The organism is Variovorax sp. NFACC27, assembly GCF_048301545.1.
Lineage (GTDB): Bacteria > Pseudomonadota > Gammaproteobacteria > Burkholderiales > Burkholderiaceae_C > Variovorax > Variovorax gossypii.
This window is the reverse complement of sequence record NZ_CP157613.1, coordinates 4,776,209-4,831,792: the sequence shown is the minus strand read 5'-3', so window position 1 is coordinate 4,831,792 and position 55,584 is coordinate 4,776,209. Positions and strand designations below refer to the sequence as shown.

Here is a 55,584-nt window from a genome sequence, read left to right as displayed (position 1 = left end):
TGCTGCGTGGCATCAGCGGGCTCGAATCGCCGGCCCCGATGGGCTTCGTGCTCGACGCACCGGTCCGGCCTGAGCTATTGCCCGACGCTCCCACCGTGGTGCTCGACCGCCTTCAGGACGCAGGCAACGCCGGCTCCATCCTGCGCAGCGCCGCCGCCTTCGGCTTCACCCAGGTGGTCGCGCTCAAGGGAACGGCGGCGCTGTGGGCTCCGAAGGTGCTGCGCGCCGGCATGGGTGCCCATTTCGGCCTGCGGCTGATCGAAGGCGTGGACCTCGACGTGCTCGACGGCCTGAAGGTGCCGCTGGTGGCGACCAGTTCCCATCGCGGCGAATGGCTCCACAAGGCCGATCTGCCGCATCCCTGCGCCTGGCTCATGGGGCACGAGGGGCAGGGCGTTTCGCCGGCGCTGGAGGCCCGGGCCACGCGCCATATCCGCATCGCGCAGCCGGGTGGGGAGGAGTCGCTCAACGTGGCCGCCGCCGCCGCAATCTGCCTGCATGCGAGCGGAGCAGCCCTGCAGGCCGAATAACACATCCAGTCCGGGCTACAATCGGGGGCTTACTCGCAAATCAGCGTCGCCCGGCCGCCTACAACGCCATCCTCCCCTTAAGCAGCAGTCCCCAGGCATCGCGCCTGAGGCTCCGGGCGACCGTAACCATCCGGAGAACCCAGTGCTTTTGTCTCTCAAGGGAAGTTTCCCGCCCGCCATCCTGGCGCTCGCAGACGGCACGGTCTTTCTCGGCAATTCGATCGGAGCCGCCGGCTCCACGACCGGTGAAGTGGTGTTCAACACCGCCATGACCGGTTACCAGGAAATCCTCACCGACCCGAGCTACTGCCAGCAGATCGTGACGCTCACGTATCCGCACATCGGCAACTACGGCGTCAACGGCGAGGACATCGAAGCCGACAAGATCCATGCCGCGGGCCTGATCATCAAGGACCTGCCCCTCGTCGCCTCCAACTTCCGCAAGACCGCCACGCTGACCGAATACCTCGTGTCCGGCAACACCGTGGCCATCGCGAACATCGACACCCGCAAGCTCACTCGCCACCTGCGCACCAACGGCGCGCAGAACGGCTGCATCCTGGGCTTGGCCGCAGGCGAGACCGTGACGCAGGCGCTGATCGACAAGGCCATCGCCTCCGCCAAGGCCGCGCCGAGCATGGCCGGCCTCGACCTGGCCAAGGTGGTGTCGGTCAAGCAGACCTACGAATGGACCGAGACCGAGTGGAAGCTGGGTTCGGGCTACGGCGTGCAGATCACGCCGCGCTTCCACGTCGTCGCCTTCGACTACGGCGTCAAGAAGAACATCCTGCGCATGATCGCCCAGCGCGGCGCGCGCATCACCGTTGTGCCGGCGCAGACGCCCGCTGCCGACGTGCTCAAGCTGAAACCCGACGGCATTTTCCTGGCCAACGGCCCTGGCGACCCGGAGCCCTGCGACTACGCCATCAGCGCCGTCAAGGAGCTGATCGAGACCGGCATTCCCACCTTCGGCATCTGCCTGGGCCACCAGATCATGGCGCTGGCCTCGGGCGCCAAGACCTTCAAGATGAAGTTCGGCCACCACGGCGCGAACCATCCGGTGAAGGACCTCGACAACGGCCGCGTGAGCATCACCAGCCAGAACCACGGCTTCGCGGTCGACGAGAAGTCGCTGCCGGCCAACCTGCGTCCCACCCACATCAGCCTGTTCGACAACACGCTGCAGGGCCTGGCGCGCACCGACAAGCCCGCGTTCTGCTTCCAGGGCCACCCCGAAGCCTCGCCGGGCCCGCACGACATCGGCTACCTGTTCGATCGCTTCACGGCACTCATGGAAAAGAACAAGACGGAAAAGACGGAGAAAGAGAATGCCTAAGCGCACAGACCTCAAATCGATCCTCATCATCGGCGCCGGCCCGATCATCATCGGCCAGGCCTGCGAGTTCGACTACTCCGGCGTGCAGGCCTGCAAGGCCCTGCGCGAAGAGGGCTACAAGGTCATCCTGATCAACAGCAACCCCGCGACGATCATGACCGACCCGGCCACGGCCGACGTCACCTACATCGAGCCCATCACCTGGCAGACGGTCGAGAAGATCATCGCCAAGGAACGCCCCGACGCGATCCTGCCGACCATGGGCGGCCAGACCGCGCTGAACTGCGCGCTCGACCTCTGGCGCAACGGCGTGCTCGACAAGTACACGGGCGCGGCCACCAACAAGCCCGTCGAGCTGATCGGCGCCACGCCCGAGGCCATCGACAAGGCCGAAGACCGCCTGAAGTTCAAGGACGCGATGACCAAGATCGGACTGGGCTCGGCCCGCTCCGGCATCGCGCACACGATGGACGAGGCCTGGGCGGTGCAGAAGCACGTGGGCTTCCCGACCGTGATCCGCCCCAGCTTCACGCTCGGCGGCACCGGCGGCGGCATCGCCTACAACCCGGAAGAGTTCGAGACCATCTGCAAGCGCGGCATCGAAGCCTCGCCGACCAACGAGCTGCTGATCGAAGAATCGCTGCTCGGCTGGAAGGAATACGAGATGGAAGTCGTGCGCGACAAGGCCGACAACTGCATCATCGTCTGCTCGATCGAGAACCTCGACCCGATGGGCGTGCACACCGGCGACTCGATCACGGTGGCACCCGCGCAGACGCTGTCCGACAAGGAATACCAGATCCTGCGCAACGCCTCGCTGGCCGTGCTGCGCGAGATCGGCGTCGACACCGGCGGCTCGAACGTGCAGTTCTCGATCAACCCGAAGGACGGCCGCATGGTCGTCATCGAGATGAACCCGCGCGTGTCGCGTTCGTCGGCGCTGGCCTCCAAGGCCACGGGCTTCCCGATCGCCAAGGTCGCGGCCAAGCTGGCCGTGGGCTACACGCTCGACGAGCTGCGCAACGAGATCACCGGCGGCGCCACGCCGGCGTCGTTCGAGCCCTCGATCGACTACGTCGTTACCAAGATCCCGCGCTTCGCCTTCGAGAAGTTCCCGCAGGCCGATTCGCGCCTCACCACGCAGATGAAGTCGGTGGGCGAGGTGATGGCCATGGGCCGCACCTTCCAGGAGTCGTTCCAGAAGGCGCTGCGCGGCCTCGAAGTCGGTGTCGACGGCATGAACGAGAAGACGCAGGACCGCGAAGTGCTCGAGAAGGAGCTGGGCGAGCCCGGCCCCGAGCGCATCTGGTACGTGGGCGATGCCTTCGCCCAGGGCATGAGCGTCGAGGAAGTGTTCTCGCTCACGAAGATCGACCCGTGGTTCCTGGTGCAGATCGAGGAGATCGTGAAGATCGAGCTCGAACTCGAAACCAAGTCGCTCGACGACATCGACGCCGCCACGCTGCGCCTGCTGAAGCAGAAGGGCTTCTCCGACCGCCGCCTGGCCAAGCAGCTGCGCACCACCGACACGGCCATCCGCGAGAAGCGCCGCGCCCTGGGCGTGCGCCCGGTCTACAAGCGCGTGGACACCTGCGCGGCCGAGTTCGCCACCAACACGGCCTACATGTACTCGACCTACGAGGACGAGTGCGAGGCCGACCCGAGCGACAAGAAGAAGATCATGGTGCTCGGCGGCGGTCCCAACCGCATCGGCCAGGGCATCGAGTTCGACTACTGCTGCGTGCATGCCGCGCTCGCCATGCGCGAGGACGGCTACGAGACCATCATGGTCAACTGCAACCCCGAGACCGTGTCGACCGACTACGACACGTCCGACCGCCTGTACTTCGAGCCGCTGACGCTCGAGGACGTGCTCGAGATCGTCGACCGCGAAAAGCCGCTCGGCGTGATCGTGCAGTACGGCGGCCAGACGCCGCTGAAGCTCGCGCTCGACCTGGAAGCCAACGGCGTGCCGATCATCGGCACCTCGCCCGACATGATCGACGCGGCCGAAGACCGCGAGCGCTTCCAGAAGCTGCTGCACGAGCTCAAGCTGCTGCAGCCGCCGAACGCCACCGCGCGCACCGAAGCCGAAGCCCTCGAGAAGGCCACCGAGCTGGGTTACCCGCTGGTGGTGCGGCCGAGCTACGTGCTGGGCGGCCGCGCGATGGAAATCGTGCACGAGCAGCGCGACCTCGAGCGCTACATGCGCGAAGCCGTCAAGGTCAGCAACGATTCACCTGTGCTGCTCGACCGCTTCCTGAACGACGCCGTCGAATGCGACGTCGACTGCCTGCGCGACGCCGAGGGCCAGACCCTCATCGGCGGCGTGATGGAACACATCGAGCAGGCCGGCGTGCACTCGGGCGACTCCGCCTGCTCGCTGCCGCCCTACAGCCTGAGCGCCGAGACGGTGACCGAGCTGAAGCGCCAGAGCGCCGCGATGGCGGCCGCGCTGAACGTGGTCGGCCTGATGAACGTGCAGTTCGCCATCCAGCAGAAGGACGGCAAGGACGTCATCTACGTGCTCGAAGTGAACCCGCGTGCCTCGCGCACCGTGCCCTACGTGAGCAAGGCCACCGGCATCCAGCTCGCCAAGGTGGCGGCACGCTGCATGGCGGGCCAGTCGCTGAAGTCGCAGGGCATCACGAAGGAAGTGACGCCGCCGTACTTCAGCGTGAAGGAAGCCGTGTTCCCGTTCGTCAAGTTCCCGGGCGTGGACACCATCCTCGGCCCCGAGATGAAGTCGACCGGCGAGGTGATGGGCGTGGGCAAGACCTTCGGCGAAGCCTTCGTGAAGTCGCAGCTGGGCGCGGGCACGCACCTGCCGAAGTCGGGCAAGGTCTTCATCTCGGTGAAGAACAACGACAAGGCGCGCGCCGTCGAGGTGGCACGCGGCCTGGCCAAGCTGGGCTTCGAGCTGATCGCGACCAAGGGCACGGCTGCCGCCATCAACGCCGCGGGCATCGAATGCGCGACGGTGAACAAGGTGACCGAAGGCCGCCCGCACATCGTGGACATGATCAAGAACAACGAGATTGCACTGGTCATCAACACGGTGGAAGAGCGCCGCAACGCCATCACCGACTCGCGCCAGATCCGTACCTCGGCCCTGCAGGCCCGCGTGACCACCTTCACCACGATCTTCGGCGCCGAAGCCGCGGTCGAAGGCATGGGCTTCATGGACGAGCTCGGCGTGATCTCGGTGCAGGAAATGCACGCGCAACTGGCCACGGCCTGAGCGTCACAGCCATGGAAACGCAGCTCGTCGAACTCGGCCTGGCCGACTGGAACGCGGCCACGCCCAACGAGGCGTGGATCGCGGAGCTGGAGGCGGGCAAGGTGCTGTACTTCCCGCGCCTGGGTTTCGAGCTGCTGCGCGAAGAACGCAGCCTGCTCACGCCCAGCCTGCTGTCGCCGGACGTGCGCAACATCAGCCTCGATGCCAACGGCAAGCTCAAGGGCGCCGTGGGCGATGAGACGGTGCAGCGCACGGCGGCTGCGATGGTGGGGCGCTTCAGGGCGCAGGCCACGCAGCTCATCCACGGGCTGCTGCCGCACTACGCGCCGGCCCTGCGGCTGGCGCCTACCAGCTACCGACCAGCGCAGGTCGAGACGCGCGTGCAGTCGTGGCGCGCCGACGACCGGCGCTTGCACGTGGATGCATTCCCGTCGCGGCCGAACTACGGCGAGCGCATCCTGCGCGTCTTCACCAACGTGAACCCCGACGGCGCGCCGCGCGTGTGGCGCGTGGGCGAGCCTTTCGAGGACATCGCCAAGCGCTTCCTGCCGCGTGCCAAGCCGTACTCGCGCTGGCAGGCCAAGCTGCTGCAGGCGCTGCACGTGACCAAGTCGTTCCGCAGCGAATACGACCATCTCATGCTGCAGCTGCACGACGGCATGAAGTCGGACATGGCTTACCAGGAGAGTTCGCCGCAGGAAACCGCGAAGTTTCCGCCGGGTTCTGTCTGGGTGTGCTTCTCCGACCAGACTTCGCACGCCGTGATGGCGGGTCAGTACATGCTCGAACAGACCCTCCACCTGGACGCTTCCAAGCAATACAATCCCGCTTCGAGCCCGCTCGCCATCCTGAGCCGGCTGACTGGACGGACGCTCGTCTGAGCGCCGTCCCCCATCGACCGCCGAACGGCAGCGTTCGGCGGTTTCGCTTTATGGAGAACTAGATATGGCGACCATCCCCATCACCAAGCGCGGCGCGGAGAAGCTGCGCGAAGAACTGCGCCGGCTCAAGTCGGTCGAGCGGCCCGCGATCATCAATGCGATCGCCGAGGCGCGCGCCCAGGGTGACATCAGCGAAAACGCCGAGTACGAGGCCGCCAAGGATCGCCAGGGCTTCATCGAGGGCCGCATCCTCGAGGTCGAGGGCAAGCTGTCTGCCGCGCAGGTGATCGATCCGACCGAGCTCGATGCCGGCGGCAAGGTGGTGTTCGGCTCGACCGTCGAGCTCGAGGAAGAAGACAGCGGCGATGCCGTCAAGTACCAGATCGTGGGCGAGGACGAAGCCGACCTGAAGCAGGGCCTCATCAACGTGTCCAGCCCGATCGCACGCGCGCTCATCGGCAAGGAAGAGGGCGACACCGCCGAGGTGCAGACGCCTGGCGGCCTCAAGCGCTACGAGATCGTGGCGGTCAGCTACCTCTGATCGCCGCAGGCATGAAAGACCTGAAGGACCGTATTGCGCTGATGCTGGCTGCCTTCTGGTGGGGCAGCCTGACGACGATCGGCTTTCTCGTCGTGCCCATGCTCTTCGCGAAGCTGGGCAACCCGTCGGTGGCGGGCAATTTCGCGGCGCAGCTGTTCGAGGCGCAGAGCTGGATCGCCATTGGCTGCGGGGTGATCCTGCTGATCCATTTCAGGTCGAAGGCCGACGAGCGCATGAGCGGGCCGGCGATGACGACCATCTTCTTCATCCTCGGCGCGCTGCTGCTGGCGCTGCTGCAGCAATACGCGGTGGCGCCGCGCATCGTGGCTCGCGAGAACCTCAAGCTGTGGCATGCCATGGGCACCGGGATGTACTTCGTGCAGTGGCTGTGCGCCGGCGTGGTGTTGTGGCGCATCGGGGCCCGTACGGCAGGCTGAAGCGATGGCAGGGCAAGAAAAAAGGCGGCCCGGGCCGCCTTTTGCTTTTCCGCCTGTCGCTTCCTACTCTTTCCAGTATTCCGCGACCCAGCGAGCCGGCTTGATGAACCGGAAGGCTCGGTTGCGGCGGCCCGCAAGGGCGTCCGGCGGGTTGCACTCGCCATGGAACACCATGATTCGCGCGCCTTCGGGCACGAAGGGCTCTTCCCAGTAGTTGGTCGGCCAGGTCGGGATGCCGTGGTACTTGAAGCTCGGGCACCAGCCGTCGGGCCAGTAGGCCAGCTTTCCCTGCTTGTGGAGCACGTCCGACAGGTAGGTCTGCTCGTTTCGGTATTCGGCCTGGACCTTGTCCATGTTGGCCCGGAAATACGCCAGCACGTCGGCATGGGCGCCGAGCTCGAAGCGGTAGACCGAGGAGTTGCCCGTGATCCGGCCGCGTCGCCAGGGGCGGTCGTAGTCGTGGATGATCAGGAACTGACCCGGCTGCTCGAAGAAGGCGTCCAGGCTGCCCACGACGACCACGTCTAGGTCGAGGAAGAGGGCGGGGCCGCGCAGGCCGTGCAGGTCCTGCTCGAAGGTGGTGAGCTTCTTCCAGGCGCCGTCGCGCTGGCCGGGGGCCAGGTGCAGGTTGAGCGGCGGAATCGGCAGGCAGGTCACCTCGGGGCGCACGCCGTTGCCGTCGTCGGTCAGGCAGACGAACTTGAAGTCGCCGCTCAGGTGGCGGCGGACCATCGCGTAGAGGCGGTTGACGTATTCGGGGCCGTATTTCGTGCCCCACTTCATGCAGAGAATGTGGCGCTGGGCGCCTTCGGCGGCTGCCACCAGGCTCAATCCGCCTGGTTGCGCTTCTTGACCGACAGCGGCCGCTTCGCCTTGGCGCGCTTGATGGTGCCGCCGGGCGTCAGGCGCTGGTTGCCGAGCACGCGCAGCGTCTTGATTTCGGGGCGCTGGCCGCCGCGCTTGCTGTACTTGACGATCTTCACGTCGCGCGGGCCGGGCATGCGGTCTTCGTCGACCACGCGTTCCTTCTCGGCCTTCGGGCGCCACAGCACCAGCAGCTTGCCGATGTGCTGGATCGGGGCGGCGTCGAGTTCCTCGGCCAGTTCGCGCAGCATGGCGTCGCGGGCCAGGCGGTCATCGGAGAAGACGCGGATCTTGATCAGGCCGTGGGCCTTGAGCGCCGCGTCGGCTTCCTTCTTCACGGCAGGGGTGAGCCCGTCTCCACCGACCATGACGATCGGATCCAGGTGGTGAGCTTCGGCGCGATGCACCTTGCGCTCGGCAGGGGTAAGTTGAATGGCGGGCATCCCCGTATTATCGGCCCGTACACGAAGACCCCCATGAGCACCAAAGCCAAAAGCAAGAAAGTCAACAAGGCGTGGTTGCACGACCATATCAACGACCCCTACGTGAAGCTCGCCACGAAGGAAGGCTACAGGGCGCGCGCCGCGTACAAGCTCAAGGAAATCGACGAGGCGCTCGGCCTCGTCAAGCCGGGCCAGCTGGTGGTGGACCTCGGTTCCACCCCGGGCGCCTGGAGCCAGTATTTGCGCCGGCGCATGTCGCCCGGCGGCGCCGCGGCCGGCGAACTGAACGGAACCATCATCTCGCTCGACATCCTGCCCATGGAGCCCATCGAGGGCGTGACCTTCCTGCAGGGGGATTTCCGCGAAGACGCGCTGCTCCAGCAGCTGCTGGGCGTCCTGGCGGGCCGCAAGGCCGACCTGGTGGTGTCGGACATGGCTCCGAACCTCTCTGGCATCCATTCGGCCGATGCCGCCCGGGTGTCGCACCTGATCGAGCTTGCAATCGATTTCTCCCAGCACCATCTGAAGCCCGAGGGCGCACTGGTGGCCAAGGTTTTCCACGGTAGCGGCTACGACGAGCTGGTGAAGCTCTTCAAGGCCAATTTCCGCGTCGCGAAGCCCTTCAAGCCCAAGGCGTCGCGGGACAAGTCGGCCGAGACTTTCCTGGTCGGTGTAGGACTGAAGGCCGTGGATACGCCTTGAAACCGTGCCAAGCAACACGGCCGGCGGCACAAAGCCATGCCAGGCTATGGCCGCATTAGGGAAATGCCCGCTTTTCGTAGCTTGAAAAGCCTAAAATGGGGCGCAATTGCGTACCCACAGCGCGTTTTTTCATCCATCTGTCACGCGCCTTAGCCTGGAGTTTCGTTTGAACAATCAGTGGTTTTCCAAAGTTGCCGTATGGCTCGTCATTGCCATGGTGTTGTTCACTGTGTTCAAGCAGTTCGACACCCGCGGTGGCGTCGGCTCGGGGACAGTCAGCTACTCCGAGTTTCTGGACCAGGTCCGGAACAACCAGATCAAGAGCGCCGTCATTCCTGAAGGCGCCGCCGGCGGCGAGATCGTCGCCGTCACCAACGACGATCGCAAGATCCGCACGACCGCCACGGTCCTCGACCGCGGCCTCGTGGGCGACCTGATCGACCACAACGTCAAGTTCGACGTCAAGCCGCGCGAAGAAAGCTCCCTGCTCATGACCCTGCTGGTCAGCTGGGGCCCGATGCTGCTGCTGATCGGCGTCTGGATCTACTTCATGCGACAGATGCAGGGCGGCGGCAAGGGCGGGGCGTTCAGCTTCGGCAAGAGCAAGGCCCGCATGATGGACGAGAACAACAACACGGTCACCTTCGCCGACGTCGCGGGCTGCGACGAGGCCAAGGAAGAAGTCCGCGAAGTCGTCGACTTCCTGAAGGACCCGCAGCGCTTCCAGAAGCTCGGCGGCCGCATTCCGCGCGGCCTGCTGCTGGTCGGCCCTCCCGGCACCGGCAAGACGCTGCTGGCCAAGTCGATCGCCGGCGAGGCCAAGGTGCCTTTCTTCTCGATTTCTGGCTCCGACTTCGTCGAAATGTTCGTCGGCGTGGGCGCTGCCCGTGTCCGCGACATGTTCGAGAACGCCAAGAAGAACGCTCCCTGCATCATCTTCATCGACGAAATCGACGCGGTGGGCCGCCAGCGCGGCGCCGGCCTCGGCGGCGGCAACGACGAACGCGAGCAGACGCTCAACCAGATGCTGGTCGAGATGGACGGCTTCGAAACCAACCTCGGCGTGATCGTGGTGGCTGCCACCAACCGCCCCGACATCTTGGACGCGGCCCTGCTGCGCCCCGGCCGCTTCGACCGCCAGGTCTACGTGACGCTGCCCGACATCCGCGGCCGCGAGCAGATCCTCGGCGTGCACATGCGCAAGGTCCCGCTGGGCCAGGACGTGAACCCGAGCGTGATCGCCCGCGGCACGCCCGGCATGTCCGGCGCCGACCTGGCCAACCTCTGCAACGAAGCCGCCCTGATGGCTGCCCGCCGCAATGCGCGCGTGGTCGAGATGCAGGACTTCGAGAAGGCCAAGGACAAGATCTTCATGGGCCCCGAGCGCAAGAGCATGGTCATGCCCGAGGAGGAGCGTCGCAACACGGCCTACCACGAGTCCGGCCACGCCCTCATCGGCAAGCTGCTGCCCAAGTGCGACCCGGTCCACAAGGTCACGATCATTCCTCGCGGCCGCGCCCTCGGCGTGACCATGAGCCTGCCCGCGCAGGACCGCTACAGCTACGACCGCGAGTACATGCTGAACCAGATCAGCATGCTGTTCGGCGGCCGCATCGCCGAGGAAGTGTTCATGCACCAGATGACCACCGGCGCCAGCAACGACTTCGAGCGTGCCACCAATTTGGCGCGAGACATGGTCATGAAGTACGGCATGAGCGATGCGCTCGGCCCGATGGTCTACGCCGAGAACGAAGGCGAAGTGTTCCTGGGCCGCTCGGTCACCAAGACCACGAACATGAGCGAGCAGACCATGGAGAAGGTCGACTCCGAAGTCCGCCGCATCATCGACGAGCAGTACGCCCTGGCGCGCCGCCTGATCGAGGAGAACAGCGACAAGATGCACGCCATGGCCAAGGCACTGCTCGAATGGGAAACCATCGACACCGAGCAGCTCGACGACATCATGGCCGGCCGCGCGCCCCGTCCGCCCAAGGACTGGACGCCGCGCGTTCCGCCTTCGGGCAGTGGTGGCAGCGGCGGCACGCCCGCCGTGTCGACCGACCCGGCGCCCAACGCAGCGTGAGCGCGAGCCAGGCGTCAAACCACAACGGGGCCTCTGGCCCCGTTTTCGATGGCGGGCATGCGGCTGCCGGTGCCGCCTTCTGGCAGACCTCCCGCTTCCGCATCGACCTCGCGCAGCCGCGCGTGATGGGCATCGTCAACGTCACGCCCGATTCCTTCTCGGACGGCGGCGCCCACGCCTCCACCGAAACCGCGCTGCGCCACTGCGAGCAACTGCTGAAGGAGGGCGCCGACATCCTCGACATCGGCGGCGAATCGACCCGCCCCGGCAGCCCCGCTGTGCCGCTCGAAGCCGAGCTGGCGCGGGTGGTGCCGGTGGTGCGCGAGGCGGTGAAGCTGAACGTGCCGATCTCCATCGACACCTACAAGCCCGAAGTCATGCGCGCCGTGCTCGACCTGGGCGCGGACATCGTCAACGACATCTGGGCGCTGCGCCAGCCAGGCGCGCGCGAGGCCGTCGCGGTGCACCCTTCGTGCGGCATCTGCCTGATGCACATGCATCGCGATCCGCAGACCATGCAGGCCGTGCCCATGGCCGGCGACGTGATTCCCGAAGTGCTGTCGTTCCTCTCGGCCCAGGTGCAACTCCTGCGCGAGATGGGAGTCGATCCCTCGCGCATCACGCTCGACCCCGGCGTGGGCTTCGGCAAGACGGTGGCGCAGAATTTCGCCTTGCTCGCGCGGCAGCGCGAACTGCTTGCCGGCGGCTATCCGCTGCTGCTGGGCTGGTCGCGCAAGTCGTCGATCGGCGCGGTCACCGGCATCGAGGTGGCGGGTGAACGCATCGTGCCCAGCGTCGCCGCGGCGGTGCTGGCGGTGGACAGGGGAGCAGCCGTGGTGCGCGTGCACGACGTGCGCGACACCGTCGCGGCACTCGCGGTATGGCGCGCCATGAAGGCGCAAGAGTCACAACAACAAACACAAGAGCAGACAGGATCAACATGACCCGCAAATATTTCGGTACCGACGGCATCCGCGGCACGGTGGGCCAGGCGCCCATCACGCCCGACTTCGTCCTGCGCCTCGCGCATGCCGTGGGCCGCGTGCTCAAGAAGACACAGTCGCGTCCGACGGTGCTCATCGGCAAGGACACGCGCATCTCGGGCTACATGCTCGAATCCGCGCTCGAATCGGGCTTCAACTCGGCTGGCGTCGATGTCGTGCTGCTGGGCCCGCTGCCGACGCCTGGCGTGGCCTACCTCACGCGCGCCCAGCGTGCGAGCCTCGGCGTGGTGATCAGCGCGAGCCACAATGCCTACCCCGACAACGGCATCAAGTTCTTCAGCGCGCAGGGCACCAAGCTCGACGACGCCTGGGAGCTGGCCGTAGAAGCCGCGTTGGAAGAAGACCCTGTGTGGGTCGATTCCGCCAACCTGGGCAAGGCCCGCCGCCTCAACGACGCGCCCGGCCGTTACATCGAGTTCTGCAAGAGCACCTTCGCCAACGACCTGACGCTGCGCGACATGAAGCTGGTGGTCGACGCCGCGCACGGCGCGGCCTACCAGGTGGCGCCCAACGTGTTCCACGAGCTGGGCGCGGAAGTGACGAGCATCGGCGTTTCGCCCGACGGACTGAACATCAACAAGGGGTTCGGCGCCACGCATCCCGAGGCGCTGATCGCCGCGGTCACGGCGCAGAAGGCCGACTACGGGATCGCCCTCGACGGCGACGCCGACCGCCTGCAATTGGTCGACGCCAGCGGGCGCCTCTTCAACGGCGACGAACTGCTCTACCTCATGGTGTCCGAACGCATCGCGCGCGGCGACAAGCCGGTGGGCGTGGTCGGCACGCTCATGACCAACAAGGCCGTCGAGATGGCCTTGCGCAAGCAGGGCATCGAGTTCGTGCGCGCCAAGGTCGGCGACCGCTACGTGCTCGAAGAACTCGACAAGCGCGGCTGGCTGCTCGGCGGCGAGGGCTCCGGCCACCTGCTGGCGCTCGACCGCCATACCACCGGCGACGGCATCGTGAGCGCGCTGCAGGTGCTGCAGGCCTGCGTGCGCAGCGGCAAGACGGTGGCGCAGCTGCTCGAAGGCGTCACGCTGTTCCCGCAGACCCTGATCAACGTGCGCCTCGCGCCCGATCAGGACTGGAAGGCCAACAAGGCGCTGGCCAGCGAAACCACTCGCATCGAAGCCGAGCTCGGCGATGCAGGCCGTGTGCTGATCCGTGCGAGCGGTACCGAGCCGCTGGTGCGCGTGATGGTCGAGGCGCGCGATGCGAAGCAGGCCGAATCCTGCGCAAAGCGCCTCGCGGCTACGTTGGAGCCCGCGCGATGACGGCCGCCTCGGCGCAGATCGAGGTCTTCATCGCCGACTACCGCAACGCCGCACATGCGGCCGCGCTGGTCGGCCTGCTCGATGCCTATGCCAGCGACCCGGCCGGCGGCGGCAAGCCGCTCGATGCCGCCGTGCGCGAGAGCCTGCCGGCGGCACTGGCCGCGCGTCCCCAGGCCTTCAGTGTGCTGGCGTATGACGGCGGGCAGCCCGTCGGGCTGATCAACTGCATCGAGGGCTTCTCGACCTTCGCAGCCAGGCCGCTGGTGAACGTGCACGACGTGGTGGTGCTGCCCAGCCATCGAGGGCAACGCGTGGCGCAGAAGATGTTCGCGCGGGTCGAGGAAGAGGCCCGCAGGCGCGGGGCGTGCAAGCTCACGCTCGAGGTGTTGTCGGGCAACGCGCCCGCGCTGCGCGCCTACGAGCGCGAGGGCTTCGCGGGCTACCAGCTCGACCCGACATTCGGCACAGCCGTCTTCCTGCAGAAGAAGCTCTGAGGACAAGGGACCAAAGAAAAAGGGCCGGGGCGAATCATTCGCCGCCGGCCCTTTGTTCGTCGACCCTCTTCAACCTGAAGAGGAGTCGTCGAAACGGGTGGATCAGAAACGCGTCACCGGCATTTCAGCATCGGCCTTGCCCGGTGCGTACTTGCCCAGCTCCCACTTGGCGATCGCATTGCGGTGCACTTCGTCCGGACCGTCCGCGAAGCGCAGCGTGCGTGCGCCGGCATAGGCGGCAGCCAGCGGGAAGTCGTCGCACATGCCGCCACCGCCGTGGACCTGCATGGCCCAGTCGATCACCTGGCAGGCCATCGACGGTGCGACGACCTTGATCATCGCGATCTCGTTCTTCGCGACCTTGTTGCCGGCCACGTCCATCAGCCATGCGGCCTTCAGCGTGAGCAGGCGGGCCATGTCGATCTTGCAGCGAGCTTCGGCGATGCGCTCCTGCGTCACGGTCTGCGAAGCCACGGTCTTGCCGAAGGCCACGCGCGAGGAGGCGCGCTTGCACATCAGCTCCAGCGCGCGCTCGGCCAGGCCGATCAGGCGCATGCAGTGGTGGATGCGTCCGGGGCCAAGGCGGCCCTGGGCGATCTCGAAGCCGCGGCCTTCGCCCAGCAGCATGTTGCTGGCGGGCACGCGCACGTTCTCGAAATACATCTCGACGTGGCCGTGCGGCGCGTCGTCGTAGCCCATCACGTTCAGCGGGCGCACGATGCGGATGCCCTTGGCGTCGGCCGGCACCACGATCATGCTCTGCTGCGAATGGCGCGGTGCCTCGGGGTCGCTCTTGCCCATGGTGATGAAGACCGCGCAGCGTGGGTCGGCCGCGCCCGAGATCCACCACTTGTGGCCGTTGATGACGTACTCGTCGCCCTGGCGCTCGATGCGCGTGGAGATGTTGGTGGCGTCGCTCGAAGCCACTTCGGGCTCGGTCATGGCGAAGGCCGAGCGGATCTGGCCTTCGAGCAGCGGTTTGAGCCAGCGTGCCTTGATCTCTTCCGAGCCGTAGCGCGCGATGGTCTCCATGTTGCCGGTGTCGGGCGCCGAGCAGTTGAAGGCTTCCGAAGCCCATGGCACCCGGCCCATGATCTCGGCCAGCGGGGCGTATTCCTGGTTGGTCAGGCCGGCGCCGTCGTAGCCCGACGCTGCGGCGCTGTCGACCGGCAGGAACAGGTTCCACAGGCCCTGGGTCTTGGCCTTTTCCTTGAGCTTTTCGACCGTCTTGAGCGCGGTCCAGCGCTTGCCGGCGACCGTGTTTGCGGCCAGCTCGGCCGCGTACTCGGCCTCGGCCGGGTAGATGTGGTCGTCCATGAAAGCCTGGACGCGTTTCTGCAGGTCTTTGGTCTTGGCCGAGTATTCGAAATCCATCTTCGTCTCCTGGTGGGGTGGGGCGGCTTATGCCTTTTGGGCAAACTGCCAGGCCATGTCGGCCATGGGGCGGGCGCCGCGGGCCGAAGCCACGGCTTGCTCGCTCGACGCGGTTCCGGCCTCGACCCGCTTGGCAATGCCTTGCAGGATCGCGGCCATGCGGAACAGGTTGTAGGCCTGGTAGAAGTTCCAGTCGGGCGCGAGCGCCTCGGGCGTGCTGATGCGGGTGCGCTCGCAGTAGCGGCGGATGTATTCACTCTCGGTGGGAATGCCCAGCGAGGCGACATCGACGCCGCCGATGCCGCGCCCAGTGCTCGGCGGCATATGCCAGGACATGCAGTGGTAGCTGAAGTCGGCCAGCGGGTGGCCCAGCGTGGAAAGCTCCCAGTCGAGCACCGCGATGATGCGCGGCTCGGTGGCATGGAACATCACGTTGTCGAGGCGGTAGTCGCCGTGGACGATCGACACCTTGCTCTCGTCGCGCGCGCTAGCGGGCATGTGCGCGGGCAGCCAGTCGATCAGCCGCTCCATGGCCTCGATGGGTTGCGAGAGCTCACCCGCGCCGTCGGCCGAAGCCTTGTACTGCTTGCTCCAGCGGCCGATCTGGCGCTCGAAGTAGTTGCCGGGCTTGCCGTAGTCGGCCAGACCGCGGGCGGCGAAGTCGACCGTATGCAGCGCGGCGATCACGCGGTTCATCTCGTCGTAGTGGGCGTCGCGCTCGGCGTTGCTCATGCCGGGCAGCGACTGGTCCCACAGCACGCGGCCCTGCATGAACTCCATGACATAGAAGGCGCGGCCGATGATGCTCTCATCCTCGCACAGGCAGTACATGCGCGGCACCGGCACGTCGGTGCCGGCCAGGCCGCTCATCACCTTGAACTCGCGCTCCACCGCGTGGGCGGAAGGCAGCAGCTTCGCGACCGGGCCCGGCTTGGCGCGCATCACGTAGCTCTGCGTGGGCGTGACCAGCTTGTAGGTCGGGTTCGACTGGCCGCCCTTGAACATCTCGACCGTCAGCGGGCCCTTGAAGCCGTCGAGGTTCTTCCCGAGCCAGGCCGCGAGCGCGTCGACGTCGAAGGCGTGCTGTTGCGAGACGGCACGGGTGCCGATGAAGGAGGAGAAGTCCTGGCTCATGTCGGTATGTCTTGTCTGCCTGGGGTTGTCGTTGTAGTTGTCGTTCTAGCTTTCAGCTTCCGAGACGCGCATCAACGCCGAACGGTCGAGCACCACGAGGCCGCCCGGTTCGATGCGGATGGTGCCCTCGCGCTCCATGGTCTTCAGCTCCTGGTTGACGCGCTGGCGCGAAGCGCCCAGCAACTGCGCCAGTTCTTCCTGCGCCAGTTGCAGGCCGATGCGCATCTGGCTGCCGTCTTCCAGGTTCGGCACGCCGTAGCTGCGCACGAGGTGGATGAGCTGCTTGGCCAGCCGCGCCCGCAGGGGCAGGGTGTTGAGGTCTTCCACCAGCCCGAAGAGCGTGCGGATGCGCCGCGCCTGCAGCCGCATCAGCGCCTCGTACAGCTCCACGTGCGAGGCCAGGATCTTCTGGAAATCGGCGCGTGCCACGCACAGGATGGTGGTGTCGCCATGCGAGTAGGTGTCGTGCGTGCGCCGGTCCCCGTCGAACATCGCCACGTCGCCGAACCAGATGCCCGGTTCCACGTAGGTCAGCGTCACCTGCTTGCCCGAGACGGCCGTCGAACTCACGCGCACCGCGCCTTTGGCGCAGGCAATCCAGTGTTCGGGCGGATCGCCGCGGGCGGCGATCAGGTCGCCGTCCTTGTAGCGTTTGACGAAGGCGCATCGGAGGATGTCGTGCCGCAGCGATGGAGAAAGGGAAGAAAACCAGCGACCACTGTTGATCGCTTCACGTTCTTCGATGGTAAGAATGGGGTCGTCCATTGGTCTGTCCTCTCGGCGACTGGAAAGCTGGTGGGTGTCACGGGAGCGACGCCGTCGGGCGCTACCCGCTTGCTCGGTTGCTGGGCTGTCTATTCGTACTGCGGCGGCTTCTTCTCGAGGAACGCGGCGATGCCGATGCCCGCGTTCGCGTGGTGCAGATTGCGCACGAAGTGGTCGCGCTCCTGCGAGAGCTGCGAGGCCAGCGTGGCGCCCTGGGCCTCGCTCAGCAATTCCTTGATGCTGGCCAGCGAGTTCGGCGCGCGCGCGTTGAGACGGCCGGCCAATGCCAGCGCGCCCGCGAGCGCCTGGCCGCTTTCGGTGAGCTCGTTGACGAGGCCCAGCGCGTGCAGGCGCGGCGCGGCGATGCGCTCGCCGTTCATCAGCCATTCGCTGGCCAGCTGGCGCGGCAGTTGCCGCCCCAGGTGCCAGCTCAGGCCGCCGTCGGGCGATAGCGCCACGTTGCTGTACGAGGCCGCGAAGACCGCGTCGCGCGCCGACACCACGAAATCGCAGGCCAGCGCGAGCGAAAAGCCCGCGCCCGCCGCCGCGCCTTCGACGGCCGCGATGACCGGCTTGGGAAAGGTGCGGATCGAATCGATCCAGTTGTGCAGGCCCTCGATGCTCTCGGCCTGCACCGAGCGGTCGAGCTGCCGGTTGGCCAGCAGGCGTTGCAGCGAGCCGCCGGCGCAGAACCATGAGCCTTCGCCCACGATGACCACGCTGCGGATCTCCGCGCTGTTCTCGGCCTTGTTCAGCGCCTCGATGCCCGCGGCGTAGATGTCGGGGCCCAGCGCGTTGCGCTGGCTGGGGTTGGAGATCGTCAGCACCATGGTGCTGCCCTCGCTCGTACTCTTGAGTTCTGCGGTGCTCATGGCTCGGTTCCGTGCTTTCTTACTCGGTCTTCATTCTTCTTCGTGCAGCAGGCTCAGGCCCAGCGCGCCGCGGCGGCGCAGCCACGGGCTCGGGCGATAGCGCGGGTCGCCGTATACCGTCTGCAGGTTGAACAGCACCTCGAGCATGTTGGTCGGGCCGTAGAGGTTGCCCATGGCGAGCGGGCCGCGCGGATAGCCCAGGCCCAGCTGCACGGCGGTCTCGAGGTCCGCCGGCGTGCATACGCGCTGCTGGCACATGTCGGCGGCGATGTTGACGATGGTGCCGATCACGCGCTGCGTGACGAAGCCGCCGCTGTCGCGGATCACGCTCACGGCCTTGCCGTCGCGCGCGAAGAGGGCGTGCGCCGCGTCGCGGATGTCGCGGCGCGTGGCCGGGTTGGTGGCGAGCACGCGGCGCTTGGTGGCGGCGTCGTCGATCATCATGTCGATGCCGACGGTGCGGGTGGCGTCCAGGCGCTCGACGGCGGCCACCGTGGTCACATCGAAGCCCAGCGGCGCGACCAGGATCAACGATTGCGGCGCGGCCGTGGCGCCGCTGTCGATCTGCGCGCCCAGCGTGTTCACGAGGCGCAGCAGCTCTGCGCGGCGCGCGGCACGCGGCGACACCCAGACCGAGGGCGTGCCCTCGACCACCGGCGCGGGCGCCTCGGGCACCTGCTGCATCACGCCGTCGTTGTAGCGGTAGAAGCCTTCGTTGGTCTTGCGGCCCAGCGCGCCGGCGGCCAGGCGCTGCGCGGTGATCACGCTGGGACGGAAGCGCGGCTCCTCGAAGTACTGGTGGTAGATCGACTCCATCACCGGGTGCGACACGTCGAGCGCCGTCAGGTCCAGCAGCTCGAAGGGGCCGAGGCGGAAGCCGGCCTGGTCCTTGAGGATGCGGTCGACGGTCGCGAAGTCGGCAACGCCTTCGCCGACGATGCGCAGCGCCTCGGTGCCGTAGCCGCGGCCCGCATGGTTGACGATGAAGCCGGGCGTGTCCTGCGCCTGCACGGCGCTGTGGCCCATCTGCGTGGCATAGCCTGCCAGTTGCTTGCAGACCTCGGGGGCGGTCTTGAAGCCCGCGACAACTTCGACCACCTTCATCAGCGGCACCGGGTTGAAGAAGTGGAAGCCGGCGATGCGCCCGGGGTGCTTCAGCCCTGCGGCGATGGCCGTCACCGAGAGGGAAGAGGTGTTGGTGACCAGCGTGGCGGTCTCGGCCACGACGCCTTCGAGTTCGCGGAACAGCTTGCGCTTGACTTCGAGGTCTTCGACGATGGCTTCGACCACCAGGTCGCAGCCGGCCAGCGCCTGGACCGAATCGACCGCCTTCACGCGGGCGATGTACGCGTCGCGCGTGGCGGCGTCGATCTTGTTCTTCTCGTGCAGCTTGTTCCATTGGGCTGAGAGAGCCTCGCGGCCGCGCTCGGCGGCACCCGCGAAGCTGTCGAGCAGCAGCACCTCGCTGCCCGCCTGTGCGGCGATCTGCGCGACGCCGCGCCCCATGGCGCCGGCGCCGACGACGCCGATTCGGGAGTAGTTCACTGTCATTTGCTGGAGATTTTCACTGGTTGGGTGGTATCCGGGCCTGCAGGGCAGGCGTCGACACGGGGGCCGTACGCGCCGGCACCGCGGTCGAAGTCTTCGATTTTGCAGCCCCGCGCGGGCGGGGCGTGACGGGTTTTACGCGGGGGCGCGCTTTCAGGGCGCACGGCGGCTGCGGTCGATGACCATGCTCAGCGAGATGGCGACCAGCACCAGGCCGAGGCCGACCCAGCTCATCCAGGCGCCGGCGTCGTTGGCGAGCAGCCAGCCGCCGAGCGCCGCGCCCACGGCCTGTCCGGTGTAGATGCCGGAGCTGTTGAGCGCCACCGAGCCCGGCGCGAGCGCGGGTGCGAGGCCCACCAGCCGGGCCTGTTGCGCCGAATTCGTGGAGAAGCAGCCCAGGCCCCAAGGCACCAGCACCACCGCCAGCCAGGCGAGCGTGGAGGCCAGCGGCCACAGCAGCAGGCTGGCGGCGATCAGCACCGTCGTGATCAGCACCATGCGGCCGGCACCCACGCGGTCGATGTACCGGCTGACCACCATGTTGCCGACCAGCCCGCAAGCGCCGAAGAGTGCCCACATCACGCTCAGCGTGGTGGCGTCGGCGCCGAAGCTCTGCTTGAGGATCGGGCCGAAGTAGCTGAACAGCACGAACTGGCCGGCGCCCTGCAGCGCCGTGACCGACACGATGCCCATCAGCACGGGGCTGCGTAGCACGCGCGACCATGCGGCGGCCGTCAGCGCTGCGGGGCGGATGCCGTTCGGCAGGGTGAGCCAGACCCATGTCGCACTCGCGACACTGAGCAGTGCGATGGCCGCGAAAGCCATGCGCCAGCCCAGATGCCCGCCGATCAGCGCACCGATGGGCAGGCCCAGCACCGAGGCCATCGACCAGCCGAGAAAGACGAAGGTGACGGCGCGCCCGCGATGCTCGGGCGGCACAAGCAGGCCGGCGCAGGCGGCAGCCTGTGGCGTGAAGATGGCTGGCGCGATCACCGTGAGCATGCGCACCGGCAGCAGTGAGCCGAAGCTCGGCATCAGTGCGCAGAGAACGTGCCCGGCGGCGTACCAGAGCAGGGAGAGGGCCAGCAGTTGTCGGCGGTCCCAGCCTGCGACCGCAGCGGCCAGCAGCGGCGCGCCGATGCACATGACCGCGGCAGCGGCCGTGATGAGTTGTCCCGCCGTGGCGGCCGTGACCGAGAGCGAGGCGCTGATCTCGTTGAGCGTGCCGGGCACGACCATCACGCCCGTGCCGATCACGAAGTTGCCGACGAGCAGCGCCCAGAGCGCACCCCGGGACGCCGGCTGGCTCACCGGCGGACCTGCAGCGCGCCGGGATTCACGATGTTCGTGGGGTTGCCGTTGATGTAGCTCACGACGTTGTCGAAGGCCTGACCGAAGTAGCTCTCGTAGCTTTCCTGCTCGACGTAGCCGATGTGCGGCGTGCAGATGCAGTTTTCGAGGCGCAACAGCGCGTGGCCTTGCAGCGGCGGTTCGCTCTCGAACACGTCGACGGCGGCGAGCCCGGGGCGGCCACGGTTGAGGGCTGCTAGCAGGGCATCTGCCTCGACCAACTCGGCACGCGAGGTATTCACGAACAGGGCGGTCGGCTTCATGCGCGAGAGGTCTTCCAGCGTGATGAGGCCGTTGGTTTCCTCGTTGAGCCGCAGGTGCACCGACAGCACGTCGGCCGCGGCGAAGAACTCGTGGCGGTTCTGCGCAACCTGGAAGCCATCGGAACGCGCCTTGGCACAGCTGGCTTCACGGCCCCAGATCACGACCTGCATGCCGAAGGCCTGCCCGTAGCGCGCGACCAGTTGGCCGATGCGGCCGTAGCCCCAGATGCAAAGCGTCTTGCCCTTGAGCACGGAGCCGATGCCGAAGTTGGGCGGCATCGACGCCGACTTGAGCCCTGACTGCTGCCAGGCACCGTGCTTGAGATTGCTGATGTACTGGGGCAGCCGACGCATGGCGGCCATGATGAGCGCCCAGGTGAGCTCGGCCGGTGCCTGGGGAGAGCCGGAGCCCTCCGCCACGGCCACGCCGCGCTCGGTGCAGGCCGCCACGTCGATGTGCCCGGCAACGCGTCCGGTCTGGGAAATGAGCTTGAGCTTCGGGAGCTTTTCGATCAGCTGGCGCGAGATCTGGGTGCGCTCCCGGATCAGCACGATCACGTCGGCGTCCTTGAGGCGAACCGACAACTGCCCAATGCCTTTCACCGTGTTGGTATAGACCTTGGCCGCGTATGCGTCCAGCTTGGAGGCACAGCGCAGCTTGCGCACGGCGTCCTGGTAATCGTCGAGGATCACAATGTTCATGGCGTGCCATTGTGCCTCGCAGCATTGGAATGTCGCGCCTGCGAACGTTTGGATACCCACCCCGAAGCCGCTCGCAGGGCGGTTCCGGACCCAATAGGCGCTCAATGCAGGCGTGTGGAGCGCGGGGCCGTGGCCATGGTTTTTGCGGCTTCCAGTGCGGCCAGGCGGTCGAGCTCGGCGCAGACGTCGGCCATGCGGCCGGAGATCACCACGCGGTTGGCACTGCGCTGCTGCCCCTTGCCGTCAACGACCCGGACCACGCGCAGAGGGCGCGCCGGCGAGGCAGCCGTTTCCGGGGAGGAAACACCGCCAGAGCGGGCGGTGCAGGCAGGGCGCACCGCCACGTAGCGCAATCCTGCCGCGGATTCGGTGGCGTCGAGGTGATTCCCGCGATGAGCGCGGCGTGCCGGCATCAGGCGATTGGCCAGCGATTGCAGCGGCATCCAGATATCGGCGATGGCGAGGAGGGCGATTCCCATGTGAACTCCAAGAAAGTATGAGGTTGAACACAGGCAGGATTTCTTGAATCGGCCGCGACAGGGTGATGGCGACTCTTCGCCATACGCCCGCCACCTGTCGAGGCCGGATGGGGATGTGGTGCTGCGGAAGGCAGGCCGCCCGGGCCTACATCAGCATGGTGTTCCGGATGAGGCCGACTGCGAGGCCTTCGATTTCGAACGGCTCTCCGGGCTGGACGATGATGGTCGGGTAGTCCGGGTTCTCGGCGTGCAGCTCGATGACCTGCTTGTTGCGCTTCAGGCGCTTGACGGTCACTTCGTCGCCCAGGCGCGCCACCACGATCTGGCCGTTGCGCGCCTCCTTGGTGGCCTGAACCGCGAGCAGGTCGCCGTCCATGATGCCGGCGTCGCGCATCGACATGCCGCGCACCTTGAGCAGGTAGTCGGGCTGCCGCTGGAACAGTGTGTTCTCGACGTAGTAGGTCTGGTCGACGTGCTCCTGCGCCAGGATGGGCGAGCCGGCTGCGACGCGGCCGATGAGCGGCAGTGCGAGCTGGGCCATGCCGGGCAGAGAGAGCGAGAACTGGTTGCCTTCGCGATGGCGCGTCTCGTTGAGCGAGCGCAGCGCGTCGCCCTTGAGGCGGATGCCGCGCGAGGTGCCGCTGACGAGTTCGATGACGCCCTTGCGAGCCAGTGCCTGCAGATGCTCCTCTGCGGCATTGGCTGACTTGAAGCCGAGTTCGTTGGCGATCTCGGCGCGGGTGGGCGGCGCACCGGTGCGTGCGATGGCGCTCTGGATGAGATCCAGGATCTGCTGCTGGCGGGCTGTAAGCTTCACGGCGAACTGCATATGTGGTTCCTTGCGGTACTGGCTGGATATCCAGTGGCTGTATTTTTAACCAGTTTTTTTAAGTTGACAAGCCATGGTTAATTCCTCTTCGCCTGAACTGCGCCGACGCGTGGTGGTTCTGGGCACCGGCGGCACCATCGCGGGGCGGGCCGCCAGCAGCGACGACAACATCGGCTACACCGCCGCGCAGGTGGGCGTGGCCGACCTGCTGGGTGGTATCGAGGCGCCCGACGGCGTGACGCTCGAAGCCGAGCAGGTGGCCCAGGTCGACAGCAAGGACATGTCCTTCGACATCTGGCAGCAGCTGGCCCGACGCTGTGCCCACTGGCTGGCGCAGGCAGATGTGGCCGGCGTGGTGATCACCCATGGCACCGACACCATCGAGGAGACCGCGTTCTTCCTTCACTCGGTGCTGGCGCCATCCAAACCCGTGGTGCTCACCTGTGCGATGCGTCCGGCCACAGCCCTGTCGCCCGACGGACCGCAGAACGTGCGCGATGCGATCGGCGTCGCGACGACTCAGGGGGCTCAGGGCGTGACGGTGGTGTGCGCCGGTGTCGTCCATGGCGGGGTAGACATCCAGAAGGTGCACACCTATCGGCTCGACGCCTTCGCGTCGGGCGATGCGGGGCCCGTCGGCTATGTCGAGGAAGGGGAAGTGCGCCTCGTCCGTCCCTGGCCGCAAGGACAGGCAGTGCCGGCGGCGAAGATCCTGGAGGCGGCTGCGGTGCAGTGGCCCCGGGTCGAGATCGTCATGAGCCACGCCGGCGCCAGCGGAGCGGTGATCGATGCGCTCCTGCTGCATGGCGGCGCGGGGCCCCTGCGTGGGCTGGTGCTCGCCACTACTGGCAACGGCACCCTGCACCATGCGCTGGAAGCGGCTGCACTCAAGGCGCGGGACGCTGGTGTCTCGGTGATCAGGGCAACGCGTTGCTCCAGCGGTCGCATCCTGCCGAAGGCCGGCGATCCGCTGCGCGATGCAGGCGCACTGACGCCGGTCAAGGCGCGCATCGCACTGATGCTGGAACTGCTGGGGTGAAAACGAAACCGCCCCTGTCGAAGGGGCGGTTTCAGGGGAGTCAGGTCAGCTGCTCAGCGCGGCAAGTGCCCGCTGCGTGATCTCGTCGACCGTGCCCACGCCCTTGATGGCGCGGTACTTCGGCGCGGCGGCCGGATCGGTCTTGGCCCAGGCGGAGTAGTAGTCGACCAGCGGACGCGTCTGCTGGCTATAAACGTCGAGCCGCTTGCGGACGGTCTCTTCCTTGTCGTCCTCGCGCTGGATCAGGTCCTCGCCGGTCACGTCGTCCTTGCCTTCCACCTTGGGCGGATTGAACTTGACGTGGTAGGTGCGGCCCGAAGCCGGGTGAGAGCGGCGGCCGCTCATGCGCTCGATGATGTCGCCGAAGGGCACGTCGATCTCGAGCACGTAGTCGAGCTTCACGCCGGCCGCCTTCATGGCGTCGGCCTGGGGAATGGTGCGGGGGAACCCGTCGAAGAGGAAGCCGCCGGCGCAATCGGGCTGCGCGATGCGTTCCTTCACCAGGTTGATGATCAGGTCGTCGCTGACCAGCGCGCCGGCGTCCATGACGGCCTTGGCCTGTAGTCCGAGCGGGGTGCCGGCCTTGACGGCTGCGCGCAGCATGTCACCGGTCGAAATCTGGGGAATGCTGTATTTCTGGCAAATGAAGGCCGCTTGCGTGCCTTTGCCCGCCCCGGGCGCGCCCAGCAAAATTAGTCTCATGGTGTCCTCGGACGGTTCTTAGATTTTGTGTCGCGCCGAGCATCGGCCCCATGGCCGGGCTAGGCGGAGTTGCTTCGAGGATAGCATGCGTGCCCTTGGGGAAATCCCGCTGCCGTAGCCCTCGAGACGCCTGGACTCAGGCGCCGGCGGCAGCGAAGACCGCGCGCACGCGTGCCAGGTCTTCGGGCGTGTCGATGCCGGGGCCCGGCGCGACATGGCTCACATGCACCGCGATGCGATGGCCGTGCCACAGCGCGCGCAACTGTTCGAGTGCTTCCGTCGCCTCGACGGGCGCGGGAGGCAGGGACGGAAAGCGCCGCACGAAGCCTGCGCGATAGCCATAGATTCCGATGTGGCGCAGCGGGGCAGGGGCGGCAGGCAGCACGGCAGGCGCGGCACCGTTGGCGGAGCCGTCGCGCCACCACGGGATCGGCGCGCGACTGAAGTACATCGCGTTGCCCTGCACGTCGAGCACCACCTTCACCACGTTGGGATTCATGAAGTCGACTACCGAATCGATCTCGTGGGCGGCGGTGCTCATCGCCGCTTCGGCGTGCGTGGCCAGCGTGCTTGCCACGGCATCGATCAGCGCGGGGTCGATCAGCGGCTCGTCGCCCTGAACATTGACGATGATGTCGTCGCCGTCCAGTCCCAGCTTTTCGCAGGCTTCGGCCAGCCGGTCGGTGCCGCTCGGGTGGTCCTGGCTGGTGAGGATGGCCTCGACGCCATGCATCTTGCACGCATCGATGATGGAGGGATCGTCGCCCGCGACCACCACGCGCGCCGCACCGGATTCGCTCGCACGTTGCGCTACGCGCACCACCATGGGCACGCCGGCGATGTCGGCGAGGGGTTTGTTGGGAAGCCGCGTCGACGCCAGCCGCGCCGGAACCAGGACAGTGAAGCTCACAGCCCGAGCTCTTCGTCGGAGAGCGTGCGTGCCTCGTTTTCGAGCAGCACCGGAATACCGTCGCGCACCGGGTACGCCAGGCGGGCGCTGCGAGACCACAGCTCCTGCTTCTCGGGGGTCCAGGTCAGCGGCCCCTTGGTGACGGGGCAGACGAGCAGTTCAAGCAGCTTGGTATCCATCGAGCGATGATAGCTTTGCGTCGAGGGCCGCGAAGAATTCCGCGGAAGGCACGAACTCCAGCGGCACGGCCAGCGCGTCGGGCGCCCTGCGCCACAGCTTGACCGCGTCCTTCTCGGTGCAGACAAGGGGTTGCGCAGCGCCTGCCGGGCGCTGCCAGCCCTCGAAATCGAAGTGATCGGGAAGTGAGATGGTCTCGGCGAGCGTCAGGCCATGCGCTCGCAGCATCTCGAAGAAGGCTTCCGGCCGTGCGATGGCCGCCAGCGCGGTCACCGGCTGGCCTGCTAGGGAAGTCAGCGGGACGCGTCTTCCGTCGCTGGCCAGCGCATCGTGGGCCAGTTTCCGCGTGGCGGTGTGCCCTCCGGCGAAGGCGGGCCGCGCGCCGCTGTGCAGCACCAGATCGCAGCGACGCGGCCAGGCTTCGCGCAACGGGCCTGCGGGCAGCCGCCAGCCGTTGCCGGTGCCCCGGTCGTCGAACACGCAGATCTCGATGTCGCGCGCGAGCGCCAGATGCTGCAGGCCGTCGTCGCTGACGATGACCTGCGTAGCCGGGTGGCGTTCGAGCAGCGCGCGTGCCGCGTCGATGCGCCGGCGCGCGACGAACACCGGCGCCTTGGTCGCGTGATGGATCAGCGCAGGCTCGTCGCCTACATCCTGCGGATCGCTGTCACCGAGCACTTCGCGGCAGTCGTCGGTACGACGGCCATGGCCGCGCGACACGACACCGACTTGCACTCCCCGCGACTGCAGATGGCGCACGACGGCCATCACGACCGGCGTCTTGCCAGCCCCGCCCGCAATCACGTTGCCGACCACGATCACCGGCACGCGCACGCGTTCGGTCCGCAGCCATCCCACGCGATAGAGCCAGCCGCGCACCGCGAAGAGCGCGGCGTAGACGAGCGACAGCGGCCACAGCAGGCATGCCAGGGGGCCGTGACGCAGCCAGGCGTCCTGCAGCCGCGAGGAACCCTTGTTGCCGTTGTCGCTGCCGCCGTTAGGCACTCAGTGCCCGGCTTGCGCCGTCGACTGGGCCGCGAAGGTGATCTGCATCAGGCCGGCACGGCGCGCGGCTTCCATCACCGTCACCACGGCCTGGTGCGGGCTGGTCGCGTCGGCACTGATGATTACCACGCTGTCCTTGCCGCCCGTGGCCGCGGCGGCGAGGGCGGCCGTCACGGTTTCCACGCTGCGGTCGGCCACGGCGTTCTTGTTGACCGAGTAGCGGCCATCGGCCGAGACCGCCACGATCACTTCCTTCGGGTAGTCGCGCTGCGCGTCGACGTCCGCCGTGGGCAGCCGAAGCTGCATCTCGGTGAACTTGCTGTACGTGGTCGACAGCATCAGGAAGATCAGGATCACCAGCAGCACGTCGATGAACGGGATCAGGTTGATCTCCGGCTCGTCGCGCGCGCCGTGGCGGAACTGCATGCGGGCGCGGGTCATGACAAGCCTCCGCCGGGCCGCCCCAAGGAGGCGGCGGCCCCCTTGGGGGGCAGCGCAGCACACGCAGTGGCAAGCGTGGGGGTCATCATTTGCGCAGGGCGTTGAGGTGGCGGGCGAAGCGCTCGCCGGAAAGCTCGAGGTTCAGCAGGTACTCATCGACCCGGCTGCGGAAGTAACGCCAGAAGATCAGCGTCGGAATGGCGACGATCAGGCCGAAGGCGGTGTTGTAGAGCGCGATCGAGATGCCGTGCGCCAGTTGTGCCGGATTGCCCGAGCCCACCGCGCCGCTGCCCGGCGACTGCGAGCCGAAGATCTCGATCATGCCGATCACCGTGCCCAGCAGGCCCAGCAACGGGGCAGCAGAGGCGATGGTGGCAAGCGCCGGCAGGTAGCGCTCGAGCTTGTGCGCCACGGTGCGTCCGGAGGCCTCCATGGCCGCGCGCAGATCGTCTTCGGTGCAGCGCGGATTGGCGTTCAGCGCGCGCAGACCGGCGGCCAGGACCTGGCCGAGCATCGAGTTGCGTTCCAGTTTGGTCACGACGTCCGGACCGGGAATGGCTCCGTGCGACGCGGTGATGGTTTCGTCGAGCAGCTTCGGCGGCAGTACCCTCACGGTCTTGAGACTCGTGAAACGTTCTATAACCAGCGCGAGCGCAATGACCGAACATGCGAGCAAGGGCCAGATCGGCCAACCCGCGGCAACTATGATGGAAAACAAGAAAATCCTCCGGCCCGTAGACTGCAAATGCGCGGCGATTATCCACTGAGCCCACCATCGTCACGCGCCTTGTTTTTGTGTCGGCAAGGACGCACAGATTCTGTGGATAACTTTGTGATTAACCTGCTGCGCAACTCGCCGCGACCCGCATGGGGTGGCCTTTTCGCTGGAACGACTGAATTTTGAGCAGCACTTTTTTCAATGAAATCAATGGCTTGCACGAGAAACCGTGCGCCTGTCCTGCCCTGGGGGCCGAAGCTGGGGTGCATGCTGCCCGTTGTGGAAGAGTGGCATCCGGCCGAGCGGGCGTTTTGTGAACTTGCGTGAACCGAATTCCGCGCCCGGGCCGCGAGTCTGGGCTGTCGGCGCCTTGTGCCGCGCGGTCGCCGACGCGCTCGACGCCCGCTTCAACCCGGTGACGGTGCGCGGCGAGATTTCCGGTTTTTCCCGGGCTTCGAGCGGACATTGTTACTTCGCGCTCAAGGACGAGTCCGGCCAGCTGCGCTGCGCGATGTTCCGCCGCGCCGCCGGCCTGCTCGATTTTTCGCCCCGCGACGGCGACCAGGTCGAGGTGCGCGGGCGACTTGCGGTGTACGAGCCGCGCGGCGATCTGCAGCTGGTGGTCGAGAGCCTGCGCCGTGCCGGGCAGGGCGCTCTGTTCGAGCAGTTCATGCAGCGCAAGGCGCGCCTGGAAGCCGAGGGCCTCTTCGATCCGGCGCGCAAGCGGGCGTTGCCGACCATGCCGCGTTCGATCGGCATCGTCACCTCGCTCGGCGCTGCTGCCTTGCACGACGTGGTCACCGCGCTGCGAAGGCGTGTTCCACACATTCCGGTCGTACTTGCCCCGGCAGCAGTGCAGGGGGCCAACGCGCCAGGCGAACTGGTGCGTGCGTTGCAGTCGCTCTATGAGCTCGCGCCTGCCGTCGACGTGATCCTGCTGGTGCGCGGCGGCGGTTCCATCGAAGACCTCTGGGCCTTCAACGACGAGACGCTGGCGCGCACCATCGTTCGGAGCCCGGTGCCGCTGGTCAGCGGCGTGGGGCACGAAACCGACTTCACCATCGCCGACTTCTGCTCCGACCTGCGCGCGCCTACGCCCACTGCCGCGGCGGAACTCGTGAGCGCGCCACGAGACGTGTGGCTCGGTGCGCTCGATCTGCTCGAGGAGCGGCTCGCCGACGCGCTGGGCGGTCGCGTCGACGTGCTCGGACAGCGTCTCGACCAGGCGGCGGGACGCCTGGGCCGGCCTTCCAATCTCGTGACTCGCCAGCAGTTGCGCCTCGCGCATCACGCGCAGCGGCTTCGCTACACGGTGATGTCCAGAAGGGAGCGCCTGACGCAGTTGCCGCGCCAGATCGCAGCCGACTTTCCCCTGAAGCTGGGACGCGCGGTGGTGCAGCGTCGTGATCGGCTGGATCGCGTAGCCCTGCGCATGCGATTGCTCGATCCGGCATTGGTCTTGCAACGTGGCTATGCATGGCTGACCGATACAGACGGTCATGCGATCGTCAGCGCCGCGCAACTTGCACCGGGCGATGCGGTCAAGGCGCGACTCTCCGACGGCGAAGTCGACCTGACCGTCACGCCGGGCGGCGCAACGGGAACGCGTCCGACGCCGTCTCGATGATTACTTCCTAGAATCCCTGATTCCCACAACCAACCCACGAGAAAAAACCATGGAACATGTGCTCCCACCCCTGCCGTACGCACTGGACGCGCTGGCACCCGAGTATTCGAAGGAAACCCTCGAGTACCACTACGGCAAGCACCACAACGCCTACGTGGTGAACCTCAACAACCTGCAGAAGGGCACCGAATTCGAATCGATGACGCTCGAGGAGATCGTCAAGAAGTCCAGCGGCGGCATCTACAACAACGCCGCGCAGATCTGGAACCACACCTTCTTCTGGAACTGCATGAAGCCGCAAGGCGGCGGCGCTCCCACCGGCGCGCTGGCCAAGGCCATCGAAGCCAAGTGGGGCAGCTACGACGCCTTCAAGGAAGCGTTCGTGAAGTCGGCCGTGGGCAACTTCGGCTCGGGCTGGACCTGGCTGGTGAAGAAGGCCGACGGCTCGGTGGACATCGTGAACACGGGCGCCGCCGGCACGCCGCTGACGACCGCCGACACCGCGCTGCTGACGGTGGACGTCTGGGAGCACGCCTACTACATCGACTACCGCAACCTGCGCCCGAAGTTCGTCGAGACATTCCTGGCCAAGCTGGTCAACTGGGACTTCGTCGCCAAGAACTTCGGCTGATCCCGAACTCGCCCAACAAAAAAGCCGACCCATGGTCGGCTTTTTTGTTGGCTATGGACAGCAAATGATCAGCGCTTGCCGGCTGCGAACAGCTCGCCGCCGAGCTTGGCGCCCTTCTTGATGTTCTTCTTGGCGAACCAGCCCTGGTTCATTTCGAGCACGTAGCGCACCGGCTCCTGCGAGCAATGCGTGCTCTCGGTCATGGGCTGCATGTCGGCCAGGTTGACGATGCGGCCGTCGTCGGCAACGAAGGCGGCGGTCAGCGGCAGGATCGTGTTGCGCATCCAGAAGCACTGTGTTGCCGGTTGCTCGAACACGAAGATCATGCCTTCGGCCTGGGGCATTTCCTTGCGGAACATCAGGCCGATTTCACGTTGAAGAGGGGTTTGCGCGACCTGCGCGTCGATCTTGTACAGGCCGACCGACAGTTGCGTGCGCGGCAGGTCGGTCTGGGGTTGCTGCTGGGCATGCGCCTGCATCATGAACGATGCGGATGCGAGAAGCAGGGAGAGCAGGGCGGCTAGACGCTTGATGAGCATCGGACGACTCTTTCAGGGCGGGGCCAGGGCCCGGCCTGGATTAAAAATGCCAATAAAAATGCCCGCTGATGCGGGCATTGCCGGTGAGCGGGGAAGCTTACACCTTCTTGGCAGCGGCCGTGTGGGCCTTGGCAACGTGGCGAACCTTGTGCTTCTTGGCCGCGGCGTGCTTCTTGGCGGGAGCGTGCTTGGCGGCAGCCTTGGCTGCGGGTGCCGGAGCAGCCGTGGTGGGTTCGGCTTGTTGAGCGAAAGCGCCGACGGCGAAGAGACCGGCGACCAGGGCTGCGAGCAGCTTGTTCATGAACATATCCTTTGAAATTCGTTGATCTGGATTGGCCTTCTTGCGGAAGGTAGACATTCAACGAAGGCCGTTTTCCGCGGTTGACAGGACAAAGCTGCTTTCAGGCGAAAAAAAAGCGCTCCGAAGAGCGCTTCTTTTTTGCAGGCAGGCCGAATTACTTCGGGGTGCCGCCTTGGGTCGACTTGCGCTTGACGCTGCCGTCCTTGTTGCGACGACGCTGGTCGCGGGTTTCAGCACGCTTCTCGCCAGAGGCAGCAGCCTTGTCGGCACCGATGGCGCCGCCTTCGGGGGTCTTGGCTTCGTCGCCAGCCGGGCCCTTGACCTGGCCAGCGGGCTTGGCGGCCTTCTTGGTTTCGGCGCGCTGCTGCGACTTGCTGTTGGTGGCGTTGCCTTGCTCGGGCGTCGTACCTGCCGGGTTTTGGGCGTAGGCGCCAGCGGCGAACAGGCCAGCGATCATGACTGCGAGAATTTTGCTCATTGATGATTCCTCTATCGAGAATTGGTTGGAAACGCCTCCCGGCGAGCAGAAGGTCAGCCACTAACGAGGCCATTGGCCCGTCGGTTGACAAACGCTTGCTGATGGGTTGCGTCTAAAATGTACAGCGATTTGTTCGCCGGCTGTACAGCGGAATACGCGCCGTGTCTGAATTCGCTGACAGTTGTCAAAAGTACGTCAATCCCGGAGCCGTCCTCTCTCATGACCAGTTATCAGCACATCAAAGTCCCGACCGAAGGCCAGAAGATCACGGTCAACGCCGACAACTCCCTCAATGTGCCTGACCAACCGATCATTCCTTTCATTGAGGGCGATGGAACCGGCCTGGACATCACGCCGGTGATGCTGAAGGTGGTGGACGCCGCCGTGGCGAAGGCCTACGGCGGCAAGAAGAAGATCCACTGGATGGAGGTCTACGCCGGCGAGAAGTCGACCAAGGTCTACGGCCCCGACGTCTGGCTTCCCGAGGAAACGCTGCACGCCGTGCGCGACTACGTGATTTCCATCAAGGGTCCGCTGACCACGCCCGTCGGCGGCGGCATCCGTTCGCTGAACGTCGCGCTGCGCCAGGAACTCGACCTCTACGTCTGCCTGCGCCCCATCCAGTATTTCGAGGGTGTTCCGAGCCCGGTGCGCGAACCGCACAAGACGAACATGGTGGTCTTCCGCGAGAACTCGGAAGACATCTACGCCGGCATCGAGTTCGAAGCCGAGAGCGAAAAGGCCAGGAAGCTCATCAAATTCCTGCAGGACGAAATGGGCGTCAAGAAGATCCGCTTCCCCAACACTTCAGGCATTGGCGTCAAGCCCGTGTCGAGGGAAGGCACCGAGCGCCTCGTTCGCAAGGCGCTGCAATACGCGATCGACAACGACAAGCCCAGCGTCACCCTGGTGCACAAGGGCAACATCATGAAGTTCACCGAAGGTGGCTTTCGTGACTGGGGCTACGGCCTCGCTGCCAAGGAGTTCGGCGCCGAGCTGATCGACGGCGGCCCGTGGATGAAGTTCAAGAATCCGAAGACGGGCAAGGAAATCACCGTCAAGGACAGCATCGCCGACGCATTCCTGCAGCAGATCCTGCTGCGTCCCGCCGAATACAGCGTGATCGCCACGCTCAACCTCAATGGCGACTACGTGTCCGACGCGCTCGCCGCGCAGGTGGGCGGCATCGGCATCGCCCCGGGCGCGAACCTGAGCGACACCGTCGCGATGTTCGAGGCCACCCACGGTACGGCCCCCAAGTACGCCGGCAAGGACTACGTGAACCCCGGTTCCGAGATCCTCTCGGCCGAGATGATGCTGCGCCACATGGGCTGGAAGGAAGCCGCCGACCTGATCATCAGCTCGATGGAAAAGTCGATCGCCAGCAAGAAGGTCACCTACGACTTCGCGCGCCTGATGGACGGCGCGACGCAGGTGAGCTGCTCGGGCTTCGGCCAGGTGATGATCGACAACATGTAATTGCCGTGCATTCCGACGTCCCCGGGGCGTCGCGGCAATCGAAGGAGCCCTTGAACTTCCGGAAGGAATTCAAGGGTTTTTTATTGGTTTTTCATCCAGCGGCCAGCTGGAGTTTTTGCCTAAAACTCCTTGCCGCAGCCCTTCATCGAAATGCTGTCGCAAGCGCCGCAATCCCCTTGAATTGTCGGATATGCGCCACCAAGTTTTTCCGGGTCGGCACAGCGCTTGCACGCTCTATAGAATCATTTTCATGGCAACGAGAATTCCCAAAACTCCTACCACCCCGCCGGCGCAGAAACCGGCCGGGGACGACGGAGATTCGGTCGTCCTGGAGCGCCGGCCGCAGAAAACTGCGCCGCCCCAGATGTACCAGGTGGTGATGCTGAACGACGACTACACGCCCATGGAGTTCGTGATCGTCGTGCTGCAGGAATATTTCAACAAGGATCGCGAGACCGCCACCCAGATCATGCTCAAGATCCACCTCGATGGCCGGGGCGTCTGTGGGGTTTATTCCCGCGACATGGCCGCCACCAAGGTCAACCAGGTCATGGAAGCCGCGCAGCAGGCCGGGCATCCGCTCCAGTGCGTGAGCGAACCTGTTGCATGAACCAGTTGAATTGCGCAAGCTCCAACCCATCTGAGAACTTATTTACAGCAAGGCAAAAGGAAATCACATGATTGCCCAGGAACTGGAAGTCAGCTTGCACATGGCCTTCGTCGAGGCCCGGCAGCAACGCCACGAGTTCATCACCGTGGAACATCTGCTGCTCGCTTTGCTGGACAACCCGAGCGCCGCGGAAGTTCTGCGCGCCTGCTCGGCCAACGTCGACGACCTGCGGGCGTCGCTCACCAACTTCATCAAGGACAACACGCCCCAGGTGGCGGGTACCGACGATGTAGACACCCAGCCCACCCTGGGTTTCCAGCGCGTGATCCAGCGCGCCATCATGCATGTGCAGTCCACCGGCAACGGCAAGAAGGAAGTCACCGGCGCCAACGTGCTGGTCGCGATCTTCGGCGAGAAGGACTCGCACGCCGTGTACTACCTGCACCAGCAGGGTGTCACGCGCCTCGACGTGGTGAACTTCATCGCCCACGGCATCAAGAAGAGCGATCCGCCTGAAGCCGTCAAGGGCAGTGGCGAAGCTCCCTCGGGCGAAGGCGAAGAGGGTGGCGGCGAACGCAACGAGAAGGCTTCGCCGCTCGAGCAGTTCACGCAGAACCTCAACCAGATGGCCAAGGACGGCAAGATCGATCCGCTGATCGGCCGCGAGTACGAGGTCGAGCGCGTCATCCAGATCCTGTGCCGCCGGCGCAAGAACAACCCGCTGCTGGTCGGCGAGGCCGGCGTGGGCAAGACCGCCATCGCCGAGGGCCTCGCATGGCGCATCACTCAGGGCGACGTGCCGGAGATCCTGGCCGAGTCGAACGTGTTCTCGCTTGATATGGGCGCGCTGCTGGCCGGCACCAAGTACCGCGGCGATTTCGAACAGCGCCTGAAGGGCGTTCTGAAGTCGCTGAAGGACAAGCCGAACGCCATCCTCTTCATCGACGAGATCCACACCCTGATCGGTGCGGGTGCTGCCTCGGGCGGCACGCTCGACGCGTCGAACCTGCTCAAGCCGGCGCTCTCGAGCGGCCAGCTCAAGTGCATCGGCGCGACCACCTTCACCGAATACCGCGGCATCTTCGAGAAAGACGCGGCCCTGTCGCGTCGTTTCCAGAAGGTCGACGTGGTCGAGCCGTCGGTGCAGGAAACCGTCGACATCCTGAAGGGCCTGAAGTCGCGCTTCGAGGAACACCACGGCGTGAAGTACGCCGTGGCGGCCCTGCAGGCCGCGGCCGAGCTCAGCGCCAAGTACATCAATGACCGTCACCTGCCCGACAAGGCGATCGACGTCATCGACGAAGCCGGCGCAGCCCAGCGCATCCTGCCGCCGAGCAAGCGCAAGAAGACCATCAGCAAGACCGAAGTCGAGGAAATCGTGGCGAAGATCGCGCGCATTCCCCCGGCCAACGTCAGCAACGACGACCGCAGCAAGCTGCAGACCATCGAGCGCGACCTCAAGAGCGTTGTGTTCGGCCAGGACAAGGCACTCGAAGTGCTCGCCTCGGCGGTAAAGATGGCTCGCTCGGGCCTCGGCAAGGGCGACAAGCCCATCGGCTCGTTCCTGTTCTCCGGCCCCACCGGCGTGGGCAAGACCGAGGCCGCGAAGCAGCTCGCCTACATCATGGGCATCGAGCTGATCCGCTTCGACATGTCGGAGTACATGGAGCGTCACGCGGTGAGCCGCCTGATCGGCGCGCCTCCGGGCTACGTCGGTTTCGACCAGGGCGGCCTGCTGACCGAAGCCGTCACGAAGAAGCCGCACGCGGTACTGCTGCTCGACGAAATCGAGAAGGCGCACCCGGACATCTTCAATGTGCTGCTGCAGGTCATGGACCATGGCACGCTGACCGACAACAACGGACGCAAGGCCGACTTCCGCAACGTCATCATCATCATGACGACGAATGCGGGCGCCGAGACCATGAACAAGGCGACCATCGGCTTCACCAACCCGCGTCAGGCGGGCGACGAAATGGGCGACATCAAGCGTCTGTTCTCGCCTGAATTCCGCAACCGGCTGGACGCCATCGTCAACTTCAAGGCACTCGACGAACAGGTCATCCTGCGCGTGGTCGACAAGTTCCTGCTGCAGCTGGAAACCCAGCTCAGCGAGAAGAAGGTGGAAGTCACCTTCAGCGACAAGCTGCGCAAGCACCTGGCGAAGAAGGGCTTCGATCCGCTGATGGGCGCACGTCCGATGCAGCGTCTGATCCAGGACACGATCCGTCGTGCACTGGCCGACGAACTGCTGTTCGGACGCCTTACCGACGGTGGCCGCCTCGAAGTCGACCTCGACGACAAGGACGAAGTGCTGCTCGACATCCAGCCGCTTCCGAAGAAGGAGGGCAAGTCCAAGCCCGAAGCAGAGGAAGCAGCAGCAGGGTGATACCTTGCGGTTCCTGAAATGAAGCCAAAGGCCGGTAGCATCGCTACCGGCCTTTTTCTTTGGGCCCGCCCATATCGAATCACCGTCACAGCCGCCCCAGCCGCCTCCCGCCTTGATCCTCCCCGAACTCAGCCACGAATGGAAAACCGGCCTCTCCCTCGCATGGAGCGGCTACATCGCGGTGTTGTCGGTGTGGATCGTGATGCAGAAGCGCGCACCGGTGTCGACGATGAGTTGGATCCTCTCGCTGGCGCTGCTGCCGTTCGCGGGCTTCGTCGTCTATTACTTCCTCGGGCCGCAGCGCTTGAAGAAGCAACGTCTCAAGCGGCTTCGCAGCCGTGCTGGCGCCTCGGCCCAGGCCGACGTGGCACGGCTGCGCGACGCAGCGCAGAACGCGCCACCGGCGCTGCAGCAGATGGCGAAGCTGGGCACCGCGACCTGCGGGCTGCCGGTGTCGAGCGCCGTCGACGTCGAGCTGCTCTCGGGCGGCGCACGCACCTTCGATGCGATCTTCGAAGCGGTGCGCGCCGCACGAAACCACATCCACCTCGAGTACTACATCTTCGAGCCCGACAGGATCGGCACCGCGCTGCGCGACCTGCTGACAGAGCGCGCCAAGGAGGGCGTGAAGGTACGCCTGCTGATCGACGCGCTCGGCTCCAAGCGCATCGGCCGCAAGTTCATGGCGCCCATGCTGGAGGCGGGCGTCGAGGTGGCGCTCTTCCACGACACCAAGATCGGCCGCCGCCTGCGCCCCGTGACCAACTACCGCACCCACCGCAAGATCGTGGTGTGCGACGGACGCGTCGGCTTCACGGGCGGCGTGAACATCACCGACGAGGAAGACAAGCGCACCAACCCCGACGCCTACCACGACGTGCACCTGCGCATCGAAGGCAGCGCGGTGCGCTGGCTGCAGACCACCTTTCTCGAAGACTGGGCTTATGCCACCGGCGAGAACCTGCGCGGCCTGGACGATGCCCTGAACGCCATGCTGCCCCAGCTGGAGGCGGGAGACATCCCCGTGCAGATCGTCACCAGCGGCCCCGACAGCCCCATGGAGGCCATCCACCGCATGCACGTCGAAGCCATCCATTCGGCCACGCACCGCGCCTGGCTCACCACGCCGTACTTCGTGCCCGGCGAGCCGGCGCTCATGGCATTGACGAGCGCCGCGCTGCGCGGCGTCGACGTGCGCCTGCTGGTGCCGCGCCGCAGCGACTCGGCCATCGTGAGCGCCGCCGCGCGTTCGTACTTCGACGAGCTGATCGCCGCCGGCGTGAAGGTGTGGGAGTACAAGGCCCGCATGCTCCATTCCAAGACCTTGGTGGTGGACGACCATTGCGCGATGATCGGCACGGCCAATTTCGACAACCGCAGCTTCCGCCTCAACTTCGAGGTCTGCGCGGTGGTCTATGGTCCGGAACTGTCCCGGCCGCTCGCGACGCAGTTCGAGACCGACCTGCACAGCTCCGGCGCGGTGCGCGCCAACCGGCGCCAGGGCTTCTGGCGCCGCCTCGGCGACGCCATCGCCCGCCTGTTTTCACCCTTGCTCTGAATGAACCACACCTTTCTCTGGCACGACTACGAAACCTTCGGTGCGGTGCCGCGCCGCGATCGTCCATCGCAGTTCGCGGCCATCCGCACCGACGCCGAGCTCAACGAGGTCGGCGAGCCGCTGATGATCTACTGCAAGCCCGCGCCGGACTACCTGCCCAGCCCCGAGGCCTGCCTCATCACCGGCATCACGCCGCAGCTGTGCCTGGAGCGCGGCATTCCCGAGCACGAATTCGCCGCGCAGATCGAGCGCGCCTTCTCGCAGCCCGGCACCATCGGCGTGGGCTACAACACCATCCGCTTCGACGACGAGGTCACGCGCTTCCTGTTCTGGCGCAACCTGATCGATCCGTACGCGCGCGAATGGCAGAACGACTGCGGCCGCTGGGACCTGCTGGACGTGGTGCGCCTCACGTATGCGCTGCGCCCCGAAGGCATCGAGTGGCCGAAGAAGGAAGACGGCAAGCCCAGCTTCAAGCTCGAAGACCTGGCGCGCGCCAACGGCCTGCTGCACGAGTCGGCGCACGATGCGCTGTCTGACGTGCGCGCCACCATCGCGCTGGCCCGCCTCATCCGCAGCAAGCAGCCCAAGCTGTTCGACTTCGCCTTCGGCCTGCACAAGAAAGATCGCGTCGCCACCGAGCTGGGCCTGCCCGCGACGCGCGAGACCGCGAAGCCCTTCCTGCACGTCTCGGGCATGTTCCCGGTCGAGCGCGGCTGCCTGGCCGTGATGTGGCCGCTGGCGAGCCACCCCACCAACAAGAACGAGCTGCTGGCCTGGGACCTGGCCCATGACCCCAGCGAGCTGCGCGACATCGACGTCGAGACGCTGCGCCTGCGCCTCTTCACCCGCACGGCCGACCTGCCCGAGGGCGTGGTGCGCCTGCCGATCAAGGGCGTGCACCTCAACAAGTCGCCGATGGTCGTCGGCAACCTGCGCACGCTCGCAGCGCCCATGGCCGAGCGCTGGGGCGTCGACCTCGACACGGCGATGCGCCACGCGGCCGTCGCGCGCGACCTGCCCGACATGAGTGCCATCTGGTCGCAGGTCTATGCCCGGCCCAAGGAGGCCACGCCCGATGTCGACGAAGACCTGTACGGCGGCTTCGTCGGCAATGCCGACCGGCGCCGGCTGAACCAGCTGCGCGGCCTGTCGCCCGAGGAGCTGGCGAAGGACCGCACCGGCTTCGACGATGGCCGGCTCGACGAGATCCTCTTCCGCTACCGCGCCCGCAACTGGCCTGAACTGCTCAGCGAGGACGAGGTCGAGCGCTGGGAGGCACTGCGCGCGGCAAAGCTCTTCAAGGGCGAGGGCGGGGCGCGCACCATCGAGATGCTGTTCAGCGAAGTCGATGCGCTCTCGGAGAACGCCGACGAGCGCGGAGAAGAGATCCTCGGCGCGCTCTACGAATACGCCGAGGCCATCGCGCCCGAGGCCTGATCGACAGACCGGACCGTGCAGCCATGAGCCTGAGCATCAACGCCGAACTCTCGAAGGGGCTCGAAAGCTACGGGCTCTACCTGTCTGACGGCTGCCTGCTGCCGACGCCGCTGCGCTTCGAGACGCCGGCGCGCGTCTGGCATGCGGCGCAGTTGCACGGCCGCTGTTCCATCGGCGCGTACTCGAGCATCTCGCCCGGCGCGCTGCTGGTCGACGTGAGCATGGGCCGCTATTGCTCCATCGGCGACGGCGTGCAGACCCTGTCGGATCATCCCGCCGACTGGTTCACGACGCACATGCTGGCCTACGCGCCCAACTTTCCCGAGCCGTACCGGCACCAGTCGGTAGGGCAGTTCCCGTCGCATTCGCCGGTGACCATCGGCAACGACGTGTGGATCGGCTCGCGGGTCAGCCTCAAGAGCGGCATCACCATCGGAGACGGCGCGGTGATCGGCGCCGGCGCGATCGTGACGCGCGACGTGGCGCCTTTCACCGTGGTGGGCGGCGTGCCGGCGCGGTTCATCCGCCAGCGCTTTCCCGACGCGCTCGTCGAACGCATCCGCGCCTGCCCCTGGTGGGACTGGGACCTGCGCACGCTGGCGCTCGACTGGCAGCGTCCGGAGGCGGCCCAGTCGATGCTCGAAGAAGCCGTTGCCGCGGGCAGCCTGTCGCGCTGGAACCCCGGCTGGCGCCTGCTCGACCGCGGCGAGCCGCCCGCCGAAGGCCAGCCGGCACCGCTCGTTTTTCTGCCGGGTTGAAGACGGCGCATGGAGGTAGCTCGCATGAAGACAGCAGGCATTCCATCTCTTGCTCGCGCTGCATTGGTGGCGGCCCTGGCGTCCGTCGCGCTGGCCGGATGCGGCTCCTTGCCGTCGTCGCCCGGCGGTGCGAAGGCCTGCGGCAGCGGCTTCGAAACCTTCGAGCGCGACACGCTGTACTTCGGCCGTGCCATTCCCTCGGGCGGCCAGGTGTCGGACGCCGAGTGGACGGCCTTCCTGGACGCCACCGTGACGCCGGCCTTTCCTCAGGGCCTGACGGTGATCGATGCCGCCGGCCAGTGGCGCGGCGTATCGGGCGACGTGGTGCGCGAGCGCTCCAAGCTGGTCGTGCTGCTGCACCCGCGCAGCGAGAAGGACGATGCAGCCATCGCGACCATCGTCGGTGTCTACCGCCAGCGCTTCGCGCAGGAGGCCGTGCTGCAGGAGAGGCAGGCCGTCTGCGTCCGCTTCTGAACGACCGCCTCCGAAAGCGCCGTGGCCGCGAGGCTACAGCTTGATTCCCGCCCCCTTGACCGTCGGCCCGAGCACATCGACCTGCTCCTTCACGAAGCCGTTGAACACGGCCACCGTCTCCGGCTTGGCCACGATGCCCAGCTCGGTCAGCTTCTTCTGGATCTCGGGCATGGCCAGCACTTCGTTGCAGGCCGCGTTGAGCCGCGTCACCACGTCCGGCGGCAGCCTGGCCGGCCCCGACAGGCCGAAGAAATTCTCGAGCACCAGCTTCGGCTGACGCAGCTCGACCATCGTGGGCACTTCCGGCATCAGTGGCGAACGCTGCGTGCCCGTCACGGCCAGCGGCACCAGCTGGCCGCTCTTGAAGAAGGGAACGTACGAGGTGATGACGTCGATGCCCACCGGAATGGTGTTGGCGATCAGGTCGGTGGTCATCGGCGCACCGCCGCGATAGGGCACGTGCACCATGTTGATCCCGGTGACCTTCTTCAGCAGCTCGCCGTGGATGTGCCCGACGGACCCGGGGCCGCCCGAGCCGAAGTCGATGCGGCCTTCCTTGCGCGCCAGCGCCTCGAAGTCGGCGAAGGTCTTGAGGCCGGAAGGCTTGCTCGCCATGACCACCAGCGGTGCCGCGCCCAGGTAGGCGACGTGCGTGAAGCCCGTTACCGGGTCGTAGGGCAGCTTGTCGAGCGTGAACGGCCCGAGCGCGATCGGCGTGGTGTTCGACAGCATCAGCGTGTAGCCGTCGGCAGGCGACGACGACACCAGCGCGCCGCCGATGGTGCCGCCCGCGCCGGGCTTGTTGTCGACCACCACGGGCTGCCCCAGCTTCTTCGCGAGCTGCTCCGCCATCACGCGCGCCAGCACGTCGCTGGAGCCGCCGGGCGGGAAGGTCACGATGATCTTGATGGCCCGGTCGGGCCATTGGGCGAAGGCGGGCAGGGCGGTGGAGGCTATGCCTGCGGCAAGAATCTGCAGCGCATCGCGCCGCGTGTGGCGAGAGGGGCGGGTGTGGATCATGGCGTTCTCCGGCGACGGACAAGAGCCAGGGCTTTAGCAGGAATCGGGCCGCCGACTTATGCTCGCCGCATGTCCGCCAACCCCGCCGCATACGCCGAGCTCGCCGACTTCGCCACGCGCCACCGCAAGCTCTTCGTGCTCACGGGCGCGGGGTGCAGCACCGATTCGGGCATCCCCGATTACCGCGACGTCGACGGCGAATGGAAGCGCCCGTCGCCCGTCACCTACCAGGCCTTCATGGGCGAGGAGTCCACGCGACAGCGTTACTGGGCGCGCAGCCTGATCGGCTGGCCGACCATGGCAGGTGCCCGTCCGGGCGCCGCGCACCGCGCGTTGGCGCTGCTCGGCGAGGCGGGCAGGGTGGGCCTGCTGCTCACGCAGAACGTCGATGGCCTGCACGAAGCGGCCGGCAGCCGGGGCGCCATCGATCTGCATGGCCGCATCGACACCGTGCGCTGCATGGGCTGCGAGCGGCGCACGCCGCGCGCGGAACTCCAGGTCGAACTGCGGCGACGCAACCCGCGATGGGCCGAGCTGGAGGCCCGCGCCGCGCCCGACGGCGATGCAGACCTCGAAGGCCGCGATTTCGCGAGCTTCGACGTGCCGGCCTGCCCGCATTGCGGTGGCCTGCTCAAGCCCGACGTGGTGTTCTTCGGCGAGAGCGTGCCGAAGGAGCGCGTCACCGCTGCCTTCGCCGCTCTGGAAGACGCCGACGCCGTGCTCGTGGCCGGTTCATCGCTGATGGTGTATTCGGGCTTTCGCTTCGTGCAGGCCGCCGTCGCCGCGGGCAAGCCAGTGGCTGCGGTGAACCTGGGGCGCACGCGGGCCGATCCGCTTCTCTCGCTGAAGGTGGAACGCCCCGTCGGCGAGGCGCTGACGGCGCTTGCGCAGGAGCTTTCCTAGCTCCGGCCCGATGCCTTGAGCAGGGAGCGGATGAAGGCGTCGACCGCCGTGGTGTAGGCGCCGGGCAGCCCCAGCTCGGCATTGATCTGTGCGTGCGAGAGATCTTCCGGCGCCACCTCCGCGCGGCCGCCCGTTGCCGTGATGCGCGTCGCGAACTGCCGGGCCTGCGTGCATGAACCGTCGCGGCGCTGCGTGGAGCACACCAGCAGCATCGACGGCGCGCCGGGCGCCAGCGTGTCGGTGGGCGACACGCTGCGCCAGAAGGCGGGATCGCTGCCGAACACGCGGTCGTAGAAGGGCATGTGGCGGCGCTGCATCAGCGCGGCCGCATCGAGCGCTGCGCTGTCCAACGCCACGGTGCCGAGCCACGGACGGGCACCTTGCTGCCGGGCGATGGAAGGCGATGCGCTGAGCAGCGCCACGAGGTGCGCGCCGGCCGAATGTCCCATGAGCACGAAGCGGCCGGCGTCGCCGCCCCACGAGGGGGCGCTCGCCTGCGCGGTGGCGACGGCACGCGCGACGTCCTGCGCCTGCTGCATCACGTCGACCTGCGGCACGAAGCGGTAGCTCACCGAGACGAGGATGAAGCCCTGCCCGCGTACCCAGTGTTCGACCTTCTGGCTCACCACCGAGGCGGCTGCCTTGTCGCCGAACATCCAGGCCCCGCCATGGACCATCACGAGTACCGGTGCGCCTTGCTGCGGATTCGGCGGCAGGTAGACGTCCATGCGCTGGCGTGGATCGGGGCCGTAGGGCTGGTCGGCCAGCAGGCGCACGCCGGCGGGCGGCGCGGCTGTTTCGGCGGTCGGCTGTGCAATGGCCTGCGAGAACGCCGGTGCCAGCAGCAGCGCCGCCGCGAAGATCCGTGCAAGACTCCGTGCAAGACGCTTCATGAGAGGACTCCCCGTGAACCGATGAGGGCCGGATTTTCGCGCGGCAGCAGCCCTGTCGCCGGCCGGACCGCTCCGCTCAACCGGCGTGCTTCGGCGCCATCCAGTTCGTCGAGGCGCTCCGGCCCGCGATGTGGAGGCTGGCGGTGGCGGCCGGCGTCTCGGCCAGCAACTGCCCCTTGCGGAACACCTTGAGCCGAGCGGCGCGCAGCCGGATCGCCTCGACCGGGTCGCGCGCCTGCAGCAGCACGAAGCTGGCGTCGCAGCCGGCTTCGAGGCCGTAGTTTTCCAGGTGCATCACGCGCGCGGCATTCGTCGTCACCGCCTCGAAGCACTGGCGGATGCCGTCCTGGCTCGTCATCTGCGCCACGTGCAGGCCCATGTGCGCCACTTCGAGCATGTCGCCCGAGCCCATGCCGTACCAGGGGTCCATCACGCAGTCGTGGCCGAAGGCGACGTTCACGCCTGCCGCCATGAGCTCGGGCACGCGCGTCATGCCGCGGCGCTTGGGGTAGGTGTCGTGGCGGCCCTGCAGCGTGATGTTGATGAGCGGGTTGGAAACCACGGAGACGCCGCTCTGCGCGATCAGCGGAAGCAGCTTGCTCACGTAGTAGTTGTCCATCGAGTGCATCGACGTGCAGTGCGAGCCGGTCACGCGGCCCTGCAGCCCGAGGCGATGGGCCTCGAAAGCCAGTGTCTCGATATGGCGCGAGAGCGGGTCGTCCGATTCGTCGCAGTGCATGTCGACCAGCTTGCCGCGCGACGCCGCGATCTCGCACAGCAGCTTCACGCTCGCCGCGCCGTCGGCCATGGTGCGCTCGAAGTGCGGGATGCCGCCGACCACGTCCACGCCCTTGTCGAGGGCGCGCTCCAGGTTCTCGACGCCGCCCGGCGAGCGCAGCACGCCGTCCTGCGGAAAGGCGACCAGCTGCAGGTCGAGGTACGGCGCCACCTTGCGCTTGACCTTCAGCAGCGCATCGACCGCGAGCAGGCTCGGGTCGCTGGTGTCGACGTGGGAGCGCACGGCCAGCAGCCCCTTGGCCACTGCCCAGTCGCAGTAGGCCAGCGCGCGCTCGATGAGCGCATCGGCCGTCAGCAGCGGCTTCAGCTCGCCCCACAGCGCGATGCCTTCGAGCAGCGTGCCGCTCTGGTTGACGCGCGGCAGGCCATAGCTCAGCGTGGCGTCCATGTGGAAGTGCGGATCGACGAAGTGCGGCGAGAGCAGCAGGCCCTGCGCATCCAGCTTCTCGTGGGCAGGCACGTCGAGGCCCGGCGTGACTTCGGCGATCCGCCCGCCCTGCACGGCGACCGACATGCCAGTGCGGCCGTCGGGGAGGGTGGTGTTGGTGATGAGGAGGTCGAGCATCGTGGAGGCCTTTTCTTGTTCCTCGCGAGGCTATCGGAGAGCCCAGCGGTTGTTCCGGTTGTGGATGTAGATGTACACGTTGTCGCTGCGATCGCGAGCGACGCCGGCGCTGCCCCATGGGAATGCGGTCGAGGTGCCGGAAACACCCATGGAGGCCAGCCAGCGCTCGTGGAAGCTGTGGCGCTGGTCGACGCTGCCGTAGAAGTCGGCGTCCTCGAGCTTGCACAGGGCAGGTGTCGTGAGCGTGAGGAAGCAGCTGACCAGCAGAAGCTCCTCGAAGCGCAGTTCGAGCTGCGCGGTCATGTCGCCGGATGTGGTGGTCGCGCGTGCGAATACGCAATCGACGAGCCGGCCTTCGACATGCGCGGCCTGGGCCGTCTGCGTGAAGGAGTCCGGCAGGCTGTCGGCGCGGGTGTCGATGCCGGCAACGATCCCGGCCGCCGAGAGACGACCGTTCGTGATGTCCAGATGGAGCGCCGTGTTCACCTCACCGCCCGGATGCCGGCGTCTCAGCGCGTGTTCTGCGCCCGGTAGCGGTATTGCCCCGGCGCGGGCCCGACCTCGATGGTCACGCGGCGCAGCTTCTGGTCGTGTCCCGAGTCGGCCTTCGCGGTGACGACGATGCCGCGCGGCGTGGCGCGGCAGGTGAGGTCGGAAAGAGAGATTTCCGCGTGGTCGTTGTCGAGCTCGGCAATGGCCACCGTGTGCTCGGCGCGCAGGCTGCCGTTGGCGTCGCGCGTCATCCATTGCACGTAGAGGAACGATTGCGCGTACTGCTCGGCGTGCACCACGCGGTAGGTGCCCTGGTGGTCCTTGCCCCAGGTGCCGCACATCTGCACCCAGGTCACCGCGTCGGCCGTGCTGAAGGCTTCGTAGCCGTAGTTCATGCCCAGTGCGTGGGCGCCGTTGCCGCCCGATCCCAGCAATGCCAGCAATGCCGCGAGCAGTGCGCCTCGCGCGGCGGTGGCGGTCCTCGTGGTCATCAGCGTTCCCCCTTGCGGTACGGTTTCATCAGTGCCTGCGGGTAGCTCGCCTTGCGCGCCACCAGCACCAGCGCCAGGATCGACAGCAGGTAGGGCAGCATCAGGTAGATCTGGTAGGGCAGCACGGCGTCGCCGGATTGTTGCAGCCGAAGCTGCAGCGCGTCGAAGAAGGCGAACAGCAGCGCGCCCAGCAGGGCCTTGCCCGGCCGCCAGGAGGCGAACACCACCAGCGCCACGCAGATCCAGCCCCGGCCGTTCACCATGTTGAAGAAGAAGGCATTGAAGGCCGACAGCGTGAGGAAGGAGCCCGCCATGCCCATCAGCGCGGAGCCAGCGACGATCGCGCCGGTGCGCGTGGCCGCGACCGACACGCCCTGGCTCTCGGCAGCCTGCGGGTTCTCGCCGGCCATGCGAAGCGCGAGGCCCAGCGGCGTGCGATACAGAAGCCAGCCGACGAGCGGCACCAGCAGCAGCGCGAACAGCGTCAGCGAAGTCTGTGCATTCAGCACGGGCACCGGCAGCCAGTCCATCGGCGCGAATGGCGTGATGGTGGGCGGCGTGTTCACCTTCGGAAAGCTCACGCGGTAGCCGAAGTAGCTCAGCGCGGTCGCCAGCAGCGTGATGCCCAGCCCCGAGACGTGCTGCGAAAGCGCCAGCCCGACGGTCAGGAATGCATGCAGCAGCCCGAAAACCATGCCCGCGAGCGCGGCCACGGCCACGCCCACCCACAGCGGCGCACCGGCGTAAACCGCGAGCCAGCCGGTGAAGGCGCCCGCGACCATGATCCCCTCGATGCCGAGGTTGAGCACCCCCGCGCGCTCGCACAGCAGCACGCCGAGCGTGCCCAGGATGAGCGGCGTGGCGATGCGCAGCACCGCGACCCAGAAGGAGGCGTTGGCGAGGATGTCGAGGAGGTCGCTCATCTACTTCTTCAGCTTGATCTGGTACTGCGTGAGCAGCGTCGCGACCAGCACCGCGATCAGCGAGGCCGCGACTATCACGTCGGCGATGTACGTCGGCACACCGACCGCGCGGCTCATGGTGTCGGCGCCCACCAGCACGCCTGCCACGAACACCGCCGCGGCGATCACGCCCAGCGGATGCAGCCCCGCCAGCATCGCGATCACGATGCCGGTGTAGCCATAGCCCGGCGACATGTCGAGCGTGACGTAGCTGGTGCGGCCCGCCACCTCGATGGCGCCGGCAAGGCCTGCCAGCGCACCCGAGAGCAGGGCGACCATCACCACCGTGCGCGTCACCGGCACGCCAGCAAAGGCGGCAGCGCGCGCGTTCGCACCCACGGCGCGGATGTCGAAGCCCAGCACGGTGTACTTGAAGATCGCCCAGACCATCACCGAGAGCGACACCGCCCACAAGAGGCCGGTGTGCACCCGTGTCTGCGCGACGAGCTTGCCCAGCTCCAGGTCGGACTGCAGCGAAACGCTCTGCGGCCAGCCCATGGCGGTCGGGTCCTTCATCGGCCCGTCGAGCAGGGCCGACACGCCCAGCAGCACGATGAAGTTGATCAGCAGCGTGGTGACGACCTCGTCCACGCCCAGCCTGTTTTTCATCAACGCCGGGCCCAGCAGCATCAGCGCGCCGGCGATGGCGGCGGCGAGCATCATCAGCGGAAACAGCAGCCAAGGCGAAAGCTCGAAGCCGGTGCCCCCATGCATGCCGCCCACCGCCACCGCAGCCAGCGCGCCGGCATACAGCTGGCCTTCCGCGCCGATGTTGAAGAGCCGCGCCTTGAAGGCGACCGTGGCCGCCAGCCCGGTGAGGATCAGCGGGATCGCGCGCGTCAGCGTCTCGCTCCAGGCGAACACAGAACCGAAGCCGCCCTGCAGCAGCAGTGCGTAGGTGCGGCCGATCGGCGCGCCGGCCCACAGCACCAGCAGCGCGCTGATCGCCATCGTGAAGAGCACCGCGCCGATGGGGGCGAGCACCAGCGCCGTGCGCGAGGTCTCGTGGCGTCGTTCGAGCCGCATCATGACGAGGCTCCCTTGCTGGCCTGGGATGCCGACGTCGCGCCGGCCATCGCCAGCCCGATGGCCTCGCGTGTCCATGCCGCCGCCGGGCGCGCTTCGCCCAGGTGGCCGCCGTGCATCACCGCCACGCGGTCACCGAGTGCGAGCACCTCGTCGAGGTCGTCGGAAATCACCAGCACGGCCGCGCCGGCGTCGCGCGCGGCGATCAGCTGCTGCTGCACGTAGGCGACGGCGCCGATGTCCAGGCCCCAGGTCGGCTGGTGCGCGACGATCAGGCGCGGCGCGCGGTTCGGGTGCTTGCGGTCGCCCTTGTCCATGCCGGGGGGCGGCTCTGGTTGTTCGGGTGCCAGCAGGGCACGGCCAAGAATCAGTTTCTGCATGTTCCCGCCCGAGAGCGAACGGGCCGGCGCCATGAGGCCGGCACCGCGCACGTCGAACGCCTTCTCGATGCGCCGCGCATGGAGCCGTGCGGCGGCGCGCTTCACTATCCACGACCAGCGCGAGAACACCGGGCTGCGCAGCCGTTCCGATACCGCGTTCTCCCACACCGGCAGGTCGCCGACGACGCCGACCGCATGCCGGTCTTCCGGGATGCGCGCGACGCCGCGCTGCACCAGCCGTGCAGGCGAGGGCGGCAGCGCGCGGCCCATCAGCTGTGCCGTGCCCGAGGCCGCGCGGCGCGTGCCGCACAGCAGTTCGGCCAGCGCGACCTGCCCGTTGCCGGAGACACCCGCGATGGCGGTGATCTCGCCCGCGCGCAGCGTCAGCGACACCTCGCGCAGCCGGTCGCGCCCGTCGCCCTTGTCGGAGGCCGCGGTGCTCACACGGTCGAGCACGCAGACGGCATCTCCCACCGACTTCGCGGGCCGGCGCTGCGGCGCTTCGACCGCATGCCCGACCATCCACAGCGCGAGCTGCGCCTGCGTGGTGCCCGCCGTACGTGCCTCGGCCACCAGCTTTCCGCCGCGCAGCACGGCGATGCGGTGCGACACGCGCAGCACTTCGTCGAGCTTGTGGCTGATGAAGATCACCGACAGCCCCTGCGCCACCATCTGCGCGAGCGTGGCGAAGAGCGCCTCGCTTTCCTGCGGCGTGAGCACGGCGGTCGGTTCGTCGAGGATCAGGATTCGCGCGCCGCGATACAGCGCCTTGAGGATTTCCACCCGCTGGCGCTCGCCGACGGACAGGCTTCCCACGAGCGCATCAGGCTGCACCGGCAGCCCGAAGCGCCTGGCCACGTCGAGCAGCCGCTCGCGCGCGGCCGTACGGCGCGACACCGGACGCCACAGCGGCTCGGTGCCCATCATCACGTTGTCGAGCACGCTCAGGTTGTCGGCCAGCGTGAAGTGCTGGTGCACCATGCCCACGCCCGCGGCCAGCGCCGCCTTGGGGTTGCCCGGCGGCAGCGCCGAGCCGAAGACCTCGATGCCGCCCTCGTCGGCGACGTAGTGGCCGAAAAGAATGGACATCAGCGTGGACTTGCCCGCGCCGTTCTCGCCGAGCAGCGCCAGCACCTCGCCCGACTTCAGGTCGAGCGAGACCGCGTCGTTGGCGACGAGGGTGCCGAAGCGTTTGGTGATGCCCTGCAGGCGCAGGACGGTGGCCCTTGCTCCCTCCTCGGGAGGCAGCGGCGACGAAGGCGCCGTCACTTCCATGCGGCCAGGAAGGCCAGCATGACCTTGGCGGAGTTGTCCGCCGCGATGCCCATGAAGGTGCCCATCTCGTTCTCGCCGTCGCCGCCGCCCGCGAGGTCGCTGAGCGAGCGGAAGGCGATGAAGGGCACGCCGTTGCTGTAGGCGACCATGCCCACGGCGGCGGTCTCCATGTCGAGCACGTTGGCCTGGAAGGTCTTGTAGGTGTATTCGCGGTAGGCCTTGTTGTCCATGAAGGCCTGGCCCGAGACGCCGTTTCCGCCCACCACCAGTTGGGGCTTGCGCGGCAGGCACTTGCCGGCGCTGCAGTTGGCGAGGTCGACGTTGCGGATGCTGCGCGCCACCTCGAGCATCTTCGGGTCGGCCTCGAACCAGAACTTGCGCTGGATCTCGGGCCGCGCCGCAGAGCGCACCTCGACCGGGCGCGGGAACATCATGCCGAAGTTAGGCAGCGTGGCGTCGGTGATGAAGGGCGGCGCCGTGTACTTGCCGGGCGCGGTCTCGCGCGCCATCAGCACCTCGAGGTACTGGCCCCACTGCGCCGGCACGGTGACGTCACCCACGTGCAGCGACGGGTTCACGCCGCCTGCGATGCCGCTGAACACGATGTTCGTCACGCGGAAGCGGTTGAGCACCAGCTGCGTGTTCATGGTCGCGTTCGTCATGCTGATGCCCGACAGGAACAGCACCACCGGCTTGCCTTCGAGCGTGCCGGTGGTGAACTCCACGCCGTTCACGCTGTGCTTCGCCGGGCCCTGCAGGCGCGTCAGCAGCAGCTTCAGCTCGGGCTCGAAGGCCGAGAGCACCGCGATGCGCGGCGTGTCGTCGAGCCGGGTGCTGCTGTTGATGGCGACGGCGCCGCCCTTGTAGACACCCACGCAGCCGCTCAGGCCGATGGCCAGCGCGCCGGCTGCGAGGAGGGAACGCCAGCGGATCGTCGTCGTCATCGGCATCCTCACTTCGCGGTGGACTTGGGTTGCGAGTCGTCGACCTTCACGGTGAACTTGCCCGAGAGGATGTCGGCCTGCTTCGCCTTCACCTTGGCGACGATGTCGGCCGGAACCTTCTTCTCGAAGGTGCCCAGCGGCGCGAGCTCGGAGCCCTTGTGCTTCATCTGCGCGTACTGCCCGTAGTCCTCGGCCGCGAACTTGCCTTCCTTCACGAGTTTGATCGCGCGGTCGGCGGCGGGCTCGAAGTTCCACAGGGCCGAGGCCACCACCGTGTCGGGGTACTGGCTCTGGGTGTCGATCACGTTGCCGATGGCGAGCTTGCCCTTTTCCTTGGCCGCGTCGGAAACGCCGAAGCGCTCCGCGTACATCACGTCGGCGCCCTTGTCGATCATGGCGAAGGCAGCTTCCTTGGCCTTCGGCGGATCGAACCAGCTGTTGATGAAGCTCACGCTGAACTCCACCTTCGGGTTCGTTTCCTTCGCGCCGGCCATGAAGGCGTTCATCAGCCGGTTGACCTCCGGAATCGGGAAGCCGCCGACCATGCCGATGCGGTTGCTCTTCGTCATGCCGCCGGCCACCATGCCGCTGAGGTAGGCGGGCTCCTGGATGTAGTTGTCGAACACGCTGAAGTTGGGCGCCTGGGGCTTGAGCGAAGAGCCCATCAGGAAGGCCACCTTGGGAAAGTCCTTCGCCACCTTGCGCGCCGCCGCCTCCACGCCGAACACCTCGCCCAGGATCAGCTGGTTGCCGGCCGTGGCGTACTCGCGCATCACGCGCTCGTAGTCGGCATTGCTCACGTTCTCGGTGGCCTTGTACTCGATCTCCCCTCGCGCCTCGGCCGCCTTCAGCGCCTTGTGGATGCGGCCCACCCATTGCTGCTCGAACGGCACGGTGTACACAGCCGCCACCTTCAGCTTGGCCTGCGCGAGCGCAAGGCCCGGAGTGCCCACCGCAGCGAGCGCTGCGGCAACGGCGACGGAACGGATGATCAATTGACGACGTGCGGTCACGGTGCTTCTCCTCGATTCGATTGGTAATGAAAGAACTAGCGCTGCAATCCCCGTGCCCGCCAGGGCGCGGCCCCAAAAACCGCCTGTGCCCCATTCCAGAAACACCGAGGAACCGGCTTTGCCGGGCCGCAGGTGTTGCCCCCGGTAGGGGGTTGGCGAAGCGACACGAAGTGCGCGCAGCCTGGGGGCGAGCCTTACTTCGTGCCGAAGATCCGGTCGCCCGCGTCGCCCAGGCCCGGCAGGATGTAGCCGTGGCTGTTGAGCTCGCGGTCGATCGCGGCGGTGTAGATCGCCACGTCCGGGTGCGCCTTCTGCATCGTCGCGACGCCCTCGGGGCAGGTCAGCAGGCAGACGAACTTGATCGACTTCGGGTTGAGTTCCTTCAGCCGCTCGACCGCCGCCACGGCCGAGTTGCCGGTGGCCAGCATCGGGTCGACCACGATCACGTCGCGGTTCTCCATCTCGCCGGGCATCTTGAAGTAGTACTCGACGGCCGTCAGCGTCTTGGGGTCGCGGTACAGGCCGATGTGGCCGACGCGCGCGCCCGGCACCACGGTGAGCATGCCGTCCAGGATGCCCGTGCCGGCGCGCAGGATGGATACCAGCACCAGCTTCTTGCCGTCGATGACCTTGGCCTGCATGGTCTCGAGCGGGGTCTCGACCTCGATGTCCTGCATCGGCATGTCGCGCGTGACCTCATAGGCCATCAGCATGCTGATTTCGTTGAGGAGCCGGCGGAAGCTGTTGGTGGACGCGTCCTTGCGGCGCATCAGCGTGAGCTTGTGCTGGATGAGGGGATGGTCGAGGAGGTGGACGTTGCTGCTCATTGGAATTCTTTGTGGCGTTGCTGGAAGACGGGGAACACCCGAGTCTAAAAGACAGTGCCATCGCTCTCGATCAGCAGAGGCGGTGCACCGTCACGCAAGCGCTGTGCCAGAGCCCGGCCGGCGGCCCAGGTGCCGCCTTCGAGCACACAGGCCAGCGGCAGCTCTTCCTCGGTGCGGTCGAGCACCTTGCGCACGCGCGGCGCAACCTCGTCGAGCAGCGCCACCGTGAGCGCGCGCCATTCGACGATGAATTCGTCGCCCACCTTCCAGGTGCGGGCAAGGAAGGCCGGGTCTTTCGGCACGATCACGCCGCTGTCGATCAGCAGGCCGCCGTTGCGGTACTCGGGCAGGGCGGTGAGCGCGTCGAGGTGGCGCACCTTCACGCCGGCCCACTCGAAGGGCTCGAGCAGCGAATACGTGAGCCACTGCGAGAGCTTGTGGAAGGGCATCCAGCCGTTGGTGAGGCCCGGGCCGCGCACGGCGCTGTGGCGCCAGCAGTCGCCGAGCGCCAGCGCGGGGTCGCCTGAGCCGATGCCGCCCGCGCTGTCGCTGCCGTCGGCCGCGATGCTGTCGACCGCGTTGGCCGCCGGCCAGATGCGCGAGAGCGTCTCCAGCAGCAGCGAAAGGATCTGGTGCGCCGTGATCTCGGCGGTGGGCGGTGCGGCCGGACCGTAGGGGCCGACCAGTGCGTCGAACAGCCGGCCGGGCCGACCGTCGTCGCCGAAGGTCTCGGGTTGCTCGCTCATGGCTTCGCCCAGCCGGCGCAGCAGCGTGGCGCGGCCCGCGAGGCCGACCAGCGGATTGACCTCGCTGACCTGGAAGGCGTCGCCGAGCCGGTCGGTGACCAGCCCGCGCAGGCCGGCCGCATCGACTTGATACGGATGATCGGGGTCGGACGAGAAGAGCCCGCTCGTGAATGCATGGAAGCTCGCCACGCCCAGCCCTTCCGAGCGCGTGAAGCGCTGGCCGGTGGCCGATTCGGTGTAGTGCCAGCCCGGTCCGGCGCCGGCGTCGAGCAGCACGCTCACCAGCACGAGGTCGATGTGGGCGCGGGCGCGCTGGCGTGCGTCGGCATTGCCGAGCAGCTTGTCGAGCTCCTCGACGCGGTTCACGCCGCCGGCCTCGAAATGGCGCCAGCGGCTGTGATACGGGATGGTGTCCCACGGATAGCGCTCGCGCGTGACCTCGGCGACGGTGCGCGCCGCGTCTTCGAGCGAGTCGTCGCCGCCGATGCGGAACCACTGCGATTCGCCGCGCCGGGCGCGTGCCAGCAGGGCGTTCGCGCGCTGGCGGATGGCGGCGGTGGTGCGCAGCAGCGTGGCCGCTCCCGCCGGATGGGCGGTGTCGGCGGTGAATTCGATGGACGGATCGACATCGCCCGCGCCGCCCGGCGGCAGGCTGCCGGAGCCATCGACCGGCATGTACTTCTCGTCGTTGCTGCTGCTCATTCGCTCAATCCCCGGCCCTTGGCCTTCTTCAGTTCCTCGGCGTCCGGCACCGGCCCGGGCGTGAAGTAGCCCGCCGCCATCTTGGCGTCCATCTCGACGCGGGCGTCCGCCGGGATCAGCTCGTCGGGAATGTTCACGCGCTCGCCGATCTCGATGCCCGAGCCGGTGATCGCGTCGAACTTCATGTTGCTCATCGATACGAGTCGATGGATCTTCCTGATGCCGAGCCAGTGGAAGACGTCGGGCATCAGTTCCTGGAAGCGCATGTCCTGCACGCCGGCCACGCACTCGGTGCGCGCGAAATACTGGTCGGCCGTATCGCCGCCCACCTGGCGCTTGCGTGCGTTGTAGACCAGAAACTTGGTCACTTCGCCCAGCGCGCGGCCTTCCTTGCGCGAGTAGGCGATGAGCCCGACGCCGCCGCGCTGTGCGCCCTGGATGCATTCCTCGATGGCGTGCGTGAGGTAGGGCCGGCAGGTGCAGATGTCGGAGCCGAAGACGTCGGAGCCGTTGCACTCGTCGTGGATGCGTGCGGTGAGCTCGACCTCGGGGTTGGCCAGGTCGCGCGGGTTGCCGAAGATGTAGAGCGTCTGCCCGCCGATGGGCGGCAGGAAAACCTCGAGGTCGGAGCGCGTCACCAGCTCGGGGTACATGCCGCCGGTTTCCTCGAAGAGCGTGCGGCGCAGGTCGGTCTCGGAGCAGCCGAACCGGCGCGCCACCTCGGGCAGGTACCACACGGGCTCGATGGCGGCCTTGGTCACCATCGCGGCGCCGCCGGCGGTGAGGAACTTGCCGTCGGCCTTGAGGCGGCCCTTCTGCAGCGCCTCGATCACCTCGGGCAGGATCACGTGCGCCTTGGTGATCGCGATGGTCGGGCGGATGTCGTAGCCCGCCGCCAGTTCGGTGGCGAACACGTCCGCCACCTGCGCGCCCCACGGGTCCAGCGACACGATGCGCCCCGGCTCGCTCCATTGCGGATAGGGGCCGATCACGTCGGTGGGCGCGGTGTTCGTCAGGTCGGCCTTGTGCTCGCGCTTGAGCGCGCCGGCCGCCACCGCGAGCGCGCGGTAGACGCTGTAGGAGCCGCTGTGCGTGCCGATCACGTTGCGGTGCGCCCGCTTGGTGGTGGTGCCGACCACCGGCCCCCGCTCGGCCGGCGTGGCCGCGCCCCAGCGGATGGGCAGCGCGCCGAAGCCGCCGGCGTGCGAGGTCAGCCGGATGTGGCCGGTCGACGTGGAGGGGTGGGGTGGGGGGAGGGGCGTCGCGCCGCCGGGGACGGAAGGGATCGTTGTGCTGTCAGCAGACATTGGAGGCCCTCAAAAAATGCAATGTACCGACCGTCCGCACGGCTTGCAAGCAGGGGCGCCCCCACGTCAGGCCGGCGAGGAACGCAGGCCGTAGGTCTTGCCGCCGACGAAGAGGTATTCGGCCCGCAGCACCGCGTCGCCCTTTTCGCCGGCATGGGTGAAGCCCAGCACGGCCACCTGCGCGCCGGGCTTGATCTCTTCCACGCTCCAGGCCTGCAGGCGCGTGAGCGGCGCGAGTTCGACCAGCCACTTGCGGTCGGTGCGGGTGGGCAGCTGCGCCTTGGCGAGCAGGCCGGGGCCGTCCACGTCGGCGCTCTGCTTCGGCAGCGGGCGCTGCTTCAGGTCGGGCGGCAGCGCGAGCTTCTCGGGCAGCTCGAGCTCCAGCTCTCCGTGCGGATTGCGCCACATGACCTTGGTGGCGCGCCCCTCGAGGTAGAGGGGGCGGTCTTGGTCGAAGCTGCTCCAACCGTGATGGGCCCAGGCCGGGGAGGCCAGGGCGAGGGAACTGGCAACGAAGGCGCGTCTTTGCATCGTCATCTCAGGCTCCTTGCTTGTTCAGGCGTAGGCGATCCAGCGACCGCAGATGATGACAGCGAGCCAAAACCCCAAGGACATGAGGCATTGCAGCCTGCCGCGCCGGCTCTCCAGCGTGGCGGTGCCACCGAGCAGGTGGAAGAGCAGCGCGTTGACGCCCGCCAGCGCGATCAGCAGCAGCTTCAGCCGGAAGGCCGGGTTGGCCAGCAGTTCGCCCGGCTGGCCGGCGAACATCGTGAGGCCGGTGGCGGCGCACAGGCCGAAGCCGGCCAGGGCGGGTGTCA

General features: G+C 67.1%; 57 protein-coding genes (2 of these 57 only partly in view). 22 read left to right on the top strand and 35 right to left on the bottom strand.

Going from position 1 to position 55,584, the window contains the following annotated elements; all coding sequences use genetic code 11:
• From ABL840_RS22630 to ABL840_RS22605, 6 genes are all read left to right on the top strand, one after another.
• Window positions 1–530 carry the 3' portion of a TrmH family RNA methyltransferase gene (locus tag ABL840_RS22630; RefSeq protein ID WP_093306394.1) on the top strand. The gene continues 256 nt to the left of window position 1, outside the view, so 530 of the gene's 786 nt are visible here — the last part of the coding sequence; its start codon lies beyond the left edge, outside the window; the stop codon is at window positions 528–530.
• Between the two features lie 142 nt (window positions 531–672).
• On the top strand, window positions 673–1,866 hold the full coding sequence (carA, locus tag ABL840_RS22625) for a glutamine-hydrolyzing carbamoyl-phosphate synthase small subunit (protein WP_093202317.1): 1,194 nt from the start codon (window positions 673–675) through the stop codon (window positions 1,864–1,866).
• Entirely contained in the window at window positions 1,859–5,107 is a 3,249-nt protein-coding gene (gene carB / locus ABL840_RS22620; RefSeq protein WP_093202314.1) for a carbamoyl-phosphate synthase large subunit, read from the top strand. The genes carA and carB overlap by 8 nt, the downstream gene beginning before the upstream one ends.
• Window positions 5,108–5,118: 11 nt before the next feature.
• Window positions 5,119–5,988, top strand: a complete 870-nt coding sequence (locus ABL840_RS22615) for a Kdo hydroxylase family protein (RefSeq protein WP_093306395.1) — start codon at window positions 5,119–5,121, stop codon at window positions 5,986–5,988.
• Window positions 5,989–6,052: 64 nt separating this feature from the next.
• Window positions 6,053–6,529 carry a transcription elongation factor GreA gene (greA, locus tag ABL840_RS22610; RefSeq protein ID WP_093202309.1) on the top strand — a complete coding sequence of 159 codons (477 nt, stop codon included), beginning with the start codon at window positions 6,053–6,055 and terminating at the stop codon, window positions 6,527–6,529.
• 11 nt (window positions 6,530–6,540) lie between these two features.
• Window positions 6,541–6,966, top strand: a complete 426-nt coding sequence (locus ABL840_RS22605; protein ID WP_176947596.1) for a DUF4149 domain-containing protein — start codon at window positions 6,541–6,543, stop codon at window positions 6,964–6,966.
• A 63-nt stretch (window positions 6,967–7,029) separates the two neighbouring features.
• On the opposite strand, the gene ABL840_RS22600 is transcribed toward ABL840_RS22605, so the two are convergent.
• Window positions 7,030–7,788, bottom strand: coding sequence for a glycosyltransferase (locus ABL840_RS22600; protein ID WP_176947597.1), 759 nt, complete (start codon window positions 7,786–7,788; stop codon window positions 7,030–7,032).
• A gap of 5 nt (window positions 7,789–7,793) precedes the next feature.
• Complete coding sequence (locus tag ABL840_RS22595; protein ID WP_093202307.1) at window positions 7,794–8,273, bottom strand: YhbY family RNA-binding protein; 480 nt, start codon at window positions 8,271–8,273, stop codon at window positions 7,794–7,796.
• 33 nt (window positions 8,274–8,306) lie between these two features.
• Here ABL840_RS22595 and ABL840_RS22590 point away from each other — a divergent pair, with 33 nt between their 5' ends.
• From ABL840_RS22590 to ABL840_RS22570, 5 genes are all read left to right on the top strand, one after another.
• Window positions 8,307–8,975 (top strand): RlmE family RNA methyltransferase, encoded by a 669-nt coding sequence (locus ABL840_RS22590; RefSeq protein ID WP_093306397.1) that lies wholly within the window; start codon window positions 8,307–8,309, stop codon window positions 8,973–8,975.
• 166 nt (window positions 8,976–9,141) lie between these two features.
• Window positions 9,142–11,058 carry an ATP-dependent zinc metalloprotease FtsH gene (gene ftsH, locus ABL840_RS22585; RefSeq protein WP_093202302.1) on the top strand — a complete coding sequence of 639 codons (1,917 nt, stop codon included), beginning with the start codon at window positions 9,142–9,144 and terminating at the stop codon, window positions 11,056–11,058.
• Between the two features lie 125 nt (window positions 11,059–11,183).
• Window positions 11,184–12,002: a dihydropteroate synthase gene (folP, locus tag ABL840_RS22580; RefSeq protein ID WP_093306444.1), complete on the top strand. Its 819-nt coding sequence runs from the start codon at window positions 11,184–11,186 to the stop codon at window positions 12,000–12,002.
• The gene (gene glmM, locus ABL840_RS22575) at window positions 11,999–13,336 is read left to right on the top strand and encodes a phosphoglucosamine mutase (RefSeq protein WP_093306399.1); all 1,338 of its coding nucleotides are present in this window, start codon (window positions 11,999–12,001) and stop codon (window positions 13,334–13,336) included. Before folP ends, glmM begins: the two co-directional genes overlap by 4 nt.
• Entirely contained in the window at window positions 13,333–13,830 is a 498-nt protein-coding gene (locus ABL840_RS22570) for a GNAT family N-acetyltransferase (protein WP_093306401.1), read from the top strand. The genes glmM and ABL840_RS22570 overlap by 4 nt, the downstream gene beginning before the upstream one ends.
• A 102-nt stretch (window positions 13,831–13,932) precedes the next feature.
• On the opposite strand, the gene ABL840_RS22565 is transcribed toward ABL840_RS22570, so the two are convergent.
• From ABL840_RS22565 to lexA, 9 genes are all read right to left on the bottom strand, one after another.
• A complete protein-coding gene (locus ABL840_RS22565; RefSeq protein WP_093306403.1) occupies window positions 13,933–15,204 on the bottom strand; it encodes an acyl-CoA dehydrogenase family protein in 1,272 nt (423 codons plus the stop codon).
• A 27-nt stretch (window positions 15,205–15,231) separates the two neighbouring features.
• Window positions 15,232–16,338 (bottom strand): phosphotransferase, encoded by a 1,107-nt coding sequence (locus tag ABL840_RS22560; RefSeq protein ID WP_093306405.1) that lies wholly within the window; start codon window positions 16,336–16,338, stop codon window positions 15,232–15,234.
• Between the two features lie 45 nt (window positions 16,339–16,383).
• The gene (locus ABL840_RS22555; protein ID WP_093202289.1) at window positions 16,384–17,103 is read right to left on the bottom strand and encodes a Crp/Fnr family transcriptional regulator; all 720 of its coding nucleotides are present in this window, start codon (window positions 17,101–17,103) and stop codon (window positions 16,384–16,386) included.
• Between the two features lie 89 nt (window positions 17,104–17,192).
• The gene (locus tag ABL840_RS22550; RefSeq protein ID WP_093306407.1) at window positions 17,193–17,975 is read right to left on the bottom strand and encodes an oxepin-CoA hydrolase, alternative type; all 783 of its coding nucleotides are present in this window, start codon (window positions 17,973–17,975) and stop codon (window positions 17,193–17,195) included.
• 30 nt (window positions 17,976–18,005) lie between these two features.
• Window positions 18,006–19,526 (bottom strand): 3-hydroxyacyl-CoA dehydrogenase, encoded by a 1,521-nt coding sequence (locus ABL840_RS22545; RefSeq protein WP_093306408.1) that lies wholly within the window; start codon window positions 19,524–19,526, stop codon window positions 18,006–18,008.
• A gap of 150 nt (window positions 19,527–19,676) precedes the next feature.
• On the bottom strand, window positions 19,677–20,834 hold the full coding sequence (locus ABL840_RS22540) for an MFS transporter (RefSeq protein ID WP_093306410.1): 1,158 nt from the start codon (window positions 20,832–20,834) through the stop codon (window positions 19,677–19,679).
• Window positions 20,831–21,838, bottom strand: a complete 1,008-nt coding sequence (locus tag ABL840_RS22535; protein ID WP_093202278.1) for a D-2-hydroxyacid dehydrogenase family protein — start codon at window positions 21,836–21,838, stop codon at window positions 20,831–20,833. Before ABL840_RS22535 ends, ABL840_RS22540 begins: the two co-directional genes overlap by 4 nt.
• A gap of 101 nt (window positions 21,839–21,939) precedes the next feature.
• On the bottom strand, window positions 21,940–22,317 hold the full coding sequence (locus ABL840_RS22530; protein WP_093306411.1) for a hypothetical protein: 378 nt from the start codon (window positions 22,315–22,317) through the stop codon (window positions 21,940–21,942).
• A 145-nt stretch (window positions 22,318–22,462) separates the two neighbouring features.
• On the bottom strand, window positions 22,463–23,146 hold the full coding sequence (lexA, locus tag ABL840_RS22525; RefSeq protein WP_019652457.1) for a transcriptional repressor LexA: 684 nt from the start codon (window positions 23,144–23,146) through the stop codon (window positions 22,463–22,465).
• Between the two features lie 73 nt (window positions 23,147–23,219).
• Between lexA and ABL840_RS22520 the strand changes: the two genes are divergently transcribed.
• Entirely contained in the window at window positions 23,220–24,185 is a 966-nt protein-coding gene (locus ABL840_RS22520) for an asparaginase (protein WP_093306413.1), read from the top strand.
• Between the two features lie 45 nt (window positions 24,186–24,230).
• Here ABL840_RS22520 and adk read toward each other — a convergent pair whose 3' ends face one another.
• From adk to ABL840_RS22490, 6 genes are all read right to left on the bottom strand, one after another.
• On the bottom strand, window positions 24,231–24,887 hold the full coding sequence (gene adk / locus ABL840_RS22515) for an adenylate kinase (RefSeq protein WP_093202271.1): 657 nt from the start codon (window positions 24,885–24,887) through the stop codon (window positions 24,231–24,233).
• Between the two features lie 136 nt (window positions 24,888–25,023).
• Window positions 25,024–25,797, bottom strand: a complete 774-nt coding sequence (kdsB, locus tag ABL840_RS22510) for a 3-deoxy-manno-octulosonate cytidylyltransferase (RefSeq protein ID WP_093306414.1) — start codon at window positions 25,795–25,797, stop codon at window positions 25,024–25,026.
• On the bottom strand, window positions 25,794–25,976 hold the full coding sequence (locus ABL840_RS22505) for a Trm112 family protein (RefSeq protein WP_093202265.1): 183 nt from the start codon (window positions 25,974–25,976) through the stop codon (window positions 25,794–25,796). Before ABL840_RS22505 ends, kdsB begins: the two co-directional genes overlap by 4 nt.
• Window positions 25,957–26,979 (bottom strand): tetraacyldisaccharide 4'-kinase, encoded by a 1,023-nt coding sequence (lpxK, locus tag ABL840_RS22500; RefSeq protein ID WP_093306416.1) that lies wholly within the window; start codon window positions 26,977–26,979, stop codon window positions 25,957–25,959. The genes ABL840_RS22505 and lpxK overlap by 20 nt, the downstream gene beginning before the upstream one ends.
• On the bottom strand, window positions 26,980–27,405 hold the full coding sequence (locus tag ABL840_RS22495; protein WP_371287180.1) for an ExbD/TolR family protein: 426 nt from the start codon (window positions 27,403–27,405) through the stop codon (window positions 26,980–26,982).
• A 100-nt stretch (window positions 27,406–27,505) separates the two neighbouring features.
• Entirely contained in the window at window positions 27,506–28,138 is a 633-nt protein-coding gene (locus ABL840_RS22490; protein WP_093202257.1) for a MotA/TolQ/ExbB proton channel family protein, read from the bottom strand.
• A 313-nt stretch (window positions 28,139–28,451) separates the two neighbouring features.
• Between ABL840_RS22490 and xseA the strand changes: the two genes are divergently transcribed.
• A complete protein-coding gene (xseA, locus tag ABL840_RS22485) occupies window positions 28,452–29,765 on the top strand; it encodes an exodeoxyribonuclease VII large subunit (RefSeq protein ID WP_093306418.1) in 1,314 nt (437 codons plus the stop codon).
• A 49-nt stretch (window positions 29,766–29,814) separates the two neighbouring features.
• The gene (locus tag ABL840_RS22480) at window positions 29,815–30,396 is read left to right on the top strand and encodes a superoxide dismutase (protein ID WP_126468491.1); all 582 of its coding nucleotides are present in this window, start codon (window positions 29,815–29,817) and stop codon (window positions 30,394–30,396) included.
• Window positions 30,397–30,464: 68 nt separating this feature from the next.
• Here ABL840_RS22480 and ABL840_RS22475 read toward each other — a convergent pair whose 3' ends face one another.
• The 3 genes from ABL840_RS22475 to ABL840_RS22465 form a co-directional block, all read right to left on the bottom strand.
• The gene (locus ABL840_RS22475) at window positions 30,465–30,935 is read right to left on the bottom strand and encodes a DUF192 domain-containing protein (protein WP_093306881.1); all 471 of its coding nucleotides are present in this window, start codon (window positions 30,933–30,935) and stop codon (window positions 30,465–30,467) included.
• Window positions 30,936–31,032: 97 nt separating this feature from the next.
• Entirely contained in the window at window positions 31,033–31,236 is a 204-nt protein-coding gene (locus ABL840_RS22470; protein WP_093195565.1) for a hypothetical protein, read from the bottom strand.
• A gap of 154 nt (window positions 31,237–31,390) precedes the next feature.
• On the bottom strand, window positions 31,391–31,714 hold the full coding sequence (locus ABL840_RS22465) for a cell envelope biogenesis protein TolA (protein WP_093194956.1): 324 nt from the start codon (window positions 31,712–31,714) through the stop codon (window positions 31,391–31,393).
• A gap of 219 nt (window positions 31,715–31,933) precedes the next feature.
• On the opposite strand from ABL840_RS22465, the gene icd reads away from it, so the two are divergent.
• From icd to ABL840_RS22430, 7 genes are all read left to right on the top strand, one after another.
• Window positions 31,934–33,193: an NADP-dependent isocitrate dehydrogenase gene (gene icd, locus ABL840_RS22460; RefSeq protein ID WP_093306880.1), complete on the top strand. Its 1,260-nt coding sequence runs from the start codon at window positions 31,934–31,936 to the stop codon at window positions 33,191–33,193.
• A 250-nt stretch (window positions 33,194–33,443) separates the two neighbouring features.
• Window positions 33,444–33,803, top strand: coding sequence for an ATP-dependent Clp protease adapter ClpS (clpS, locus tag ABL840_RS22455; protein WP_093195566.1), 360 nt, complete (start codon window positions 33,444–33,446; stop codon window positions 33,801–33,803).
• Between the two features lie 67 nt (window positions 33,804–33,870).
• Entirely contained in the window at window positions 33,871–36,192 is a 2,322-nt protein-coding gene (gene clpA / locus ABL840_RS22450) for an ATP-dependent Clp protease ATP-binding subunit ClpA (RefSeq protein WP_093194958.1), read from the top strand.
• 112 nt (window positions 36,193–36,304) lie between these two features.
• Window positions 36,305–37,750: a cardiolipin synthase gene (cls, locus tag ABL840_RS22445; protein ID WP_093306879.1), complete on the top strand. Its 1,446-nt coding sequence runs from the start codon at window positions 36,305–36,307 to the stop codon at window positions 37,748–37,750.
• Window positions 37,751–39,190 (top strand): exodeoxyribonuclease I, encoded by a 1,440-nt coding sequence (sbcB, locus tag ABL840_RS22440; RefSeq protein WP_093306878.1) that lies wholly within the window; start codon window positions 37,751–37,753, stop codon window positions 39,188–39,190.
• Window positions 39,191–39,213: 23 nt separating this feature from the next.
• Window positions 39,214–39,948 (top strand): CatB-related O-acetyltransferase, encoded by a 735-nt coding sequence (locus ABL840_RS22435; protein WP_093306877.1) that lies wholly within the window; start codon window positions 39,214–39,216, stop codon window positions 39,946–39,948.
• Window positions 39,949–39,972: 24 nt separating this feature from the next.
• Window positions 39,973–40,422: a DUF3574 domain-containing protein gene (locus ABL840_RS22430; RefSeq protein WP_093194962.1), complete on the top strand. Its 450-nt coding sequence runs from the start codon at window positions 39,973–39,975 to the stop codon at window positions 40,420–40,422.
• 33 nt (window positions 40,423–40,455) lie between these two features.
• On the opposite strand, the gene ABL840_RS22425 is transcribed toward ABL840_RS22430, so the two are convergent.
• Window positions 40,456–41,442, bottom strand: coding sequence for a Bug family tripartite tricarboxylate transporter substrate binding protein (locus ABL840_RS22425; RefSeq protein ID WP_093306876.1), 987 nt, complete (start codon window positions 41,440–41,442; stop codon window positions 40,456–40,458).
• Between the two features lie 69 nt (window positions 41,443–41,511).
• Here ABL840_RS22425 and ABL840_RS22420 point away from each other — a divergent pair, with 69 nt between their 5' ends.
• On the top strand, window positions 41,512–42,345 hold the full coding sequence (locus tag ABL840_RS22420) for an NAD-dependent protein deacetylase (protein WP_093306875.1): 834 nt from the start codon (window positions 41,512–41,514) through the stop codon (window positions 42,343–42,345).
• Here ABL840_RS22420 and ABL840_RS22415 read toward each other — a convergent pair.
• The 14 genes from ABL840_RS22415 to ABL840_RS22350 all read right to left on the bottom strand — a co-directional run.
• Window positions 42,342–43,238, bottom strand: a complete 897-nt coding sequence (locus ABL840_RS22415; RefSeq protein ID WP_176947612.1) for an alpha/beta hydrolase — start codon at window positions 43,236–43,238, stop codon at window positions 42,342–42,344. The two genes, ABL840_RS22420 and ABL840_RS22415, sit on opposite strands and share 4 nt — an antisense overlap.
• Before the next feature lie 76 nt (window positions 43,239–43,314).
• Complete coding sequence (locus tag ABL840_RS22410; protein WP_093306874.1) at window positions 43,315–44,601, bottom strand: amidohydrolase family protein; 1,287 nt, start codon at window positions 44,599–44,601, stop codon at window positions 43,315–43,317.
• A gap of 30 nt (window positions 44,602–44,631) precedes the next feature.
• The gene (locus ABL840_RS22405) at window positions 44,632–45,087 is read right to left on the bottom strand and encodes a hypothetical protein (protein WP_093306873.1); all 456 of its coding nucleotides are present in this window, start codon (window positions 45,085–45,087) and stop codon (window positions 44,632–44,634) included.
• Between the two features lie 23 nt (window positions 45,088–45,110).
• Window positions 45,111–45,584, bottom strand: a complete 474-nt coding sequence (locus ABL840_RS22400) for a hypothetical protein (RefSeq protein WP_093194968.1) — start codon at window positions 45,582–45,584, stop codon at window positions 45,111–45,113.
• Window positions 45,584–46,507 carry an ABC transporter permease gene (locus ABL840_RS22395; protein ID WP_093306872.1) on the bottom strand — a complete coding sequence of 308 codons (924 nt, stop codon included), beginning with the start codon at window positions 46,505–46,507 and terminating at the stop codon, window positions 45,584–45,586. Before ABL840_RS22395 ends, ABL840_RS22400 begins: the two co-directional genes overlap by 1 nt.
• Window positions 46,508–47,572 (bottom strand): ABC transporter permease, encoded by a 1,065-nt coding sequence (locus ABL840_RS22390; RefSeq protein WP_176947614.1) that lies wholly within the window; start codon window positions 47,570–47,572, stop codon window positions 46,508–46,510.
• Complete coding sequence (locus tag ABL840_RS22385; protein WP_093306871.1) at window positions 47,572–49,227, bottom strand: ABC transporter ATP-binding protein; 1,656 nt, start codon at window positions 49,225–49,227, stop codon at window positions 47,572–47,574. Before ABL840_RS22385 ends, ABL840_RS22390 begins: the two co-directional genes overlap by 1 nt.
• Window positions 49,218–50,171 carry a 5'-methylthioadenosine/S-adenosylhomocysteine nucleosidase gene (locus ABL840_RS22380; RefSeq protein WP_093306891.1) on the bottom strand — a complete coding sequence of 318 codons (954 nt, stop codon included), beginning with the start codon at window positions 50,169–50,171 and terminating at the stop codon, window positions 49,218–49,220. Before ABL840_RS22380 ends, ABL840_RS22385 begins: the two co-directional genes overlap by 10 nt.
• An 8-nt stretch (window positions 50,172–50,179) precedes the next feature.
• A complete protein-coding gene (locus ABL840_RS22375) occupies window positions 50,180–51,184 on the bottom strand; it encodes a BMP family protein (protein ID WP_093306870.1) in 1,005 nt (334 codons plus the stop codon).
• A gap of 194 nt (window positions 51,185–51,378) precedes the next feature.
• Complete coding sequence (gene upp / locus ABL840_RS22370) at window positions 51,379–52,011, bottom strand: uracil phosphoribosyltransferase (RefSeq protein ID WP_093194973.1); 633 nt, start codon at window positions 52,009–52,011, stop codon at window positions 51,379–51,381.
• 44 nt (window positions 52,012–52,055) lie between these two features.
• A complete protein-coding gene (locus tag ABL840_RS22365) occupies window positions 52,056–53,459 on the bottom strand; it encodes a URC4/urg3 family protein (protein ID WP_093306869.1) in 1,404 nt (467 codons plus the stop codon).
• Window positions 53,456–54,766, bottom strand: a complete 1,311-nt coding sequence (locus ABL840_RS22360) for a GTP cyclohydrolase II (protein WP_218152964.1) — start codon at window positions 54,764–54,766, stop codon at window positions 53,456–53,458. Before ABL840_RS22360 ends, ABL840_RS22365 begins: the two co-directional genes overlap by 4 nt.
• 66 nt (window positions 54,767–54,832) lie before the next feature.
• Window positions 54,833–55,303 (bottom strand): DUF6152 family protein, encoded by a 471-nt coding sequence (locus ABL840_RS22355; protein WP_093306868.1) that lies wholly within the window; start codon window positions 55,301–55,303, stop codon window positions 54,833–54,835.
• An 18-nt stretch (window positions 55,304–55,321) separates the two neighbouring features.
• Window positions 55,322–55,584: the 3' portion of a hypothetical protein gene (locus tag ABL840_RS22350; RefSeq protein WP_093194976.1), read on the bottom strand. It continues 160 nt past the right edge of the window; 263 of the gene's 423 nt are visible here — the last part of the coding sequence; its start codon lies off the right edge, out of view; it ends in the stop codon at window positions 55,322–55,324.

Bases quoted from the DNA above. Each gene is read 5' to 3' on its own strand.
- ABL840_RS22565 (WP_093306403.1), bottom strand. From the start codon at position 15,204: ATGGATTTCGAATACTCGGCCAAGACCAAAGACCTGCAGAAACGCGTC.
- ABL840_RS22395 (WP_093306872.1), bottom strand. From the start codon at position 46,507: ATGAGCGACCTCCTCGACATCCTCGCCAACGCCTCCTTCTGGGTCGCG.
- ABL840_RS22480 (WP_126468491.1), top strand. From the start codon at position 29,815: ATGGAACATGTGCTCCCACCCCTGCCGTACGCACTGGACGCGCTGGCA.
- ABL840_RS22400 (WP_093194968.1), bottom strand. From the start codon at position 45,584: ATGACCACGAGGACCGCCACCGCCGCGCGAGGCGCACTGCTCGCGGCA.
- ABL840_RS22465 (WP_093194956.1), bottom strand. From the start codon at position 31,714: ATGAGCAAAATTCTCGCAGTCATGATCGCTGGCCTGTTCGCCGCTGGC.
- sbcB (WP_093306878.1), top strand. From the start codon at position 37,751: ATGAACCACACCTTTCTCTGGCACGACTACGAAACCTTCGGTGCGGTG.
- ABL840_RS22435 (WP_093306877.1), top strand. From the start codon at position 39,214: ATGAGCCTGAGCATCAACGCCGAACTCTCGAAGGGGCTCGAAAGCTAC.
- ABL840_RS22410 (WP_093306874.1), bottom strand. From the start codon at position 44,601: ATGCTCGACCTCCTCATCACCAACACCACCCTCCCCGACGGCCGCACT.
- greA (WP_093202309.1), top strand. From the start codon at position 6,053: ATGGCGACCATCCCCATCACCAAGCGCGGCGCGGAGAAGCTGCGCGAA.
- ABL840_RS22535 (WP_093202278.1), bottom strand. From the start codon at position 21,838: ATGAACATTGTGATCCTCGACGATTACCAGGACGCCGTGCGCAAGCTG.
- ABL840_RS22530 (WP_093306411.1), bottom strand. From the start codon at position 22,317: ATGGGAATCGCCCTCCTCGCCATCGCCGATATCTGGATGCCGCTGCAA.
- ABL840_RS22475 (WP_093306881.1), bottom strand. From the start codon at position 30,935: ATGCTCATCAAGCGTCTAGCCGCCCTGCTCTCCCTGCTTCTCGCATCC.
- ABL840_RS22520 (WP_093306413.1), top strand. From the start codon at position 23,220: ATGGTTAATTCCTCTTCGCCTGAACTGCGCCGACGCGTGGTGGTTCTG.
- clpS (WP_093195566.1), top strand. From the start codon at position 33,444: ATGGCAACGAGAATTCCCAAAACTCCTACCACCCCGCCGGCGCAGAAA.
- ABL840_RS22430 (WP_093194962.1), top strand. From the start codon at position 39,973: ATGAAGACAGCAGGCATTCCATCTCTTGCTCGCGCTGCATTGGTGGCG.
- ABL840_RS22385 (WP_093306871.1), bottom strand. From the start codon at position 49,227: ATGGAAGTGACGGCGCCTTCGTCGCCGCTGCCTCCCGAGGAGGGAGCA.
- ABL840_RS22605 (WP_176947596.1), top strand. From the start codon at position 6,541: ATGAAAGACCTGAAGGACCGTATTGCGCTGATGCTGGCTGCCTTCTGG.
- ABL840_RS22360 (WP_218152964.1), bottom strand. From the start codon at position 54,766: ATGTCTGCTGACAGCACAACGATCCCTTCCGTCCCCGGCGGCGCGACG.
- clpA (WP_093194958.1), top strand. From the start codon at position 33,871: ATGATTGCCCAGGAACTGGAAGTCAGCTTGCACATGGCCTTCGTCGAG.
- folP (WP_093306444.1), top strand. From the start codon at position 11,184: ATGGGCATCGTCAACGTCACGCCCGATTCCTTCTCGGACGGCGGCGCC.
- ABL840_RS22355 (WP_093306868.1), bottom strand. From the start codon at position 55,303: ATGACGATGCAAAGACGCGCCTTCGTTGCCAGTTCCCTCGCCCTGGCC.
- lexA (WP_019652457.1), bottom strand. From the start codon at position 23,146: ATGCAGTTCGCCGTGAAGCTTACAGCCCGCCAGCAGCAGATCCTGGAT.
- ABL840_RS22380 (WP_093306891.1), bottom strand. From the start codon at position 50,171: ATGACGACGACGATCCGCTGGCGTTCCCTCCTCGCAGCCGGCGCGCTG.
- ABL840_RS22545 (WP_093306408.1), bottom strand. From the start codon at position 19,526: ATGACAGTGAACTACTCCCGAATCGGCGTCGTCGGCGCCGGCGCCATG.
- ABL840_RS22590 (WP_093306397.1), top strand. From the start codon at position 8,307: ATGAGCACCAAAGCCAAAAGCAAGAAAGTCAACAAGGCGTGGTTGCAC.
- ABL840_RS22420 (WP_093306875.1), top strand. From the start codon at position 41,512: ATGTCCGCCAACCCCGCCGCATACGCCGAGCTCGCCGACTTCGCCACG.
- glmM (WP_093306399.1), top strand. From the start codon at position 11,999: ATGACCCGCAAATATTTCGGTACCGACGGCATCCGCGGCACGGTGGGC.
- ABL840_RS22615 (WP_093306395.1), top strand. From the start codon at position 5,119: ATGGAAACGCAGCTCGTCGAACTCGGCCTGGCCGACTGGAACGCGGCC.
- ABL840_RS22470 (WP_093195565.1), bottom strand. From the start codon at position 31,236: ATGAACAAGCTGCTCGCAGCCCTGGTCGCCGGTCTCTTCGCCGTCGGC.
- icd (WP_093306880.1), top strand. From the start codon at position 31,934: ATGACCAGTTATCAGCACATCAAAGTCCCGACCGAAGGCCAGAAGATC.
- ABL840_RS22555 (WP_093202289.1), bottom strand. From the start codon at position 17,103: ATGGACGACCCCATTCTTACCATCGAAGAACGTGAAGCGATCAACAGT.
- ABL840_RS22560 (WP_093306405.1), bottom strand. From the start codon at position 16,338: ATGAGCCAGGACTTCTCCTCCTTCATCGGCACCCGTGCCGTCTCGCAA.
- ABL840_RS22365 (WP_093306869.1), bottom strand. From the start codon at position 53,459: ATGAGCAGCAGCAACGACGAGAAGTACATGCCGGTCGATGGCTCCGGC.
- carB (WP_093202314.1), top strand. From the start codon at position 1,859: ATGCCTAAGCGCACAGACCTCAAATCGATCCTCATCATCGGCGCCGGC.
- adk (WP_093202271.1), bottom strand. From the start codon at position 24,887: ATGAGACTAATTTTGCTGGGCGCGCCCGGGGCGGGCAAAGGCACGCAA.
- upp (WP_093194973.1), bottom strand. From the start codon at position 52,011: ATGAGCAGCAACGTCCACCTCCTCGACCATCCCCTCATCCAGCACAAG.
- ABL840_RS22595 (WP_093202307.1), bottom strand. From the start codon at position 8,273: ATGCCCGCCATTCAACTTACCCCTGCCGAGCGCAAGGTGCATCGCGCC.
- ABL840_RS22505 (WP_093202265.1), bottom strand. From the start codon at position 25,976: ATGGATACCAAGCTGCTTGAACTGCTCGTCTGCCCCGTCACCAAGGGG.
- ABL840_RS22415 (WP_176947612.1), bottom strand. From the start codon at position 43,238: ATGAAGCGTCTTGCACGGAGTCTTGCACGGATCTTCGCGGCGGCGCTG.
- ABL840_RS22550 (WP_093306407.1), bottom strand. From the start codon at position 17,975: ATGAGCACCGCAGAACTCAAGAGTACGAGCGAGGGCAGCACCATGGTG.
- ABL840_RS22570 (WP_093306401.1), top strand. From the start codon at position 13,333: ATGACGGCCGCCTCGGCGCAGATCGAGGTCTTCATCGCCGACTACCGC.
- ABL840_RS22390 (WP_176947614.1), bottom strand. From the start codon at position 47,572: ATGCGGCTCGAACGACGCCACGAGACCTCGCGCACGGCGCTGGTGCTC.
- ABL840_RS22425 (WP_093306876.1), bottom strand. From the start codon at position 41,442: ATGATCCACACCCGCCCCTCTCGCCACACGCGGCGCGATGCGCTGCAG.
- ABL840_RS22495 (WP_371287180.1), bottom strand. From the start codon at position 27,405: ATGCAGTTCCGCCACGGCGCGCGCGACGAGCCGGAGATCAACCTGATC.